The organism is Methylobacterium sp. M6A4_1b, from assembly GCF_053345175.1.
Genome location: NZ_JBKEZQ010000014.1, coordinates 56,060 through 110,045 on the forward strand (window position 1 = coordinate 56,060; position 53,986 = coordinate 110,045).

At 69.9% G+C, this 53,986-nt stretch carries 58 protein-coding genes (2 of these 58 cut by a window edge); 32 read left to right on the plus strand and 26 right to left on the minus strand.

Features of this window, described 5'->3' with window-relative positions; all coding sequences use genetic code 11:
* From ACLBWX_RS14920 to ACLBWX_RS14950, 7 genes are all read left to right on the plus strand, one after another.
* Nucleotides 1–325, plus strand: partial view of a Tat pathway signal protein gene (locus tag ACLBWX_RS14920; RefSeq protein WP_447677866.1) — the 3' portion only. 77 nt of this gene lie to the left of the window's left edge; only the last 325 of its 402 coding nucleotides appear in the window; its start codon lies beyond the left edge, outside the window; it ends in the stop codon at nt 323–325.
* Between the two features lie 66 nt (nt 326–391).
* A complete protein-coding gene (locus ACLBWX_RS14925; RefSeq protein WP_447677809.1) occupies nt 392–1,084 on the plus strand; it encodes a MotA/TolQ/ExbB proton channel family protein in 693 nt (230 codons plus the stop codon).
* A 163-nt stretch (nt 1,085–1,247) separates the two neighbouring features.
* Nucleotides 1,248–1,742, plus strand: coding sequence for a protein TolR (gene tolR, locus ACLBWX_RS14930; protein ID WP_447677810.1), 495 nt, complete (start codon nt 1,248–1,250; stop codon nt 1,740–1,742).
* 3 nt (nt 1,743–1,745) lie between these two features.
* Nucleotides 1,746–2,846, plus strand: a complete 1,101-nt coding sequence (locus ACLBWX_RS14935; RefSeq protein ID WP_447677811.1) for an energy transducer TonB family protein — start codon at nt 1,746–1,748, stop codon at nt 2,844–2,846.
* A 22-nt stretch (nt 2,847–2,868) separates the two neighbouring features.
* On the plus strand, nt 2,869–3,399 hold the full coding sequence (locus ACLBWX_RS14940) for a metallophosphoesterase family protein (protein WP_447677812.1): 531 nt from the start codon (nt 2,869–2,871) through the stop codon (nt 3,397–3,399).
* A 157-nt stretch (nt 3,400–3,556) separates the two neighbouring features.
* Nucleotides 3,557–3,868, plus strand: a complete 312-nt coding sequence (locus ACLBWX_RS14945; protein WP_447677813.1) for a hypothetical protein — start codon at nt 3,557–3,559, stop codon at nt 3,866–3,868.
* Between the two features lie 89 nt (nt 3,869–3,957).
* On the plus strand, nt 3,958–4,098 hold the full coding sequence (locus ACLBWX_RS14950; protein ID WP_447677868.1) for a hypothetical protein: 141 nt from the start codon (nt 3,958–3,960) through the stop codon (nt 4,096–4,098).
* A gap of 14 nt (nt 4,099–4,112) precedes the next feature.
* Here ACLBWX_RS14950 and ACLBWX_RS14955 read toward each other — a convergent pair whose 3' ends face one another.
* Complete coding sequence (locus tag ACLBWX_RS14955; RefSeq protein WP_447677814.1) at nt 4,113–4,358, minus strand: hypothetical protein; 246 nt, start codon at nt 4,356–4,358, stop codon at nt 4,113–4,115.
* 171 nt (nt 4,359–4,529) lie between these two features.
* Between ACLBWX_RS14955 and flaF the strand changes: the two genes are divergently transcribed.
* Complete coding sequence (gene flaF / locus ACLBWX_RS14960; RefSeq protein ID WP_055947312.1) at nt 4,530–4,889, plus strand: flagellar biosynthesis regulator FlaF; 360 nt, start codon at nt 4,530–4,532, stop codon at nt 4,887–4,889.
* An 85-nt stretch (nt 4,890–4,974) separates the two neighbouring features.
* On the opposite strand, the gene ACLBWX_RS14965 is transcribed toward flaF, so the two are convergent.
* On the minus strand, nt 4,975–5,382 hold the full coding sequence (locus tag ACLBWX_RS14965; protein ID WP_447677815.1) for a flagellar biosynthesis repressor FlbT: 408 nt from the start codon (nt 5,380–5,382) through the stop codon (nt 4,975–4,977).
* Between the two features lie 243 nt (nt 5,383–5,625).
* Between ACLBWX_RS14965 and ACLBWX_RS14970 the strand changes: the two genes are divergently transcribed.
* On the plus strand, nt 5,626–7,740 hold the full coding sequence (locus ACLBWX_RS14970; protein WP_447677816.1) for a flagellin N-terminal helical domain-containing protein: 2,115 nt from the start codon (nt 5,626–5,628) through the stop codon (nt 7,738–7,740).
* 117 nt (nt 7,741–7,857) lie between these two features.
* Here the strand turns inward: ACLBWX_RS14970 and ACLBWX_RS14975 are convergent, their stop codons facing one another.
* The 5 genes from ACLBWX_RS14975 to ACLBWX_RS14995 all read right to left on the minus strand — a co-directional run bounded on the left by ACLBWX_RS14975 (nt 7,858) and on the right by ACLBWX_RS14995 (nt 11,307).
* Nucleotides 7,858–8,253 (minus strand): flagellar protein FlaG, encoded by a 396-nt coding sequence (locus ACLBWX_RS14975; protein ID WP_447677817.1) that lies wholly within the window; start codon nt 8,251–8,253, stop codon nt 7,858–7,860.
* 148 nt (nt 8,254–8,401) lie between these two features.
* On the minus strand, nt 8,402–9,511 hold the full coding sequence (gene modC / locus ACLBWX_RS14980) for a molybdenum ABC transporter ATP-binding protein (RefSeq protein ID WP_447677818.1): 1,110 nt from the start codon (nt 9,509–9,511) through the stop codon (nt 8,402–8,404).
* A gap of 4 nt (nt 9,512–9,515) precedes the next feature.
* Nucleotides 9,516–10,229: a molybdate ABC transporter permease subunit gene (gene modB, locus ACLBWX_RS14985; RefSeq protein WP_447677819.1), complete on the minus strand. Its 714-nt coding sequence runs from the start codon at nt 10,227–10,229 to the stop codon at nt 9,516–9,518.
* Between the two features lie 10 nt (nt 10,230–10,239).
* Nucleotides 10,240–11,043 (minus strand): molybdate ABC transporter substrate-binding protein, encoded by an 804-nt coding sequence (gene modA / locus ACLBWX_RS14990; protein WP_447677820.1) that lies wholly within the window; start codon nt 11,041–11,043, stop codon nt 10,240–10,242.
* 60 nt (nt 11,044–11,103) lie between these two features.
* A complete protein-coding gene (locus ACLBWX_RS14995) occupies nt 11,104–11,307 on the minus strand; it encodes a hypothetical protein (RefSeq protein WP_447677821.1) in 204 nt (67 codons plus the stop codon).
* A 158-nt stretch (nt 11,308–11,465) separates the two neighbouring features.
* On the opposite strand from ACLBWX_RS14995, the gene ACLBWX_RS15000 reads away from it, so the two are divergent.
* From ACLBWX_RS15000 to ACLBWX_RS15025, 6 genes are all read left to right on the plus strand, one after another.
* On the plus strand, nt 11,466–12,404 hold the full coding sequence (locus ACLBWX_RS15000) for a 50S ribosomal protein L11 methyltransferase (protein ID WP_447677822.1): 939 nt from the start codon (nt 11,466–11,468) through the stop codon (nt 12,402–12,404).
* A 22-nt stretch (nt 12,405–12,426) separates the two neighbouring features.
* Nucleotides 12,427–14,253, plus strand: a complete 1,827-nt coding sequence (locus ACLBWX_RS15005) for an aminopeptidase P family protein (protein WP_447677823.1) — start codon at nt 12,427–12,429, stop codon at nt 14,251–14,253.
* Between the two features lie 154 nt (nt 14,254–14,407).
* Nucleotides 14,408–16,576 (plus strand): protein-disulfide reductase DsbD family protein, encoded by a 2,169-nt coding sequence (locus tag ACLBWX_RS15010; protein ID WP_447677824.1) that lies wholly within the window; start codon nt 14,408–14,410, stop codon nt 16,574–16,576.
* A gap of 3 nt (nt 16,577–16,579) precedes the next feature.
* Nucleotides 16,580–17,212, plus strand: a complete 633-nt coding sequence (locus tag ACLBWX_RS15015) for a redoxin domain-containing protein (protein WP_447677825.1) — start codon at nt 16,580–16,582, stop codon at nt 17,210–17,212.
* A gap of 44 nt (nt 17,213–17,256) precedes the next feature.
* Nucleotides 17,257–18,489, plus strand: a complete 1,233-nt coding sequence (locus ACLBWX_RS15020; protein WP_447677826.1) for an MFS transporter — start codon at nt 17,257–17,259, stop codon at nt 18,487–18,489.
* A 133-nt stretch (nt 18,490–18,622) separates the two neighbouring features.
* The gene (locus ACLBWX_RS15025) at nt 18,623–19,672 is read left to right on the plus strand and encodes a GSU2403 family nucleotidyltransferase fold protein (RefSeq protein WP_447677827.1); all 1,050 of its coding nucleotides are present in this window, start codon (nt 18,623–18,625) and stop codon (nt 19,670–19,672) included.
* Nucleotides 19,673–19,681: 9 nt separating this feature from the next.
* Here the strand turns inward: ACLBWX_RS15025 and tolB are convergent, their stop codons facing one another.
* The 4 genes from tolB to tolQ all read right to left on the minus strand — a co-directional run bounded on the left by tolB (nt 19,682) and on the right by tolQ (nt 23,781).
* Nucleotides 19,682–21,016: a Tol-Pal system beta propeller repeat protein TolB gene (gene tolB, locus ACLBWX_RS15030; RefSeq protein WP_447677828.1), complete on the minus strand. Its 1,335-nt coding sequence runs from the start codon at nt 21,014–21,016 to the stop codon at nt 19,682–19,684.
* 143 nt (nt 21,017–21,159) lie between these two features.
* Entirely contained in the window at nt 21,160–22,578 is a 1,419-nt protein-coding gene (gene tolA / locus ACLBWX_RS15035; RefSeq protein WP_447677829.1) for a cell envelope integrity protein TolA, read from the minus strand.
* Nucleotides 22,579–22,590: 12 nt separating this feature from the next.
* Nucleotides 22,591–23,037, minus strand: a complete 447-nt coding sequence (locus ACLBWX_RS15040; RefSeq protein WP_447677830.1) for an ExbD/TolR family protein — start codon at nt 23,035–23,037, stop codon at nt 22,591–22,593.
* 27 nt (nt 23,038–23,064) lie between these two features.
* Nucleotides 23,065–23,781: a protein TolQ gene (tolQ, locus tag ACLBWX_RS15045; RefSeq protein WP_447677831.1), complete on the minus strand. Its 717-nt coding sequence runs from the start codon at nt 23,779–23,781 to the stop codon at nt 23,065–23,067.
* A gap of 461 nt (nt 23,782–24,242) precedes the next feature.
* Here tolQ and ACLBWX_RS15050 point away from each other — a divergent pair, with 461 nt between their 5' ends.
* On the plus strand, nt 24,243–25,430 hold the full coding sequence (locus tag ACLBWX_RS15050) for a methyl-accepting chemotaxis protein (RefSeq protein WP_447677832.1): 1,188 nt from the start codon (nt 24,243–24,245) through the stop codon (nt 25,428–25,430).
* A 53-nt stretch (nt 25,431–25,483) separates the two neighbouring features.
* Here the strand turns inward: ACLBWX_RS15050 and ybgC are convergent, their stop codons facing one another.
* Nucleotides 25,484–25,927, minus strand: a complete 444-nt coding sequence (gene ybgC / locus ACLBWX_RS15055) for a tol-pal system-associated acyl-CoA thioesterase (RefSeq protein ID WP_447677833.1) — start codon at nt 25,925–25,927, stop codon at nt 25,484–25,486.
* A gap of 472 nt (nt 25,928–26,399) precedes the next feature.
* Here ybgC and ACLBWX_RS15060 point away from each other — a divergent pair, with 472 nt between their 5' ends.
* Nucleotides 26,400–29,078, plus strand: coding sequence for a bifunctional diguanylate cyclase/phosphodiesterase (locus ACLBWX_RS15060; RefSeq protein ID WP_447677834.1), 2,679 nt, complete (start codon nt 26,400–26,402; stop codon nt 29,076–29,078).
* A gap of 130 nt (nt 29,079–29,208) precedes the next feature.
* Here the strand turns inward: ACLBWX_RS15060 and ruvB are convergent, their stop codons facing one another.
* Entirely contained in the window at nt 29,209–30,261 is a 1,053-nt protein-coding gene (gene ruvB / locus ACLBWX_RS15065) for a Holliday junction branch migration DNA helicase RuvB (protein ID WP_447677867.1), read from the minus strand.
* A 222-nt stretch (nt 30,262–30,483) separates the two neighbouring features.
* Here ruvB and ACLBWX_RS15070 point away from each other — a divergent pair, with 222 nt between their 5' ends.
* On the plus strand, nt 30,484–30,969 hold the full coding sequence (locus ACLBWX_RS15070) for a hypothetical protein (protein WP_447677835.1): 486 nt from the start codon (nt 30,484–30,486) through the stop codon (nt 30,967–30,969).
* A gap of 34 nt (nt 30,970–31,003) precedes the next feature.
* Here ACLBWX_RS15070 and bfr read toward each other — a convergent pair whose 3' ends face one another.
* From bfr to ruvA, 3 genes are all read right to left on the minus strand, one after another.
* Nucleotides 31,004–31,501, minus strand: coding sequence for a bacterioferritin (gene bfr / locus ACLBWX_RS15075; RefSeq protein WP_447677836.1), 498 nt, complete (start codon nt 31,499–31,501; stop codon nt 31,004–31,006).
* 62 nt (nt 31,502–31,563) lie between these two features.
* Nucleotides 31,564–31,821 carry a (2Fe-2S)-binding protein gene (locus ACLBWX_RS15080; protein WP_082510703.1) on the minus strand — a complete coding sequence of 86 codons (258 nt, stop codon included), beginning with the start codon at nt 31,819–31,821 and terminating at the stop codon, nt 31,564–31,566.
* Between the two features lie 250 nt (nt 31,822–32,071).
* Nucleotides 32,072–32,689: a Holliday junction branch migration protein RuvA gene (gene ruvA, locus ACLBWX_RS15085; RefSeq protein WP_447677837.1), complete on the minus strand. Its 618-nt coding sequence runs from the start codon at nt 32,687–32,689 to the stop codon at nt 32,072–32,074.
* A gap of 161 nt (nt 32,690–32,850) precedes the next feature.
* Between ruvA and ACLBWX_RS15090 the strand changes: the two genes are divergently transcribed.
* Nucleotides 32,851–33,498 carry a YceI family protein gene (locus ACLBWX_RS15090; RefSeq protein WP_447677838.1) on the plus strand — a complete coding sequence of 216 codons (648 nt, stop codon included), beginning with the start codon at nt 32,851–32,853 and terminating at the stop codon, nt 33,496–33,498.
* Here ACLBWX_RS15090 and ACLBWX_RS15095 read toward each other — a convergent pair.
* Complete coding sequence (locus ACLBWX_RS15095; RefSeq protein WP_447677839.1) at nt 33,482–34,252, minus strand: hypothetical protein; 771 nt, start codon at nt 34,250–34,252, stop codon at nt 33,482–33,484. The genes ACLBWX_RS15090 and ACLBWX_RS15095 overlap by 17 nt on opposite strands.
* An 85-nt stretch (nt 34,253–34,337) precedes the next feature.
* Nucleotides 34,338–34,904 carry a crossover junction endodeoxyribonuclease RuvC gene (gene ruvC, locus ACLBWX_RS15100; RefSeq protein ID WP_447677840.1) on the minus strand — a complete coding sequence of 189 codons (567 nt, stop codon included), beginning with the start codon at nt 34,902–34,904 and terminating at the stop codon, nt 34,338–34,340.
* Between the two features lie 410 nt (nt 34,905–35,314).
* Between ruvC and ACLBWX_RS15105 the strand changes: the two genes are divergently transcribed.
* Nucleotides 35,315–35,632 carry a hypothetical protein gene (locus ACLBWX_RS15105; protein ID WP_447677841.1) on the plus strand — a complete coding sequence of 106 codons (318 nt, stop codon included), beginning with the start codon at nt 35,315–35,317 and terminating at the stop codon, nt 35,630–35,632.
* 40 nt (nt 35,633–35,672) lie between these two features.
* On the plus strand, nt 35,673–37,139 hold the full coding sequence (locus tag ACLBWX_RS15110; protein ID WP_447677842.1) for a methyl-accepting chemotaxis protein: 1,467 nt from the start codon (nt 35,673–35,675) through the stop codon (nt 37,137–37,139).
* Between the two features lie 18 nt (nt 37,140–37,157).
* On the opposite strand, the gene ACLBWX_RS15115 is transcribed toward ACLBWX_RS15110, so the two are convergent.
* Nucleotides 37,158–37,904, minus strand: a complete 747-nt coding sequence (locus tag ACLBWX_RS15115; RefSeq protein ID WP_447677843.1) for a YebC/PmpR family DNA-binding transcriptional regulator — start codon at nt 37,902–37,904, stop codon at nt 37,158–37,160.
* A 215-nt stretch (nt 37,905–38,119) separates the two neighbouring features.
* Here ACLBWX_RS15115 and ACLBWX_RS15120 point away from each other — a divergent pair, with 215 nt between their 5' ends.
* Nucleotides 38,120–38,335, plus strand: coding sequence for a hypothetical protein (locus tag ACLBWX_RS15120; protein ID WP_447677844.1), 216 nt, complete (start codon nt 38,120–38,122; stop codon nt 38,333–38,335).
* 9 nt (nt 38,336–38,344) lie between these two features.
* Here ACLBWX_RS15120 and ACLBWX_RS15125 read toward each other — a convergent pair whose 3' ends face one another.
* The 4 genes from ACLBWX_RS15125 to ACLBWX_RS15140 are packed head-to-tail and all read right to left on the minus strand — an operon-like array spanning nt 38,345 to nt 41,758.
* Complete coding sequence (locus ACLBWX_RS15125; protein ID WP_447677845.1) at nt 38,345–39,097, minus strand: HAD-IA family hydrolase; 753 nt, start codon at nt 39,095–39,097, stop codon at nt 38,345–38,347.
* Complete coding sequence (gene rpe / locus ACLBWX_RS15130) at nt 39,091–39,777, minus strand: ribulose-phosphate 3-epimerase (RefSeq protein ID WP_447677846.1); 687 nt, start codon at nt 39,775–39,777, stop codon at nt 39,091–39,093. The genes ACLBWX_RS15125 and rpe overlap by 7 nt, the downstream gene beginning before the upstream one ends.
* 31 nt (nt 39,778–39,808) lie before the next feature.
* Nucleotides 39,809–40,669, minus strand: coding sequence for a phosphoribulokinase (locus ACLBWX_RS15135; RefSeq protein WP_447677847.1), 861 nt, complete (start codon nt 40,667–40,669; stop codon nt 39,809–39,811).
* A 27-nt stretch (nt 40,670–40,696) separates the two neighbouring features.
* Nucleotides 40,697–41,758 (minus strand): class 1 fructose-bisphosphatase, encoded by a 1,062-nt coding sequence (locus ACLBWX_RS15140; protein ID WP_447677848.1) that lies wholly within the window; start codon nt 41,756–41,758, stop codon nt 40,697–40,699.
* 226 nt (nt 41,759–41,984) lie between these two features.
* Between ACLBWX_RS15140 and ACLBWX_RS15145 the strand changes: the two genes are divergently transcribed.
* Both ACLBWX_RS15145 and ACLBWX_RS15150 read left to right on the plus strand, forming a co-directional pair.
* Nucleotides 41,985–42,941 carry a LysR family transcriptional regulator gene (locus ACLBWX_RS15145; RefSeq protein WP_447677849.1) on the plus strand — a complete coding sequence of 319 codons (957 nt, stop codon included), beginning with the start codon at nt 41,985–41,987 and terminating at the stop codon, nt 42,939–42,941.
* A complete protein-coding gene (locus ACLBWX_RS15150) occupies nt 42,938–44,176 on the plus strand; it encodes an NAD(P)/FAD-dependent oxidoreductase (protein ID WP_447677850.1) in 1,239 nt (412 codons plus the stop codon). Before ACLBWX_RS15145 ends, ACLBWX_RS15150 begins: the two co-directional genes overlap by 4 nt.
* A 27-nt stretch (nt 44,177–44,203) precedes the next feature.
* On the opposite strand, the gene ACLBWX_RS15155 is transcribed toward ACLBWX_RS15150, so the two are convergent.
* On the minus strand, nt 44,204–44,542 hold the full coding sequence (locus ACLBWX_RS15155; protein ID WP_447677851.1) for a helix-turn-helix domain-containing protein: 339 nt from the start codon (nt 44,540–44,542) through the stop codon (nt 44,204–44,206).
* Nucleotides 44,543–44,838: 296 nt separating this feature from the next.
* Between ACLBWX_RS15155 and ACLBWX_RS15160 the strand changes: the two genes are divergently transcribed.
* From ACLBWX_RS15160 to ACLBWX_RS15190, 7 genes are all read left to right on the plus strand, one after another.
* Nucleotides 44,839–45,348 carry an META domain-containing protein gene (locus ACLBWX_RS15160; protein ID WP_447677852.1) on the plus strand — a complete coding sequence of 170 codons (510 nt, stop codon included), beginning with the start codon at nt 44,839–44,841 and terminating at the stop codon, nt 45,346–45,348.
* Nucleotides 45,349–45,596: 248 nt separating this feature from the next.
* Nucleotides 45,597–45,770, plus strand: a complete 174-nt coding sequence (locus tag ACLBWX_RS15165; RefSeq protein ID WP_447677853.1) for a hypothetical protein — start codon at nt 45,597–45,599, stop codon at nt 45,768–45,770.
* A gap of 270 nt (nt 45,771–46,040) precedes the next feature.
* Complete coding sequence (gene cysK, locus ACLBWX_RS15170) at nt 46,041–47,018, plus strand: cysteine synthase A (RefSeq protein ID WP_056465857.1); 978 nt, start codon at nt 46,041–46,043, stop codon at nt 47,016–47,018.
* A gap of 255 nt (nt 47,019–47,273) precedes the next feature.
* Complete coding sequence (locus tag ACLBWX_RS15175; protein ID WP_447677854.1) at nt 47,274–47,510, plus strand: hypothetical protein; 237 nt, start codon at nt 47,274–47,276, stop codon at nt 47,508–47,510.
* Between the two features lie 2 nt (nt 47,511–47,512).
* Nucleotides 47,513–47,776 carry a hypothetical protein gene (locus ACLBWX_RS15180; RefSeq protein ID WP_447677855.1) on the plus strand — a complete coding sequence of 88 codons (264 nt, stop codon included), beginning with the start codon at nt 47,513–47,515 and terminating at the stop codon, nt 47,774–47,776.
* A 4-nt stretch (nt 47,777–47,780) separates the two neighbouring features.
* Complete coding sequence (locus tag ACLBWX_RS15185; RefSeq protein WP_200929986.1) at nt 47,781–47,939, plus strand: hypothetical protein; 159 nt, start codon at nt 47,781–47,783, stop codon at nt 47,937–47,939.
* 445 nt (nt 47,940–48,384) lie between these two features.
* Nucleotides 48,385–49,518 carry an acyltransferase family protein gene (locus tag ACLBWX_RS15190; protein WP_447677856.1) on the plus strand — a complete coding sequence of 378 codons (1,134 nt, stop codon included), beginning with the start codon at nt 48,385–48,387 and terminating at the stop codon, nt 49,516–49,518.
* 100 nt (nt 49,519–49,618) lie between these two features.
* On the opposite strand, the gene ACLBWX_RS15195 is transcribed toward ACLBWX_RS15190, so the two are convergent.
* A complete protein-coding gene (locus ACLBWX_RS15195; protein WP_447677857.1) occupies nt 49,619–50,884 on the minus strand; it encodes a glycoside hydrolase family 5 protein in 1,266 nt (421 codons plus the stop codon).
* 95 nt (nt 50,885–50,979) lie between these two features.
* Nucleotides 50,980–52,125 carry an O-antigen ligase family protein gene (locus ACLBWX_RS15200; RefSeq protein ID WP_447677858.1) on the minus strand — a complete coding sequence of 382 codons (1,146 nt, stop codon included), beginning with the start codon at nt 52,123–52,125 and terminating at the stop codon, nt 50,980–50,982.
* A 771-nt stretch (nt 52,126–52,896) separates the two neighbouring features.
* Here ACLBWX_RS15200 and ACLBWX_RS15205 point away from each other — a divergent pair.
* On the plus strand, nt 52,897–53,986 hold the 5' portion of the coding sequence (locus ACLBWX_RS15205; RefSeq protein ID WP_447677859.1) for a glycosyltransferase family 4 protein. Its footprint extends 23 nt past the window's final position; 1,090 of the gene's 1,113 nt are visible here — the first part of the coding sequence; it begins with the start codon at nt 52,897–52,899; its stop codon lies off the right edge, out of view.

Here is a 53,986-nt window from a genome sequence, read left to right on the forward strand (position 1 = left end):
CCGCCTGGAGCCGGCCGGCGACGCCTGCCGGACCTACCTCCTCGTGGACAACAGCCGCGGTCCGGCTTTGAAATCCCTGAAGGTCGACCTCTTCGCGTTCGACCCCGAGGGCATCGCCCAGAAGCGCCTCTCCGTGGAACTGGGACCGGTGCAGGACCGCAAGACCATGGTCCGCCTCTTCGACTTCCCCGGCATCGCCTGCCCGAAGATCAGCCGCCTGCTCCTCAACGACGTCCTCGCCTGCGAGGGTGGCGAGGCCAGCCGCGAGACCTGCCTCGATCGCATCGAGACCGAGAGCAAGACGCCCGCCGCCTTCGTGCGCTGATCGGCGCATCCGAAACCCACGACACCGTCCGCGCGCCGAACACCGCCCCCATCGAGAGAGACCGCCATGGATCCGACCGCCGCACCGGCCGAAGTCGCCCACGACTTTTCCTTCATCGGACTGTTCCTGCAGGCCGATCCGATCGTGAAGGGCGTGATGATCCTGCTCGTGGTCGCCTCGATCGCGTGCTGGACCGTGGTGTTCGAGAAGATCGTGCGGATCGCCGCCGCCAAGCGTCAGGCCAAGGCCTTCGACGTGCTGGTGCGCTCCGGCGGGGCGCTCGAATCCTCGGGCGGCGGCATCGACGCCCAGATCACGGGGGCGGCCGTCGAGGCCTGGCGCGACCAGGATGCCAGCGAGACCCGGGCCGAGCGTCGCGACCGCATCGAGCGCGCCATGCGCGCGACGCTCACCAGCCGGATCAAGCGCCTCCAGACCGGCCTGCCGCTCCTGGCCACCGCAGGCTCGACCGCGCCGTTCATCGGCCTGTTCGGCACGGTCTGGGGCATCATGAACTCCTTCTCGTCGATCGCGAAGAGCCAGGACACCTCGTTGGCCGTGGTGGCGCCGGGCATCGCCGAGGCGCTGTTCGCCACCGCCATCGGCCTCATCGTCGCGATCCCGGCGGTGATGGCCTACAACAAGCTCATCAACGATGTCGGCCGGGTCCAGTCGAGCTTCGTGTCCAGCATCGGCATCCTCGGCAACCGCCTCGCGCGCGACCGCACCGTGCATGGGCGCGCCGCCGCCGCCGAGTGACCGTTCCGTCCTGACCGATACCTGTCTCACCGAGACCCGCTTCACCAAGACCTGTTTCACCGAGACCTGCTTCGGCGCCGCGCGAGCGCCGATTCCCGACAGCAACCTGTGCGGCGGACCGGCCTGATCGCCATCCGCCCTGGCCCCGGAGGGCCGCTCCACGATGGCAATGGGTTCGATCCGCGCCGGCGGCGGCGACGACGAGGACGGCCTCGACGCGGCGCCGATGTCCGAGATCAACGTCACCCCGATGGTCGACGTGATGCTCGTGCTGCTGATCATCTTCATGGTGGCCGCCCCCCTGATGACCACGGGCGTACCGGTGCAGCTGCCCAAGACCACGGCCCAGAAGGTCGCCCAGGCCAAGAAGCCGCTGGAGATCTCCATCGACAAGGACGGCAAGCCCTACCTCGCCAAGGAGGAGCTGACCCCGGACGCGATCATGCCGCGCCTGCGTGCCCTGGCGGCTCAAGATCCCACCCAGGTGATGCTGGTGCGCGGCGACCGCGACGTGCCCTACGGCAAGATCATGGAGGTGATGGGTCTCGTCGGTCAGGCCGGATTCACCAAGGTCTCGCTGATCGCCCAGTCCCCCGGCGGGGCTCTGCCCTCGGCTCCGGCCGCCGCTCCGGCCCCCGCCGGCGGAACGCCGCAGTAATCCATGAACGCCCTGCATCCCAACAGCGCCTTCGTGACGACCGCCGAGCCGGAGCAGCGCGGCCCGTCCGGACTCACCGCCGCCTTCCTCGCCGCCCTCGCCCTGCACGTCGCGGCGCTCGTCGGCATGGCGCTGTTCGGCACGGCGCCGACCACGCCCCCGGGCGAGAACGTCGTCACGATCGATCTGGCGCCGCAGATGACGGAGGCGAACACCCAGGCGCCGGCCGAACAGGCGGCGCAGGCGCCGGCCCCGCCCGAGGCGAACCCGGTGGAGACGCCGGAGGCCGTTCCGGTGACGAAGCCCCTGGAGACCACCGAGGTGACGCCCCCCGAGGCGACCGTCCCGCCGCCGCCGGACGCGACGCCGGTCGCGCCCGAGGCCACCACCATGGCCGAGCCGCCGGAGGCTCCGGTCACGCCACCCGTGGAAGCGGTGGCCGAGCCGCCGCCCGAGGATCAGGTGATCACCTCGACCGCGCCGGAAGCCCCGGCCCTCGCGCCGCCCCCGCCGACGGTCGCCGAGGCCCCGAAGCCCGTGGAGGTGGAGAAGCCGAAGCCCGACATGGCCAAGATTCTCGAGGCCAAGCGCGAGGCCAAGCGGAAGGCCGACCGCGAGGCGCGCCTGAAGGCCGAGCAGGAAGAGCGCCGCGAGGCGGTCGCCGAGGCTCGGCGCGAGGCCGCCAAGGAGGCCAAGGCGAAGGCCGCCAAGGAAGCCGCCCGCCGGGCGTCGGCCGCAGCGAGCGAGGGGCGCGCCCAGCAGAACTCGGCCTCCGCCTCGCGCCAGAGCAGCGCCGGCGCCGCCGCCGGCGGGAACGATCCGAACGCCCTTCGGGCCTGGCAGGGCATGCTGAGTTCGGCGATCCGGGGCCGGATGAACGCGAACGCGGCGGCCGGAACCAGCGGTGGTGTCGCCGTCGTCCGGTTCACCGTGTCCCGCTCCGGCCAGGTCCTGAGTTCGGGCCTGGCCAGCAGCAGCGGCGTCGGCGCCATCGACAGCGCGGCCCTCGCGACGGTGCGCGGCTCCCTGCCGCCGGCGCCGGCCGGCATCGCGCTGAACAGCCTCGCCGTCACCGTGCCCCTGCGCTTCAGCCCCGGCCGCTGATCGCGGCCGACGGGAGGCCGCCGTGGCCGTTTGGTTCACCAGCGACACGCATTTCGGCGATCCGCGCATCCTGCGGATCGACAAGCGGCCTTATCCGGACCTCGCGGCCCACGATGCCGCGCTGATCGCCGCCTGGAATGCCGTGGTGGGACCCGAGGACGAAGTCTGGCACCTCGGCGACTTCGCCCTCGGCCCCTCCGACGCCCGCATCGCCGAGATCCTGGCGGCCCTGCCGGGCGTGAAGCACCTCGTCGTCGGCAACAATGACGGACCCGGGACGCTGCGGGCCGCCGGCTGGGCCTCGGTCTCGCATTATGCCGAGGTCACCGTGGATGCACGCCGCCTCGTGCTCTGCCACTACGCCTTCCGGACCTGGAACGGGATCGGGCGCGGTGCCCTCAACCTGCATGGGCACTCCCACAACAAGCTGAAGCCGATCCCCCGGCAGTACGACGTCGGCGTCGACGCGCAGGGAGCGTCACCCGTCTCCCTCGCCGCGATCCTGGTGTCACGCCGGCGACGGACGGCACCGCACAAAATCGTGGAACCTTAGCGGTGGGTTTGCCGTTTCCGGAACCTGAACGCGAGATGAGCGCCATCATCCAGAACAATCTTGGAGATGTCGGTCGTGATCTTGCGGACACTCTCGAACGTTCGATGAAGTCAGTTCACCGGCCGCACGCTCAGTGTCCCCATCTTCAGGTGTCCTCATGCGTCAATCGCTTCGACTTCCCCTCGCCGCCACCCTGCTTGTGAGCCTCGCGGCCCCTGCCCTCGCGGCACCGGCCTGCCTCGATGCCCAGCGCAAGATCGATGAAGCCAACGCCCTGCGCTACCAGTTCCGCCAGGAGGCCCGACTCGGCAACCACGACCGCGCCTGCGACACCCTCGACGAGATCGGCGACCGCTACGCCGATGCGCGTGACGCGTTCGAGGATTGCGGCGCGGGCGTCATCGCCATCGACCTGCGCAGCGAGTCGCGTGCCCTGCGCGTCGCCAAGCGCGCCCATCGCTGCGACTGATCGCGTGCGGGTCCGCACGCCCGACCGCCGCGCTTCGTTTCACTGTGAACTCACACGCGGCCGATGATTCGCCGCCAAGGTCAGACATCATGAACACCATCGCCGCCCTCGACCTGAACAGCACGGATCGCAGCCTCTCCACCGGCCCGTCCTTCGCGGCCGCCCTCTGCGGCTTCGTCAGCACCACCGTGGCGACCACGATGGTGATGTTCCTGATCAGCAGCATCTGAGACGCGGCGCCGTCTCAGGGGGCGACGAACCAGAACCGGCGCTTCGAGAACAGCATGTCCGGCTGGCCGACCACCGCAGCCTGTCGGCAGCCCGGATCGGGGCGAGGTGCGTCCGGCGACTTCGCCGCCGGCATCATCAGGGCGCTGGAAACGGGAAAGAGGCCGAGCTTGGCCTGGACGGCCGGCTGGCGGACGGCGGAGATCGTGACGAGTCCGACCAGCAACCCGCCCGCGACCGTACCGAGAACGAAATTCATCATGTGGTGGAATCCGGCATCCCGCGCGTGACCCGCGCGGACGCCCGCTCTCCCTCTTCGCATATCCCGGCATGATTACGGCACGGATCGATCTTACGATCCCTTAACAATCGAATGCCTAAGGTCTCCTCCGCGCCCCGAATCAGGTCTGCGCCGTTGAAGGAGGATCCAGCGATGTCGTACGGCGCCAGCGCCTATGCCCGGGTTGCACAGACCGCATTGTCGCCGCGCGAGGCGGAAGCCGCCGTGCTGATCAAGGCCGCGACCCGCCTCCAGGCGATCCAGACCGACTGGACCAATCAGGCGCCCGCCCTGAACGAAGCGCTGAACTTCAACCAGAAGGTCTGGACCATCATCGCCGGGGCCGCCACCGCGCCCGAGAGCCCGCTGCCGATCGAGATCAAGAACAACATCGCCGAGCTCTCGACCTTCGTCTTCAAGCGGATGATCGATACGCTGATCGAGCCGAGCGCCGAGAAGCTCTCCGCCCTCATCAGCATCAACCAGAACATCGCCGCCGGCCTGCGCATGTAGGCCGCGCCACGGCAGGACCCAAATCGAAAGAGCCCGCCGCTTCCCAGCGGCGGGCTCTTTCGATTCGCCACCGTTCTTCCGCGCGTCACCCCTCGGACGCAGCGGGGGGCGCCAGCCTCTCGGCCAGCGACTGCTCGTACTGGATCAGCTCCTTGCAGCGCTTCAGCGCGCGGTAGAGGTCGCGCGCGGCGATGAAGTCGTGAATGTCGCGCAGGTAGGGCGCCATGCTGGGCGCCGCCGCGATGAGCGCGTTGGCCTGGGTGATGAACAGGTCCTCCGCCTCCGGCGTGACCTCGGCGAGGTACATCACCGTCAGCGTCACGTAGAGGCGCTTGCAGGCGGTATCGGCCTCGCTCTCCAGGATGATGTCGCTCTCGCGCAGGAACTTCGTCACGGTCTCGATGACGAAGCTGGAGCGGCGGGACCCGTTGCGGATCGCCGTGCCCCCGATCAGCAGGCGCTCGAACGGCTTGAGCTCGATCTTCAGGGGCATGGCGACACTCGTTCCGGACCTCCCCCGCACCTTCACCGATCTTGGTTAACAAGATCTCAACGGCGCCGTTGCCTCGGACGGCCAACGCTTTGAAGAAAAAGAGACTTTTTCAAACCATCCGCAATCGACCGATCGCCGTAAGCTTTTGTTCGGTGCGCCTATTAAGTCGATCGCAAGGGATGGGTGGTCTTGTGCACGGGTCTCCAAAAACGGAGGCGCACCGATCAGAATGGATCGAACACCATGTCCTCAGGCATCACCCTTACCGCCGCGACCCGCCAGAACCTGCTCTCGCTGCAGGGCACGGCCGACCTCCTCACCCAGACCCAGAACCGCCTCTCCACCGGCAAGAAGGTCAACTCGGCCCTCGACGACCCGACGAGCTTCTTCACCTCGCAGTCCCTGACCGGCCGCTCGGGCGATCTCGGCTCGCTCCTGAACGGCATCTCGAACGGCGTCCAGACCATCCAGGCCGCCAACCAGGGCATCACCTCGATCCAGAAGCTGGTCGATTCGGCCAAGTCCACCGCGAATCAGGCGCTGGCCGACAAGAGCGCAGTTTCCAGCGGTACGGCTGCTTCTGCTGCTACCGTGAGCGGCACCAAGTCTTTTGCTGGTCTTGCTGGTAGTGCGACTGGTACCCAGGATTTTTCGTCGCTTGCAAAAGATGGCTCTATCGACGTTTCGATCGATGGGGGTAAAACCTCGACAACGATCCGGCTTGACTCTTCTACGCTGAAGAGCACGACCGGAGATCTGACTAAGGTTACTGCCGATCAAGTTGTAAGCGCGATCAACAGCCAAATTTCGAACAGTGGTGCACTTAAGGGGAAGCTTGCGGCTTCCGTTGCATCGGACGGTCGGATTGCTTTCTCTACCACTGGATCTGGTTCGACACAGTCGCTTTCAGTTGCTGGATCGAAAAACTCGACGCTTGATATTGGCTTTGGAGCGGCCCAGGGAACTTTGACTAGCGCCAAGAACACTGCAACTTCTGCCATCGCCACTGCTCTTGATTTCACCGCAGCAGCATCGCAATCGAAGCTGACAGTTAGCGATGGTTTTAGCAGCTACAACATCACGCTGGATAAAGATACCGTATACAACGACTCCGGTGACAAGCTGGGAGCAACAGGCTCTACGCACGATGCGAATGATATTGCTTCGGCAATTCAGCTACAGCTTAAAGCGGCTGGCTCTTCTTTGACTGTGACCGCGACATCCGCAACTGGTTCCCTTGTTTTTACCTCTCAGGAAAAGGGTTCGGATGGTGCTGTGTCAGTCACTGGAGCAGCCGTAGACTCTGGAAAGACTGCTGTTAACGTTGGTTACGGTGCTGGTACATATACAACGGGTACCTTCGTAGCTGGTACTGCCGGCACTGCTGCGACTGGCCTTTCTGCTTCGGGTGCCGATGCTACTGATGGTTCAGCAAAGGCTGTTGCGAACGGTACTGTTGCTGTTGCAGATGCGGGCATTAGCATCACCGCTGATGCCTCTTTCACGATCAAGCTCGGCGATGGCCCTGCGAAGAAAATCGACCTCTCTGCAACAAAGATCGGCGCTGCTACCGCATCAGCGACAAAGCGTTCGGAGATTTTGGACGCGATTAACAAGCAGATTAACGCAGATACCGGCCTTGCCGGTAACGTAGTAGCCAGCTTCGGTGCCGACAATAAGCTTGTTATCAGCTCAACGGCGGCAAACGCAAAACAGACGATCACGGTGCAGGCCGCACAGGGTGCAACTGGCGGTGATGATATCGGTTTTGGCACTCAGGCGAACTCTGCGAAAGCCGTAACTGCTACTGGCAAGGATAGCACGGGCTCGACCAATTCGACCCGTACCACCCTGTCGAAGCAGTTCAACGAGATCCTGAACCAAATCACCCAGCAGGCCAAGGATTCGAGCTACAACGGCATCAATCTGCTCTACCGCAGCGGCGATGATCCGAGCGAGAACTCCCTGAAGGTGACCTTCAACGAGACGGGCACGTCCAGCCTGAGCATCTCGGGCGCCAAGCTCGACTCCGATGGTCTCGGTCTGACGTCCGTGACCGGCGGCTTCCAGACCGACGACGAGATCAACAAGACGCTGACCGCCATCACCCAGGCCACCAGCCAACTTCGCGCCCAGGCTTCGACCTTCGGTTCGAACCTGTCGATCGTGCAGAACCGTCAGGACTTCTCGAAGAACCTGATCAACATCCTCGACACCGGTGCGGCCAACCTGACGAACGCGGACCTCAACGAGGAAGCCGCCAACTCGCAGGCCCTGTCGACCCGCCAGTCGATCGGCATCTCCGCCCTCTCGCTCGCCAACACGGCGCAGCAGGGCATCCTGCAGCTCCTCCGCTAGGAACGAGCCCGCCGCCGGCCCTCGGGCCGGCGGTCCTTCTTGTTTTCACAGACCGCAAAAGAGAAGGCCGGGGCTCAGCGTCCCGGCCTTCTCTTCGTTTCGTATCGGCTCTGCGGTTCAGGCGGTGCGGTCGAGGGGGCGGGCGGCGGGCTTGGCGCGGGCCTCGGCGGCCTCCGCATAGGCACGGGCCTTGAGCACCACCGGGTCGGGCAATTGGACGACGACGTCCCCCGAATTCGGGTCGACCTCCTGGTAGACCACCGCCTTGGTGTCCTGGTCGATCCGGATGCGGGGCTCCATCGCGGCCTGCGCCGGCTTGGCGTTCTCCTCCGGGGCCGGCGCGCGGGCGATCCCGGACCGGGGATCGGAGCCCTGGTCCTGACCGCGGATCTCGACCCGCACCGCCGGTGCGAGGGGGGCCGAGGCCTGCACGGGCTGGATGGGAAGACTCGGCGCCGGCGTCGCGCCGGTGACGCGGGTCGGTGGCGTGACGGCTATGCTGGTGATGGACATGGCACGCTCCTGATCGCGGCTCTCGCATTCCGCCACCAGACAAGACGCGCGGCGTGAATGCGATCTTAAGGAAGCGGTCCGGCCGGACCCTTCTTGGCGCGCATGATCAAGCGGATGCCAAGGCGGTGCATCGAATTTTAACGACCCCTCAGATTTCGACGGCGGCCGCGCGCCCCATTCCATGCGGATCGAAGGCGACGCTCTTGACGATGGCGAAGACCGGTCGGCCGGGCGTGAGGCCGAGCTCGTGGACGGAGGCGCGCGTCAGGCGCGCGGAGAGAACGGCTCCGCCGCAATCCACCTCCACCAGCACCGTCCCCCCCGCCTGGACGTGCAGGGCGCGCACCTGGCCGCTCAGGCGGTTGCGGGCGCTCAGGCCGACCGGTTCGTCGAGGGAGATCAGGACGTCGCGCGCGGGGATGTGGACGCGCAGACCGGTTCCCACCGCCTGTGCGAGGCGTGGCACCAGGAGCCGCCCGGCTCGCCCCGAAAGAAGCGTCAGCCCCGCGTTCGGAGCATCGGCCTCCACCACCATGTCGAGGAGCGCGCCGGCCTCGGCCGCGTGGAAGGCACCGAGGTCGCCCCGGCGCAGGATGCCCTCGGCGGCTCCGGCGGCGGCGACGCGCCCCTCCTCCAGCACCACGATGGTGTCGGCGAGCCGCGCCACCTCCGGCACGGCATGGCTGACATACACGATGGGGATCCCGGCCGCGTCGCGCAGGCGCTCGATCAACGGCAGGATCTCGGCCTTGCGCTCGGCATCGAGGGCGGCGAGCGGCTCGTCCATCAGGAGCAGGCGGGGCCGGGAGAGCAGCGCCCGGCCGATCGCCACCCGCTGGCCCTCGCCGCCCGAGAGCCCGGCCGGCTGCCGGTCGAGGAGGTGGCCGATCCCCAGGAGCGCGACCACCGCCTCCGGCTCCAGGCCGGCGGCATCCCGGCGTCCGCGCGCGAACCAGCGCCCGTAGGCGAGGTTCTGCCGGACCGAGAGGTGGGGCATCAGCCGCGCCTCCTGGAACACGGTACCGATGCGGCGGCGATGGGCGGGCACCGCATAGCCGCGGTCGGTGTCGAGCAAGGTCTCACCCTGGAGGATGATCCGGCCCCGGTCGGGCCGGGCCAGCCCGGCGAGGCAGGCGATCACCGTGCTCTTGCCCGAACCCGAGCGTCCGAACAGGGCGGTGAGCCCAGACGGCGCGGCGAAGGCCGCGTCGAGGCGGAAGGCGCCACGCGCCAGGGCGAGATCGACCGTGAGCGTCATCGCTTCAGGCCGCCCCGATCCGGCGTCCGACCCGGCGGGCCAGGAATTCGGAGACCAGCAGGGCCGCCATCGAGATCGCCACCGAGACCAGGGTGAGGCGTAAGGCCCCCGCCTCGCCGCCCGGCACCTGGGTCAGGGTGTATATCGCCGAGGGCAGGGTCTGGGTCTCGCCGGGGATGTTCGACACGAAGGTGATGGTGGCGCCGAATTCGCCCATCGCCTTGGCGAAGGCCAGCACCGCGCCGGCGAGGACGCCGGGCAGGGCGAGGGGCAGCGTCACGGTGAGGAAGACCGCGAGCGGTCCCGCGCCGAGGGTGGCGGCGGCCTGCTCGACCCGGATGTCGACGGCCTCGAAGGAGAGGCGCATCGCCCGCACCATCAGGGGAAACCCCATCACCGCGCAGGCGAGTGCCGCCCCGGTCCAGCGGAACGAGAGCACGATGCCGAGATCGGCCAGGAAGGCCCCGAAAGTGCCGCGCCGGCCGAAGGCGAGGAGCAGGAGGTAGCCGGTCACCACCGGCGGCAGGATGAGCGGAAGATGCACCAGCCCGTCGAGGAGCGCCCGCCCGGGGAAACGCCGGCGCGCCAGGACCCAGGCGACGGCCAGGCCCGGAGCGAGGCTCGCCAGGGTGGCGACCCCGGCCACGCGCAGGCTGAGGGCGATGGCGGACCATTCCTCCGGCGTCAGGCCGAGCCGGTCCGGGATCGGATGGAGCAAGACCGGGCGATCAGGTCCGGTTCTCGGCGCCGATCACCGAGAAGCCCTGACGCTCGAAGCAATTGCGCGCGGCCGGGCTGCGCAGGTAGGCGAGGAGCGCCGCCGCATCCGGGTTGGTCGAATCCTTCGTCAGCGCCACGGGATAGATCACGGGCGGGTGGCTCGTGGCCGGAAAGGTGGCGACCACCTTCACGCTCGGGTCCGAGACCGCATCGGTGGCGTAGACGATGCCGAGCGGCGCCTCGCCGCGGGCCACGAGCAGGAGCGCCGCCCGCACGTTCTCCGCCTGGGCGACCCGGCCCTTCACGCCGTCCCAGGCGCCGAGATTCTCGAGCGCCGCCTTGCCGTACTTGCCCGCCGGCACCGCCTCGACGTTGCCCATGGCGATGCGCCCGTCGCCGAGGAGCCTGGCGAGGTCGAGCCCGGGCTTGAGGTCCACGGCCACGGGCGAATCCTTCGGGGCGATCAGCACGAGGGCGTTGCGCAGGAGGTTCGCGCGCGTGCCCGGCTTGAGGCCGTCCCGGTCCGCCACATAGTCCATCCAGGCGAGATCGGCGGAGACGAACAGGTCGGCCGGCGCGCCGGCCTCGATCTGCTTGGCCAGCGCGCTGGAGGCCGCGTAGGAGATCCTGGCGGTCCTGCCGGTCTCCTTCGTCCAGGCGGCGGCGGCCTCGTCGAGGGCGTTCTTGAGGCTGGCGGCAGCAAACACCAATACGGGCGTCTCGGCCCGCGCCGGGGCGATGCCTCGGGCGAGTCCAAGGCTGCCCACCACGCCCAGGACCACGCCGAGCAACACCCGTCTCGTCCGATTCATCGCCCTGCTCTCACGTTCTTGCCGGAGCGCCCGCCATAGCACGGATGGGCGCCGACCGGTTCAGGTGCCGTACTCGTCCTCGTCGCGGAGCGGACGCTCGGAGCGGTGCAGGCGGCTGAGCAGGACCAGCATCGGCCCCGGCATCGGTCCCGTCAGGGGCTCGGCGTCGGAAAAGACCCCGCGCTCACGCGCGAGGCGCCGGCGGGCCTTGGACTTTTCGGCGAGGACGACCGGCGTTCGACCACCGGTTCTTCTGATTTTCATACGCACAACGCACGCTCCGACATCGAAATGAAGCTGGAGAAGCGACAGCAAACGCGGATGCCGAAATTCGGTTCCGGCCAAGCTTGAGCGCCACGCGGCGGCGGGACGTCGCAGATGCGTGGTGGCGGCAGAACCGCGTGGGTGGTAGAGCCCCGGCCATGCTAGAAGGCCTGCCTCCCCACCGCCCGACCCACGTCCTGCGCCTCCTCACCGACGAGGGCTCGGCCCGCGCGATGACCGACCTGCTGGGCGAGATGTTCGATCCGACGCAGACGGCGGTCGCCGCCTTCGAGGCCGAGGACGGCCGGACCTGGCGCCTGGAAGCCTACTTCGCCGACGCGCCCGACGAGGACATGATCCGCGACCTGATCCGTCCCGTGGTCGGCACGCAGGCGGACGTCGCCACCTTCGAGACCATCGACCAGCAGGATTGGGTGCGCGCCTCCCTGGAGGGCCTGAAGCCGGTGCGGGCCGGCCGCTTCCTCGTCCATGGCAGCCACGACCGCGACACGGTCCGTGCCAACGACCTCGCCATCGAGATCGAGGCGGCGCTCGCCTTCGGCACCGGCCATCACGGCACCACCCTGGGCTGCCTCCGGGCCTTCGCCGGGATCCTCAAGCGCGGGCGCCCGGCCCACGTGCTCGATGTCGGCACCGGCACCGGCATCCTCGCCTTCGCGGCGGCGAAATACCTGCACAGTCCGGTCGTCGCCGGCGACCTCGACCCGGAGGCGGTGACCACCGCCATCGGCAATGCCCGCCTCAACGGCCTCGGACCCGTGCTCAGGCTCTACCAGGGACCCGGCGTGCGCCATCCGCTGGCCGACCGTCCGCGCCGCTTCGACGTGGTCTTCGCCAACATCCTGGCGCGACCCCTGAAGGGGTTGGCGCCGTCCCTGACGGCGGTGGTGGCCGACCACGGCGTGCTGATCCTGTCCGGCCTCATCGAGCGCGACGTGCCCGGCGTGCTCTCCACCTATCGGCATCGCGGCTTCCATCTCGCCCGGCACGGGCTGATCGAGGGCTGGGCGACGCTCGTGCTGAAGCGCGGCGGCGCGGCACCGCGCCCGCGTCGGACGCGGTTGCGGCCCCTCTGAGCCCGGCGTAACCCTGGGCGCCATGACGCGCCTTCGCTTCCAGACCTTCGACGATCCGAGCCACCGGCACGGAGCCGCCCGGATCCGGGCCCTGCGCGAAGCCCTGAAAACAGCAGGCTTCGACGGCTTCGTGGTGCCCCGGGCCGACGAGCACCAGTCCGAGTACGTGCCGCCCCAGGCCGAGCGTCTCGCCTGGCTCACGGGCTTCACCGGCTCGGCCGGCACCGCCGTGATCCTGGCCGAGGCGGCCGCCCTCGTCGTCGACGGACGCTACACGCTCCAGGCACCGGCCCAGGTGGACACCACGATCATCACCCCGGTGCCCCTGGCCGAGACCAGCGTGGCGGCCTGGATCGGCGCCCATATCGGGCCCGGCCAGGTGCTGGCCTACGATCCCTGGCTGCACACCCCCGACAGCGTCGCGCGCCTGGAACGCGCCGTGACCAAGGTCGGCGCCCGGCTGCAGGCGGTGGAGGCGAACCCCGTCGACGCGGTCTGGACCGACCGGCCGGAGGCCCCGGCCGGCCCGGTGGTCGCGCATCCGCCGGCCCTGGCCGGGGAAGCTGCCGAGGCCAAGCTCGCCCGCATCAGGGCGGTCCTCGCCGAGGCGGACGATGCCGCCCTGGTCATCTCCGATCCCCACAACCTCGCCTGGGCGTTCAACCTGCGCGGCAGCGACGTGGCGCACACGCCCCTGGCGCTGGGCTACGCGCTGGTGCCGCGCAGCGGCCGGGCCGCCCTCTACCTGACCTCGCCGAACCCGAGCCCGGAACTGCGCGCCGCCCTGGCGCCCCTGGCCGACCTGCACCCGCGCGCCGCCTTCGCGGAGGGCCTCGCCACCCAGGCGGCGAGCGCGGCGCGCCTGCGCCTCGACGCCGCCACGGCCGCCTTCGCCCTCAAGCAGCGCGTCGAGGCGGCCGGCGGCGTCGCGGATCTCGGCCCCGATCCCATCACCGCCATGAAGGCGGTGAAGAACGCCGCCGAGATCGCCGGCGCCCGCGCCGCCCATTTTCGCGATGGCGTCGCCGTCACGCGCTTCCTCGCCTGGCTCGATGCCCAGGGCGAGAGCTTGACCGAGATCGCCGCCGTGGAGGCCCTGGAAGATTTTCGCGCCGAGGGCGGCCTGCTGCGGGACGTCTCGTTTCCGACGATCTCGGGCAGCGGCGCCAACGGCGCCATCGTCCACTACCGGGTGAGCCGGGAGACCGACCGGCGCATCCGGCCCGGCGAACTGTTCCTGGTGGATTCCGGGGCGCAATACGCCGACGGCACCACCGACATCACCCGCACCGTCGCGATCGGCGAACCCTCGGAGGCGATGCGCGACCACTTCACCCGCGTGCTCCGGGGCCATATCGGCATCGCCCGGGCGGTGTTCCCGAAGGGGACCACGGGGGCGCAGATCGATGCCTTCGCCCGCCTGCCGCTCTGGGAGGCCGGGCTCGATTTCGACCACGGCACCGGCCACGGCGTCGGGGCCTTCCTGTCGGTGCACGAGGGGCCGCAGCGCATCGCCAAGACCGGGACGGTCGCCCTGGAACCCGGCATGATCCTCTCGAACGAACCGGGCTACTACAAGCCCGGCGCCTACGGCATCCGCCTGGAGAACCTCGTGCTCGTCGAGGTCCGCGCGGTGCCGGGCGGCGAACGCCCGATGCTCGGCTTCGAGACGCTGACGCTCGCTCCCTTCGACCGCCGCCTGATCCGTCCGGATCTCCTGAGCCCGGAGGAGATGGCCTGGATCGACGCCTACCATGCCCGCGTGCGGGAGGCCCTGGGGCCGGACCTCGACGCGGCGACGCGGATCTGGCTCCAAGAGGCGACCCGGCCCATGGTCGCGGCGGTCTGATCCGGCGCGCGCGGAGGGCCGGACGGCGCTTGCGACCATCCCGCCCCTTTCGGACGACCGGACAGGTGGGGGACAAGGGACCTCGCGGCCTCGGGATTTCACCCCTGCACCGAACGGATGTAATCTCGATGCCTCCATCGCCGAACAGGACCCGATGATCCGGCTTCTCACCCTGGCGCTCGCGCTGTTCGGCCTCGCTCTCACCCCCGCCGGCGCGCAGGGCTTCAAGGTGCCGGCCGACCTCGTGAAGGCGAGCCTCGTCGGGGAGCCCTCCGCGATCCGGCCCGGCGAACCCTTCACGGTCGCCATCCGCATGGTGATGCGGCCGCATTGGCACGTCTACTGGCGCAATCCCGGCGATTCCGGCCTTGCCCCGGAGGTCGCCTGGACGCTGCCGGCCGGATTTTCCGCGGGGGCGATCCAGTGGCCGAGCCCGAGCCGCATCCCCGTCTCCCACCTGATGAATTTCGGCTACGAGGGCGAGGCCGTCCTCCTCGCGCAGGTGACCCCGCCGGTCACGCTGGCACCGGCCAAGCCGGTGACGCTCCAGGCCAGGCTGACCTACCTCGTCTGCGAGCGCGAATGCGTGCCGGGCTCGGCCGAGCTTCGCCTGACCCTGCCGGTGGCGCAGGGCGGCACCAGCACGGGGGTCGCGCCTGGGTCGATGATGCTGTTCGAGGCCGCCCGCGCGGCCCTGCCCGTGCCCGCGCCCTGGCCGGTGCGCTACGGCGCCGAGAACGGGCGCCTGCAGGTACACCTCGCCACGCCGCCGGGATTCACGGCAGCCTCCCTCGCCTACTTTCCCTATGCCGAGACCGCCATCGAGAACGCCGCGCCCCAGGAGGCGCGCAGCGATGCGGACGGCCTGCACATCGATCTCGCCCGCGGCGACACCACCGAGGCGGCCCCCGCCTCCCTGCCGGGCGTGCTCACCTTCGACGAGGCGACGCCGGACGGACCCGTGCGGCGCGCCTATGCGATCGGGGAGCCCCCGAGCCCGACCGCCGCGTCGACGGCCTCGGCCGCAGGCACTCCGGCGGTCCCGGCACCGGTGCAGGCCCCCGAGGAGAGCCTGACCCTCTGGAGCGCGGCCGGCCTCGCCTTCCTGGGCGGCCTCCTTCTCAATTTGATGCCCTGCGTCTTCCCGGTCCTGTCGATCAAGGTGCTCAGCCTCGTGACGCATTCCGGCGAGCCGGCGGGCCGGGTCCGGCTGCACGGGCTCGCCTACACGGCGGGCGTGCTGGCGTCCTTCCTGGCCCTTGCCGGCCTGCTCATCGCCCTGAAGGGGGCGGGCGCCGGCATCGGCTGGGGTTTCCAGCTGCAATCGCCCCTGGTGGTGGCGGGCCTCGCCTATCTGCTGCTCGCCATGGGGCTCGGCCTGTCGGGCGTCGTACATCTCGGCGCCGGCATCGCGGGCGTCGGCGATCGCCTGACCCGGCGGGCGGGCCTCGAGGGCTCGTTCTTCACCGGCGTGCTCGCCACGGTGGTGGCCACCCCCTGCACCGCACCCTTCATGGGTTCGGCGGTGGGCTTCGCCCTGACGCAGGAGGCCGGCGTGAGTCTCGCCGTCTTCGCGAGCCTCGGCCTCGGTCTCGCCCTGCCCTTCCTCGTGCTGACGATCTGGCCGGCGGCCCTGCGGCGCCTGCCCCGTCCCGGTGCCTGGATGGACACCCTCAAGGGAGCGCTGGCTTTCCCGATCTACGCCACCGTCGCCTGGCTGGTCTGGGTCCTGTCGCAGCAGGTCGGTTCGGCCGGGCTGCTCGCAGCCCTGGTCGGCCTCGTGCTGGTCGGCCTCGCCGCCTGGGCCTGGGAGCGCGGACACGGGGCCGGCCCGGCCGGCACCTGGATCGCGCGCGGCACCGCCGTGGCGGCGCTGGCCGCGCTCGCCGTCCTCACCCTCGGGCTCGACCGGGACCGGACCGGGGCCGACATCGCCCAGGGCGATGCGGGCGCCTTCACCCAGGCACGCCTCGACGGGCTCCTGGCCCAGGGCAGGCCGGTCTTCGTGAACATGACCGCGGCCTGGTGCATCACCTGTCAGGTCAACGAGCGTGCTGCCCTGCGCTCCGAGGCCGTCCAGGCCGGACTGAAGGTGCGCGGCATCACCTATCTTAAGGGCGACTGGACCAACCAGAACCCCGAGATCACCCGCCTGCTGGAACGCCATGGCCGCAGCGGCGTGCCGCTCTACCTGCTCTATGCCGGGTCCGGCGAGCCCGCGATCCTGCCCCAGATCCTCACCCCGGGCCTCGTGCTGGAGGCCCTGCAGGCGGTTCCCCTCGCGGCCACGGACCGCAGCGCCGCCCTGACCACGGAGCCCTAGCCGATGCCCCGCACACGCCGCCGTCTCCTCGCCGCGGGTCTCGCGGCGCTCCTTGCCGCCCCTTCCCTGGCCGTCCCTGCCCTGGCCGCCGGCCCGCAGGTGGGCAAGCCCGCGCCCGCCTTCAGCGCCCAGGATTCCGACGGCCGCACCATCCGGCTCTCGGACTATGCCGGCAAGACCGTCGTCCTGGAATGGACCAACCACGACTGCCCCTTCGTGATGAAGCACTACGGCGCCCACGCCATGCAGACGCTCCAGAAGACATGGACCGGCCGGGGCGTGGTCTGGCTCAGCGTGATCTCCTCGGCACCGGGCGAGCAGGGCGCCGTCGACGGGGCGGAGGCCAACCGGCTGACGAAGACCCGGGACGCCGCGCCCACCGCCGTGCTCCTCGACCCCGCGGGCAGCGTCGGCCGGGCCTACGACGCCAGGACCACGCCGCACATGTTCGTCATCGCCCCGGACGGGACCCTCGCCTACCAGGGCGGCATCGACGACAAGCCCTCGGCCGATCCCGCCGATCTCAGGACGGCCCGTAACCTCGTCGACGCGGCCCTGACCGAACTCGCCGCCGGCCGGCCGGTCTCGGTGCGCTCGGCGAAACCCTATGGCTGCACGGTCAAGTACGCCTCGTAATCCTTGCGCTTGACGGGAATACATCCCTGCCCCAGCACGGCGGGATGAGCACCGATGCCGCGCCGCGCTGGACCGTCTTCCGCAACGGCAATTTCCGCCTCTTCGGATCAGCCCGGTTCCTGACCGGCCTCGCCTTCCAGATGCAGGCGGTCGCGGTGGGGTGGTTCGTCTACGACATCACCCACTCGGCGCTCGCCCTCGGCCTCGTGGGCCTGGCGAGCTTCCTCCCCGCCATGCTCTCGGCCCTGGTCACGGGCCACGTGGCCGATACCTACGATCGGCGCCTCGTCGCGGCCCTGGCCTACGCGACGCTGGCGCTGGCGGATCTCGGCCTGCTCCTCGCCGCTTCCTCCGGCTCGACGACCCTGTGGCCGATCTACGGGCTCGTCGTCGTCATCGGCACCGGCCGCGCCTTCGCCAATCCGGCCCTCCAGGCCCTGCTGCCGACCCTGGTGCCCCGCCCGCTGTTCGGCTCGGCCATCGCCTGGAACGCCTCGCTCTGGCAGAGCGCCTCCATCCTCGGCCCCGCCACCGGCGGCTTCCTCTACGCCCTCGGACCGGCGGTGGTCTTCGGCGCCGCGGCGGCGAGCTTCGCCCTGGCCAGCGCCCTGATCCTGGCGATCCGGTTCCGGCCCGCCCCCGTCACGGAGCGGCCGCCCGTGACCTGGGAAACCCTCTCGGCCGGCCTGACCTACATCCGCACGCATCCGGTGGTGCTCGGGGCCATCAGCCTCGACCTCGTGGCGGTGCTCCTCGGCGGCGCCACCGCGCTGCTGCCGATCTTCGCGGCCGAGGTGCTGCATGTCGGCCCCCTCGGCCTCGGCGTCCTGCGCAGCATGCCGGCGGCCGGGGCGGTGCTCACCGCGATCGCCCTCGCCTATTGGCCGCTGCAGCGCCAGGCCGGGCTGCGCATGCTCCAGGCCGTGGGACTCTTCGGCCTCGCCACGGTCGGCTTCGGCCTCTCGACCTCGCTGCCCCTCTCCATGGCCTGCCTGTTCGTCACGGGGGCGGCCGACATGATCAGCGTCTTCGTGCGCCAGACCTTCGTCCAGGGCGAGACGCCCGATGCCATGCGCGGACGGGTTTCGGCGGTGAATTCGGTCTTCATCGGCGCCTCGAACGAACTCGGCGAATTCGAATCCGGCACCCTGGCCGCCCTGATCGGCGCCGTTCCCGCAGTGGTGGCCGGGGGCCTCGCTACCCTGCTGGTCGCGGCCCTGTGGGGCCGGGTGTTCCCGGCGCTGCGGGCGCGGGACCGGCTCCTGCCCGCGGCGTGAGGGACGGGATTATCCCTCCGACACCCACTCCGTTCATCGACAGGGATAAAACGAATATTTTCAATCGCTTGTTCGAGCAAACGATGGCATTATCCCTGGACGGGCATCTCTCGGTTCGTTCAGGGATAAAGTGATGCTGTTCAGTGACTTGACCGAGGATCAGGCGCGACAGGCGATCGATGTCGAGCAGGTCTTCGCCGCCTATGACGACGCACGGGGCATTCTGGAACGGCGTTTCTCGGGTGCCATGTCGTGGAAGCGGGTCGCGGGTCGCGACTATCTCTACCGGAAACGGGGAGAGACCTGGAAATCCCTCGGACCGCGGAGCCCCGAGACGGAAGCGATCGTCCGCCAGTTTCAAGAGGGACGGACGGAAGTCGCGGAGCGGGTGGCCGCCCTGGCGGCGCGCCTCGACGCGATGGCTCCCGTCAATCGAGCCCTGAAGCTCGGCCGCCTGCCGGTGATCGCAGGCCGCATCTTGCGCGCGCTGCGCAGAGCGAAGCTGATCGGGAGCGGCGTGGAGGTGGTCGGAACCAATGCCCTCTACGCCTACGAACGTTTGGCGGCCGTGCAGGTCGCCGGCGCGCACCTGGCGACCGCGGATGTCGACCTGCTGTTCGACGCGCGCCGCTCGCTCCGGCTCCTAACGCCGGAAGTCTCGGCGATTGGCCTCGCGGGTCTGCTGCGCAAGGTCGACCGATCGTTCGAGATCATGGGCAAGGGCGGGTTCCGTGCCGTCAACCGCGACGGCTACATGGTCGATCTGATCATGCCGACCCTGAAGGATCAGATGACGCGCCCAGCCAGAATCCGCATCGGCTCGGACGCGACGGATCTCGAAGCCGTGGAGATCGAGGGACTGGCCTGGCTGGTGAACAGCCCGAAGGTGCGTGCGACCGTCGTCGATGCGCGTGGTTACCCGCTCACGATGGTCGTCCCGGACCCCCGTGCCTTCGCCCTGCACAAGCTGTGGCTCGCGGGGCGGACGGATCGTGATCCCCTCAAGCAGGGGCGAGACCGAGCGCAAGCCGACCTTCTCGCGACGCTCATCGCCAGCCGCCTGCCCAACCTGCGTTTCGACGATCCGGCGCTGGACGCCCTGCCCCTCGCGCTTCGCGAGCAGGGGTCGTCGCTGGTTCCGCCGGCCCCCGAAGAACCGCCGCGCCTGGAACCGGACTGGTAGCCGGTCGCCCTACTTTCCCGACAGCAGCGGCGACCAGGTCGGGTCCGAGGCGTAGGACGGGGTCGGCACCGGCTGCTCCACCTTGCCGGTGATGTCGACCATGTAGAGCTTGCCGCCGCCCTGGCCGCCCGGGTCGCGGAAGAACAGCACGTACTGGCCGTTCGGCGCGAAGGTCGGGCCCTCGTTGTGGAAGCCCTCCGTGAGCACGCGCTCACCCGAGCCGTCCGGCTTCATCACGCAGATGGCGAAGCCCCCCTTGCGCTGGCGGGTGAAGGCGATGAGGTCGCCGCGCGGCGACCAGGCCGGCTGCGAGGCCGAGCCCTCGCCGAAGGAGAGGCGGGTGGGCGTCCCGCCCGAGGCGCTCATGACGTAGATCTGTTGCGAGCCGCCGCGATCGGATTCGAACACGATCTGGCTGCCGTCCGGCGAGTAGGTCGGCGAGGTGTCGATGGCGTTGCCGTTGGTGATCGGCGTCTGGGCCTTCGAGGCCAGATCCATGACCACAATGTCGGCGTTGCCGCCCTGCTGCACGCTCATCACGAGGCGTCGACCGTCCGGCGAGAAGCGCGGGCTGGTGCTCATCGAATCGGCCTTGCCGAGCGCCTGGCGGCTGCCGGTCTCCAGGTTGATGACCTGGATGCGCGGCTGCTGGCCCGTGGTCTGGGTCATGAAGGCGATGTCCTGGGTCGCCGGGGAGTAGCGCGGCGCCACCACGGCGTTCTCGCCGTTCGTCAGGGCGCGCACGTTGGCGCCGTCCTGGTCCATCACCATCAGGCGCTTGCGACGGTTCTCCTTGGAGCCGGACTCGTCCACGAAGGCGATGCGGCTGTCGAACCAGGGCCCGAGGCCGGTGATCTTGGTGTAGACCGCGTCCGAGATGAGGTGGCCGGTGCGGCGCGCATTGGCCGGATCGGTGCCGTATTGCTGGCCGGTCATCTGCTGGCCCGAGGTCACGTCCCAGAGGCGGAACTCGACCTTGAGCTTGCCGGAGCCGTCGCGGGCGACGCGGCCCGTGATCAGGGCCTGGACCCCGGCCGCCCGCCATTTCTCGAAGGCCGGCACCGAGTCGAAGCCCGGCGCCTCGGGGAACTTCGCCTTCTCCACGGGGGTGAAGTAGCCCGAGCGGCGCAGGTTGTTCGTCACCACGCTGGAGACGAGGAGCCCCAGGCTCGGATCGCCGGAGAAATCCGTGACCGCGATCGGCATCGGCTGGAACGACCCGCCACCGATGCGCAGGTTGAGCTGCGCCGCAGCCGGGGTCAGGCCGAACAGAACGAGAGCCAGGAGCGCGAGGAGCGACGTCAGGCCCCGGGAAACCGGGCTCGAAAGAAGACTGCGATGCATGATCGATTCCGTGGTCGTGGGAATGCGAGGATCGTGGGTGGGACCGGAAGGTGCACGCGGATGGGACGGCCCCGCCTCGGGCAGGGGGGAAGCCTCGGACCGTCTCGGACCACGCGGCGCGCGGCCCGGACAGGGCCGCCGCATCACGCCCGCGAGAACTCGAACTCCGCGTTGATGGCTTTCCAGTCGTTGTAATACGGCGCGTACTGGGCCGGGATCTTGTAGGGCGCGCAGCGACGCACCGCGCGCTGGGCCGCCTCGGCGATGGAGCGGTCCACCGCGTTCGCGCCGCCGCGCATGATGCGGGGCTCGGAGGTGAGCGTACCGTCCGGGTTGAGCCGGATGTCGAGCATCGGCAGGACGACGCCCTGGGTCGCACCCGGAGGCGCCACGTAGCAGCGCTCGATCTGCTGCTGGAGCATCCCCACCAGGGCGTCCCTGAGGGACGGTGACAGGCGCTGCGCAGTGCCGGAGGCCGCCCCCAGGGAGGCGGTGCGCTGCACCTCGCGCCCTGTGGCACCGGTGGATTGCGACGGCGCCTTCGAGGCCAGCAGCGAGCGGATGTCGCCCGCGCTGAACTTCTCGGCGAGTTCGGCCTGCTTCTTGGCCTTGGCCTCCCCATCGGCCTTCGCCTTGGCATCCGCCATCGCCTTGGCCTTCGCCTTGGCGGCCGCGTCGGCGCGGGCCTTGGCAGCGGCTTCGGCCTTCGCTTCGGCTTCCGCCTCTGCCTTCGCCTCGGCGAGTTCCTTCTGGCGCTCCGCGTCCGCCTTGGCCTTGGCCTCCGCGACGGCCTTCGCCTTGGCTTCCGCCTCCTTCTCGGCCTTGGCTTCCGCGTCGGCCCTGGCCTTGGACTCGGCCTTCGCCCTGGCGGCGGCAACGGCCTTCGCGGCTTCCGCCTTCGCGGCAGCCTCGGCCTTGGCCTCGGCCTCGGCTTCCTGCTTCTCGATGAGCTGGGCGAGCTGCTCGCGCTTGACCGCCTCGGCCTTCGCCTTGGCCGCGGCGGCGGTCTTGGCTTCCGCAGCGGCGGCTTTCGCCTCGGCGGCCGCGGCAGCCTTCGCTTCGGCCGCGGCTGCGGCCTTGGCAGCCTCGGCCTTGGCAGCCTTTTCGGCCGCCTCCGCCTTGGCAGCTTCCTTCGCGGCTTCCTTCGCGGCTTCCTTCGCGGCTTCCTTGGCGGCTTCCTTGGCGGCCTCGGCCTTGGCTTCCTGCGGGTCGGGCTCGCTGGAGCGCAGGGGCATCTCCTCGGCGCTGGCCACCTTCATGTCGGCGGGGCGCTTCGGCGGAGCCGGGGCATCGACCTTGGCGTTCTCGGGCTCGCGCTCCTCGGCCTTCTCGGCGACCCGGTCGGCGCGCGGCTTGGCGTTGGGCTGCGGCGCGTCGGCGTTGCGCTCGCCCTTCGTGAGTTCCGAATATTGCTGCTCGGTCATGACCTCGACGGGCACGCCCTCCTGCGCGTCCGGCAGGGCGGGCGCCGCCACCGACAGCAGGGCGACCGTCAGCAGGCCGACATGCGTCGCCGCCGAGACCCAGACGCCCGGTTCACTGCGCTTGAAGGGGATTCGCACCGCCGGCGCCCGCTACTTCTGGTCCGGCTCGGTGACCAGGGCGACCTTCTTGAAGCCGCCGCCCGTCACGATCGCCATCACCTGGGCGACGCGGCCGTAATCGACCCGCTTGTCGCCGCGCACGAAGACCCGCTCCTCGAACCCGGCCTTCGAGCTCTCGGTGAGCTTCGGGACGATGGTGTCGTCGGAGAGCTCGGCCTCGCCGAGGAAGACCTGGCCCGACTGGCGGATCGACAGCGTCACCGGCTTGGTGTCGGAGTTCAGCGGGCTCGCCTTCGATTGCGGCAGGTCGAGGGGCACGCCCACCGTCATCATCGGCGCCGCGACCATGAAGACGATCAGGAGCACGAGCACGACGTCGATGAACGGCGTCATGTTGATCTCGTTGATGGCCGCGTGCCGGCGTCCCCGCCGACGCCGTCCGCCACCACCCTGCGCTGCTCCGTGGGCCATGCCCATGATCGTTCCTCGGGTGTGGGGGTGGGATCAGGCGACGAGCGAGAGGCGCTCGTCGATCTGCCGGGAGAGGATGGCGGAGAACTCGTCGGCGAAGCCCTCGAGGCGCGACTGGTTCTTGGCCACCGTCGATTGCAGCTTGTTGTAGGCGAGCACGGCGGGGATCGCGGCGAAGAGGCCGATGGCGGTGGCGAACAGCGCCTCCGCGATGCCCGGCGCCACCACGGCCAGCGAGGTGTTCTTGGAGGCCGCGATCGAGGTGAAGGCGGTCATGATGCCCCAGACCGTGCCGAACAGGCCGATATAGGGGCCGGCCGAGCCGATGGAGGCGAGGAAGAGCAGGCGGGACTCGAGGCGCTCGACCTCGCGCTGGATCGTCACGTCCAGCACCTTGTCGATGCGCTGGGACAGGCTCTGGATCTGGCGGCCGGAGCCTTCGAAGGAGCGCTTCCACTCTCGCATGGCGGCCACGAACAGGGCGCCCTGCCCCACCGGCTGGCGGTCGTTGAACGAGCGGTAGAGCTCCTCCAGGGAGCGGCCGGACCAGAACGCCTCCTCGAAGGCGTCCATCTCGGCCTTGGTGCGGCGGAACAGCAGGGTCTTGTCGACGATGATCGACCAGCACCAGACCGAGGCGCCGATCAGCCCGAGCATCACGACCTTCACGACGAAGTGCGCCTGAAGGAAGAGGCCGAGCAGCGTCATGTCGGGGGCCGGCATCGCCTGCATGGCATCGGCTGGGTTCATGACATGATCCTCGAAAAACCCCGCGCGGAACCGTCACGGAACCGGTGGTCCGTCCTGCGCGCTTCAACCGGAACCTTGAGCGATTTCAAGGCTCAATGGCCCGCGAATCTGTCGAAAGTATGGGCCGGCCTTGTGCATCGCACGCGTCCGCTCCGACCGCAGTTAAGCACCCGGCAGGGTTAACATTCCCTTGCCGGGGCCGGACCCGGGGGACGCGGCCCGCGATCCGGGCGTCCCGCCGTCACGGGCGCGGAATCCTCCAGCGCACCATCGGCGATACTGGCCTTACGGCTGAACCAAAACGTCTCACCTTCGGTTTAACACTTTTTTAATTAACATAGATCATATTTTTCGAACGGGGGAAATACTCGGCACCGCGCAGAAAGTCTGGTTCTATGAATAGTCAGAGGAAGATCTTCGGCGCATTGCGTCGGTCTCGATCCGATGCCCTGGCCGACACCATGTCGCAAATCGATCCGGAAGCCGTGCTGAATGCGCTTCCGGTCAACGTCCTGGTGCTCGATCCCGTCACCGCGAACATCACCTATGCCAATCGGCGCAGCATCGAGACCATGCATGCGCTGAGGCAATATTTGCCGCGGGAAGTGAACCCCGACCGGATGGTGGGCACGTCGATGGACGTGTTCCACAAGAACCCCCACCATCAGCGCAGCATCGTCGCCGATCCGTCTCGCCTGCCCTGGCGCACCAAGATCCGGCTCGGCCCCAAGACCCTCGACCTGCACGTCTCGGCGGTGATGGCACAGGGCGCCTACATCGCGGCCGTGCTGTCCTGGGCCGACGTGACCCCCTTCACCGACGCGATCTCGGCCTTCGACACCGCGATCCAGACCGCCCTGGATGCCGCCGGCGGCGCCACCGACACCATGCGCGATTCCGCCAACCAGGTCCTCCAGAAGACGGGCGAGACCTCCGACGCCGCCGCCACGGCGTCGTCGGGCGCCATCGGCACCTCGGCCAACGTCCGGACCGTGGCCAGGGCCGTGGAGGAACTGAACGCCGCGAACGCCGAGATCACGCAGCAGATGAACCGCTCCCGCTCGGTGACCGGCGAGGCGGTGGAGGAAGCGCGCCAGGCGGTGGCGAGCGTGCGCGCGCTCAGCGAGAACTCGAATCACATCGGTCAGGTCGTCGGGATGATCGGCCAGATCGCCAGCCAGACCAACCTGCTCGCCCTCAACGCGACCATCGAGGCGGCGCGCGCCGGACCGGCCGGGCGGGGCTTCGCCGTCGTCGCCAGCGAGGTCAAGGAACTCGCGGCCCAGACCGCCCGGGCGACGGACGACGTCTCGCGTCAGGTCGCGATGATCCAGACCGCGACGACGTCCACGGCCTCGACCATCGAGCGGATCGCCGGGATCATCGCCCGCATCGACGAGAGCGCGATCTCCGTCGGCTCCGCCGTCGAGGAGCAGTCGGCCACCTCCACCGAGATCCGCCGCAGCGTCGAGGAGGCCTCCGGCCGGACCGAGACGGTGAGTTCCAGCGTCGCGGCGGTCGCCCTGAGCGCGACGGATTCGGCCAGTTCGGCCGAGCGGATGCTGCGCGCGACGGCGGACCTCAATCGCGAGATCGAGGCCGTGGCGGCCGCGGTGAAGCTCTTCCTCGGCGAGGTCCGCAAGATCTGAGGCGGCGTGCCCGGCGACCGGGCGGGGCGCCGAATCCCGGCCCCGCGGCCCCGCTATTCCCAGAGCGCGGAGCCGGGATCGCCCCGCTCCGGCGACAGGACCTGCCGCAGGCTGTCGGGCAGGCGGACCGCGCGCCCGTCGCGGACGCAGGCGACCACGACCTCGGCCTTCACGAGGCGTTCGTCCCCGCGCCGCACCTCCTGGGCGAGGTGCATCGAGGCGCCCTTCATCGCGCTGGTCCAGGTCCGGATCTCGAGGAGATCGTCCATCCGCGCCGGCTTCGCGTAGTCGATCACCATGCGGCGCACGACGAAGTGCAGGCCGGCCGCGTCCCGGTGCAGGTCGGATTGATCGCCCGCGAGCCCGCGCAGGAGTTCGGTGCGCCCCCGCTCCATGAAGCGCAGGTAGCTCGCGTGGTAGACGAAGCCCGAGAAGTCGGTGTCCTCGTAGTAGACGCGCACCGCCAGGGCGTGGACGCCGGGTTCGGACTGGGTCAACGGCGAGTCTCCCGGATTCGTGATGCATGACTGCGCGGGCCGGATCGCGGCCCCGGGCCGGCGGCTGGCCCGCCCTGCGACGGTGCCTCCGGCGGCTGCGAAGGGCCGGCCCTGCCTCGCGGGCGGCGGGCCGCTCTAGCAGATTCCCGAGGGCGGGCAACGCGCCCCCTCCGCGGCGCCGGTGCTCCGGGCCGATCGGCGCGGGCCGCGCGTCCGGCCATTTCCCTGCGCAGAGCTAAAATCCGGCCCAAATCCGCGGAAGAAAAATTAATCCGTTCCCACGTTGATCAGCCGGAAGGCGCGCGTGCGCCGAGCTCTCGACGTTTTTGCACAAAGACATCGATGCGCTCCGGCGCGATGTCTGTGCCGCGACGGCGGCACGCAGGATAGGATGATGTTGACGACCAGCGTTCGGAGACGATTGGCTCATCTGATCACAGCGACCAAAGATCTTTGCGCCAGCTCCTTCGTCTTGCTGGCGACGGCTGGCGGTATTCTCGGTCTGGCCATTGCGGCGAGCGCGGGCCTCTTCATCGCGGATCTGCACGGGCGGGCCATCGCCGACACCGAGCAGAACCTCGTCAGCCTGACCACCGTCCTGGCCGACCAGGCCGACCGTGCCCTCCAGGCCATCGAACTGGTGCAGGAGTCCCTGATCGACGAGATCCGCGCCGCCGAGGTGGCCACCCCGACCGCCTTCGCGGCGCAGATGGGAACGCGGTCCATGCACGACTCCCTGCGGGCGCGGACGGCGGCGCTGCCCCAGGTCAATGCCGTCACGGTGGTCGACCACACCGGCAAGCTGCGCAACTTCACCCGGTTCTGGCCGATCCCGGACGTGAACATCGCCGACCGCGCCTACTTCAAGGCCCTGGCGTCGGACCCGCTGCTGCAGCGCTTCGTCAGCGAGCCGGTGCAGAACCGCGGCAACGGAACCTGGACCCTGTACATCGCCCGCAAGATCTCCGCCCCGGACGGGACCTTCCTCGGGCTCGTGCTCGGCGCGGTGGAACTGCAATACTTCGCCGGCCTCTACGGCCAGATCGCGCCGCAACCCGACTACGCCATCTCGCTGTTCCGCACCGACGGCGTGCTCCTGGTGCGCCATCCATACCGGGAGAATGCGATCGGCCGCGGCTACGTCACCACCGGCGCCGCCCTGATCGCCCAGCGCAACAGGGCCGGCGGCGTGACCCGGACGGTCAGTCCCATCGATGCGCAGGATCGGCTCGTCGCGACCCGCACGCTCTCGAACTATCCGGCGATCCTCAGCGTCAGCCGGACCACGGCGGCGGCCCTCGCGCCCTGGCGCCGTCAGGCCACGGTGCTGGGGGCGGCCGCCTTTCTCCTCGACCTCGGCCTCGTCGGCCTCTTCGTGCTCGGCCGGCGCCAGGCCCGCGGGCAGGCCATGCTCCTGCGCGCGGAGGAGCGGGTCCGGAGCGAGCACGCGTTGCGCACCCAGTATGCCCGCTTCGGCATCGCCCTCGACAACATGGCCCAGGGCCTCTGCCTGTTCGACCTCGACGATCGCCTGATCGTGATGAACGCGCGCTACGTCGAACTCCACGACGTGCCCCCCGATCTGCGCCAGCCCGGCACGACGCTGGGCGCCATCCGGGCCCATCTCGCGGCCGGCAACGGCGATCGCCCCCCGCCCTGGCCGGCCTCGGACCACGCCTCGGCGACGCCGGGCTCCTTCACCTGGGATCTCGCCGACGGGCGGGCCATCGCCGTCAAGCACGTCCCGATCCGCGGCGGCTGGCAATGCACCCACGAGGACATCACGGAACGCCGTCAGAGCGAGGCCCGGATCGTCCGGATGGCCCGGCACGACGCGCTGACCGGGCTGCCCAACCGCGCCTTCCTGCGCGAGCACATGGCGGACATGCTCACCGCCCGCGGGCCCGGCACGCGGACGGCGGTGCTCTACCTCGATCTCGACGGCTTCAAGGGGGTCAACGACACGCTCGGCCACCCGGCGGGCGATGCGCTCCTGTGCCTGACCGCGCAGCGCCTGCAGGACGGCCTGCGCGCGTCGGACTTCGTGGCGCGCCTCGGCGGCGACGAATTCGCCATCGTCCAATCCGACATCGGCGCGCCCGCCGATGCGGCGGAACTCGCCGCGCGGCTCGTGGCCGCCCTGCGGGCGCCCTTCACGGTTCAGGATCAGGAGATCGTCATCGGGACCAGCATCGGCATCGCGCTCGTGGAGCCGTCCGATGCGGACAGCGAGGCCGTGCTGCGCCGCGCCGACGTGGCCCTGTACCAGGCCAAGGCGGCGGGCCGCGGCACCTGGCGCTTCTTCCAGACCGAGATGGACAAGGACATCCAGCGCCGGCATCACCTCGGCGCCGAGTTGCGGCGCGCCCTGGCCGGCCATCAGTTCGAACTGCATTACCAGCCCCTCGTCGCCGCGCGGAGCCGGACCCTCAACGGCCTCGAGGCCTTGCTGCGCTGGCGCCATCCGGAACGCGGCCTCATCGATCCGGCGACCTTCATCCCGCTGGCCGAGGAGATGGGATTGATCCGCGAGATCGGCGCCTGGGTCCTGGCGCAAGCCTGCCGCGAGGCGGCGACCTGGCCGGACGCCCTGAAGATCGCCGTGAACATCTCCTCCGTGCAGTTCGTCCGCGGCGACCTCTTCGAGGACGTGTCGCGGGCGCTGATCGGCTCCGGGCTGATGGCGAGCCGCCTGGAACTGGAGGTCACCGAATCCGTCCTGCTGCGCGACCATGCCGAGACCTTCCGGATCCTGCACCGGCTGCAGGCGCTGGGCCTGCAGATCGCGATGGACGATTTCGGCACGGGCTACTCGAGCGTCAGCTACCTGCGGCGCTTCCCCTTCGACAAGCTCAAGATCGACCAGTCCTTCGTCCGCACCCTCGGACAGGAGAACGGAAGCGTCGCCATCGTCCGGGCGCTGGTGGGTCTGGGCAAGGCCTGCGGCATGGGCGTGGTCGCCGAGGGGGTCGAGACGGAGGAGCAGGCGGCCATCCTCGAGGCGGAGGGCTGCAACGAACTCCAGGGCTTCCTCTTCAGCCGTCCCCTGCCGGCGGCCGACCTCAAGGACATCCTGGCGCGCCGGGCCTTCGCCGGACCGGACCTCGCGGGTGCCCGCTCCGACCAGAAGCGCCACCGCGACGCGGCCTGACGCCTCGGCCGGGCGCGCCCGGCTCCTACGAACGCCGGTCGAATCCTCTCGGGATGGCGGGGTTCGGTGATCCGCGAGCGCCGCGCCGGCTTGCCGATGCGGCGCCCGCTTCGATCGAGCGGACCTCGTATCAGGCGTCCGGATCGTTGGAATTGAACAGGCCGAACTGTCCGCTCGGCTCACGGCGGGGTTCGGGAAAGCCCATGTGGCGGAAGGCGTGGGGGGTGAGCATGCGCCCGCGCGGCGTGCGCTGGACGAAGCCCTTCTGGATCAGGAACGGCTCGATGATGTCCTCGATCGCATCGCGCGGCTCCGACAGGGCCGCGGCGATGGTCTCGATTCCGACCGGACCGCCGTTGAAGGACGTCGCGATCATCGTCAGGTACTTGCGATCCATCACGTCGAGACCGGCCGGATCGACGTCGAGGAGTTGCAGCGCACGGTCTGCGATGGCCCGGGTCACCGTCGGCGCATCGGCCACGATGGCGAAGTCGCGCACCCGGCGCAGCAGGCGCCCGGCGATGCGGGGCGTGCCCCGAGCGCGCTTGGCGATCTCGTTGGCGCCCTCCGGCGACATGCCGAGGCCGAGCACGCGGGCGCCGCGGCTGACGATGAGTTCGAGCTCGTCGACGTCGTAGAATTCCAGCCGGATCGGGATGCCGAAGCGATCGCGCAGCGGCGTGGTCAGCAGGCCCGCGCGGGTGGTGGCCCCGACCAGGGTGAATTTCGGCAGCTCGATCTTGACCGAGCGGGCGGCCGGCCCCTCGCCGATGATGAGGTCGAGCTGGTAATCCTCCATCGCCGGATAGAGGATCTCCTCCACCGCCGGGTTGAGGCGGTGGATCTCGTCGATGAAGAGCACGTCGCGCTCTTCCAGATTCGTCAGCTGGGCGGCGAGGTCCCCCGCCTTGGCGATGACCGGGCCGGAGGTGGAGCGGAAGTTCACGCCGAGTTCGCGGGCGACGATCTGGGCCAGCGTCGTCTTGCCGAGGCCAGGCGGCCCGACGAACAGCACGTGGTCGAGGGCCGAGCCGGTCTTCTTGGCCGATTCGATGAAGATGCTCATGTTGGCGCGCGCCGCCCGCTGCCCGATGAACTCGGACAGGCTCAACGGGCGGATCGACTGCTCCAGGTCGTCCTCGCGCCGCTCGGGCGTCAGGAGCGATTCCGGAAGCGGATGCAGAGTCGGCGATGGCGGCTTCGACGCGGCGGAGCGCGACGACGGAGACTTGGGAAGCTTGCTCACACGGACTCTCGGTGGGGGCGGCGGCGCCCTGTGTCCATCATCTGTTCTCGCGCTGGATGTCGCACAAAGGCGCCGTTCGCGCTACATTCTCAGCGCGGCGACGGGCGGCCACCGACCGGGGGATCCGTCGTGGACGGTGCGTCGCAGGACTTCGGATGGATGGCCCGCGACGCCTTCGAGGAACGCCTCGCGGACAAGCCTCGCGACGAACGCCGGGAACCGACCGGCGGGCCGCGTGATCCGGATGACGCGGCGGGCGGCGCCCGCCAGGCCTTCACGCGGACGTTCTTCCCGAGGAGCCGCGCCGCGGAAGCGGCGATGCCGCCGGAGGTGCCCGTGGTCTGCGGCGCCGTCGCGCCGGGGGCGGCCTCGGTCGACACCCCGCGCGGGGCGTTCGAGGTGCGCTCCTCGGGCACGGAGGCCCGGGACCGCTTCGAAACAGGGCAGATCGGCCAGCGGCTGCCCGCGCTTCGGCATTCCGTGCGGGTCGCCCGGGATCGCGCGCACTCGACGTCCATGATCGGGCGAAAGGCGTCCGGCAGGGCTTCCGGGTCGTCGGGGACGTCGACGGCACGCTCGACCGGCCGGCGATCGGCGTCACCCTGCCCTTGCGCGAGATCGATCAGGCGCGTCCTGTCGGGCTGAGCGCCGGGCCCGCGAGCCCGGCGCGGTCCGGGTCCTACTCGGCTTCCGGCGCGATCGGCTCCAGGCCGCCGATGTGCTTCTGGGCGTAGAGCGGCAGGCCGATCTGGCCGATCAGTTCCAGCTGCGTCTCGAGGAAGTCGATATGGCCTTCCTCGTCCTCGGCCAGATCCTCGAACAGGCGCTTCGACACGCGGTCGTTGATCGAGTCGCAGTACTGGGCCGCCTCGAGGTAGAGCGCGCGCGCCTCGTTCTCGGCGGCGAGATCGCACTCGATGATCTCCTGGACGTTCTGGCCGATCCGCAGGGGGTCGAGTTCCTGCAGGTTCGGGAAGCCGTCGAGGAACAGGATCCGGTCGACGAAGCGATCGGCATGCTGCATCTCTTCGATGGATTCCTTGCGCCAGAACTTGGCGAGATCGATGTAGCCCCAATCGTTCAGCATGCGGAAATGCAGCCAGTACTGGCTGACCGCCGTGAGCTCGCTGCGCAGTCCCCGATTGAGGTACTCGACGACCTTCGCATCACCCTTCATCCGCCCAATCTCCCTTGAGGCACGTTAAGCCGGAGGGGAGCTTCAGCACCCGGAATGGGCGCTCAGGCGGCGATCCCCTCCTCCGCAGTCTGGACCTTGACCAAACTACAGGTGCTCGCGCAAGTCGCAGTACACGCATGCGCCGCCTCGTCGAGGGCATTTTGCAGGATGCCGCGGATGGTCCGGGCGCAGCGGCCGCATTTCGGGCTGCAGCCGAGGCAGGCCTGGACCTGAGCCGGCGTGCGCGGACAATCCGGGCCGCGATGCAGGCAGGCGCGCACCGCGCGATCGGACAGGACGTTGCAGGAACAGACGATCATGCGGGACCGTGACTCGTGCGTGGCTCGTGCCGTGGGATGAGGCCGCCGGATGGGTTTCCACCCGGCCACTTCGTCGAATCTGAGGCGGTGCTGACGCCGGAGCGCAAAAGCTGAGCCCGTGCATCGGATTGGCGGGTAGATTAGAATAGTTGAAAACTGCTTTACTTTCAGCAGGTTAGTCGTCTTCTCCCCAACTGGCAACGGGGATCGCCAGCGTCAAGGGTCCACGCGCACCGGGGAGGGATCGCGCTCACCGGGCGAGTTCGCGCAGGCCCAGCCGGATCAGGGTCTTGGCCTCGGCGCCCTCGCCCGCATTCTTGAGGGCCTCGGCGATGGCGGCCGACGCCTGGACGGGGGCATAGCCGAGATTGACCAGGGCGGAGATCGCGTCGGCGACGGGCTGCGGCGCGGTGCGGGCTTCGACCGCACCCGACAGCGCGATCACCGCGGGATCGATGGGCGCGAAGGCCGGAGCCTTGTCCTTCAGTTCCGCCACCAGACGTGCCGCGAGGCGCGGGCCGACGCCGGGCGCCCGCGCCACCGCGCCCTTGTCGCCCAGGGCGATGGCCGAGGCGAGGGCCGCGGGTTCGAGCACCGAGAGCAGTCCGAGGGCGACCTTGCTGCCCACGCCCTGAACGGTCTGGAGCAGGCGGAACCACTCGCGCTCGGCATCCGAGCGGAAGCCGTAGAGCCGGATCATGTCCTCCCGGACATAGGTCTCGATCGCGAGGTCCGCCGCCTCGCCGATGCCGGGCAGGCGCTGGAGGGTCCGGGCGGAGCAATGGACCACGTAGCCGACACCCTGCACGTCGAGGATCACGAAATCCTCGCCATAGGAATCCACCACGCCCTTCAGCTTGCCGATCATCGCCCCGCCCATCCCTCGCGCCGCCGGATGCCCAGCCGTCGGCGGATTGCCTACAGGGCGGCGCGGGCGAGCGCCATGCGCCCCGTCGCGACAGCGGCGCTCCCCGCCTTGAGGCCGCGCGGCGTTCGTGAAATCAAAGGCGCCCTGCCCGACACAGATGGATGACCGCCCCGATGCGCCAGACCGCGCTGCTCCTCGCCTTCGGGCTCCTGTTCGCCACCGGCCCGCGCGTGGCGGCGGAAACCCCGGCCGCGGCACCGCCCGCCGCGCCGTCCGGCGATCCGACGCAGGTGCGTCCGGGGGCCTACGTCCTCGATCCGGCCCACGGCAAGATCACCTGGTCCGTGAGCCATCTCGGCTTCTCGACCTATTACGGGCAGATCACCGACGTGTCCGCGCAGGCGGTGCTCGACCCGAAGGAGCCGGCGAAATCCACCCTGACGGTCACGATCGGCACCGACAGCGTCAACGGCCTGAACGAGCAGCTCAACCAGCACCTCAAGGCGCCGGACTTCTTCGACACCGCCAGGTTCCCCAAGGCCACGTTCACCGCCACCAGCGTCGAGCCGACGAGCCCGACCACCGCGCGGGTCAACGGCGACCTCACGCTCAAGGGCGTGACGAAGGCGGTCGCCTTCGACGCCACCTTCAACCAGGCCGGGATCAACCCGGTCAACAAGGCCTACACCGTCGGCTTCGATGGACGCGCGGTGATCAGGCGCTCGGATTTCGGCATCAGCGCCTTCCTGCCGCTCCTGGGCGACGACGTGTCCCTGCGGATCGAGGGCGAGTTCAAGGCCGTGGAGTGAGGGCACCCTCCCCCGTCCGCAGCCGCCGGTAGATCTCCGCGAGCAGAGCGGTCACCAGGACGAGCAGGGCCATGTCGATGAGGCTCGAGGCGAAGATCCGGACCGCCAGCACGAACGCGGGCAGGTCGGCACCGGACCGCTCGGGCGCATGCAGCATGCGGTCGATGAGGCCGAGGGGCAGGATCGTCGCGATCAGGATCAGGCCGATGCGCGCGGTCGACGCGCGCGTCATCGCGAACACCGCGCGCAGGGTCGCGTCGGGCGCGCCGAGCGCCAGGGCGGGCGCCAGCATGCTGGTCCGGATCTGCAGGAGCAGCAGGGCGATCCAGGCCGAGAAGCCGACGATCAGCCGGCCCGGCCCGAGCATGTCCGACGAGAGCGCGCGGTCGAGCAGCCCGCTGGCCAGGAGCCAGAACAGTTCGAGGGCGAGGAAGTCCCGGAACGGGCCGGCCCGGCCCTCGGCGACCGCGCGCACGGAGCCGCCCGCGCCGAGGACGAGCCGGAACATCGCCATCCAGTAGGGCGCGAGCAGGATCGTGCAGGCGCAATCGACGAGGAAGACGTCGTCCCGGAAGCGGGCGGGTGCCGTCGGATCGCCCATCAGCGTATGGGCCGCTTCCTTGGCCAGGACGACGACGAAGGCCACGGTCGTGGCCGGGCCGAGGGCGCGGACGGACCGGAGCCCGGAAGCTCCGGCGTCGCGCAGCGTGTCGCCGATCGGCAGAGTCGGGCGCATCGCCCCTTGGTCGGCCATTCCCCTCGCTCTCCGCCCGGTTCGCCCGCGTGTTCCGCCGGAGGGAACTGCACGGGCGCGCGGGGAGAGTCCAGGCCCGACCCGGTCAGCCCCGCGCCAGGGCCGCCGCGATGCGGGCCGCCGCGAGGCTGCTCGTCCCGGCGACGGGGGCGTGCTCGCGCCTCAGGGCATGGGCGCCGCGATGGCTGTTGTGGGTGATGGCGATGGCCAGCGCATCCGCGGCGTCGGCGACCTTGAACTCGGCCTTCGGCAGCAGGAACTTCACCATGGCCTGGATCTGGACCTTATCGGCGTGTCCCGACCCCGCGACCGTCTTCTTGATCAGGTTGGCCGAGTACTCGAACACCGGCATGCCGGCGAGCGCCGGGACCAGCAGCGCCACCGCGCGGGCATGCCCGAGCTTCAGCGTCGCCTGCGCGTCCTTGTTGACGAAGGTCTCCTCGACCGAGACCTCGTCCGGCTGGAACGCCCCGACGATGCGGGTGATGCCCTCGTAGAGCTCGCGCAGGCGCAGGGCGAGCGGCAGGTCCCCGTCCGAGGTGACGACGCCGCAATCGACATAGGCGAGCCTGGTGCCCGTGGCCGTGACGACGCCCCAGCCGGTGCGCCGCAGGCCCGGATCGATGCCGAGGATGCGGACGGGAACGCTCATGCGGACACGATCATGGATGGCGCGGCTCCGGGCGCGACCGTCGCGCCGTTCCGAGCGATAGGGACATACCGTGAACGGAACGTTATGCCAATCCGCGTTGCCGCGGTGGTTCCGGCAGGACCGACCGTCGCGGAACGAGCCGCTTCCGTTCGGCCGCCGACGACGGCGACCGCAGGACGCGCGAAGCCTATCCCGGTGAATCTCGACTCCAACCCGCCGGGTCTCGACCGATGCATCGAAGGCGTTCCGGTCTCGGCCCCGAACCATGTCGGAACCGGCTGACGCGGCGTTCGAGGAACGTGGGTCGCGCGCAGGGTCCGGCGCTTCGCCGATGAAGGCTGCGCGTAACCGCTTCTTAGAGGATCGCACCGTATTAACACAGGATAGATTCCCAGCGGATTGCCGTCCTCGTGTCCGACGTCGCGTCCTCCTCTCGTCCGAACCGGCTCCTCGGTGGTTTCGCGGTGATCGCGACCCTGGCGCTGCCGCTCGGCGTGCTGGCGGTTCCGATGTCGGAGACCGTGGCGGTGATCGCCCCTCCCGGCCGGGACGCCGCCGCCATCGTGGCGCGGGCGGGCGGCACCATCCTGCGTCTCGGCGCCGGGAGCAACGTCCTCGTGGTTCGGGCCGGATCGTCCGGTCTGGTCGCCCGCCTCTACGCCTCCGGGGCCTGGCTCGTCGTCGACGCCCGGTTCGCGACGGCCTGCACGCCCGCTTCCCAGACCTGAACCCCCTTCACAGCCCCCCCGCAACGGACCCGGCCCGGCGATGACGAACCTCGACACCCTGCGGCAGACCTTCGGCCGATGTCTCATCGCCTTCCTCTGGCTGCACCTGCCGGTCATCGCGCTCTGCGCCTGGCTCACCGGCAATGCGCTGACGGTCCCCCTGGTGATCGCGGGCCTCCTGGCGGGATTCAGCACGCTGGCGTGGCGGCGCGCGCCGACCGGCCCGACGACGCGGCTGGTCAGTAGCCTGTCGCTCATCGGCATGGCGGCGATCCTGCTCTCCGCGCTGGCGGGGCATCCGTGGCAGATCGACCTGCACATGTACTTCTTCGCCTGCATGGCGCTGGTCGTCGCGTGGTGCGACTGGACCATCCTGCTGGCCTGCGCGGCGGCCGTCGCCGGCCACCATCTCGCCCTCAACATCGCGATGCCGGCGCTGATCTTCCCCGGCGGGCCGCGCAGCGCGGACCTCGCGCGCGTGGTGCTCCATGCCGTCATCCTGATCCTCGAGGCGGGCGTGCTGGCCTGGGTCGCCCGCACCATCGCGACCGCCTTCGCGGCGCAGGTCGCGTCCGAGGGCGCCATCCGGGTGCAGGTGGAGCGGATGCAGGCCCTGGAATCGGAGACCACCCTGGCCCGGGCGGGGGCCGATGCGCAGCGCCGGGCGGCCATGCAGCGGACCGCCCAATATTTCGAATCGGCCGTGGGCGGCATCCTGGGCCGGGTCACGCAGGCCGCGGGGGCGATGCAGGGGACCGCACGGACCATGACGGTGACGGCGGAGGGCACGGCGGACCGGGCGGGATCCGTGGCCGGTGCCGCCGAGATGGCCGCGCGGAACGTGGACCGTGTGGCCGGCGCCGCCGGGGAACTCGGCGCCTCGGTCCAGGAGATCGGCCGCCAGGTCGCGGAATCCGCGCGGATGGCACAGAGCGCGGTGGGCCAGGCCGACGCCACCGGCCAGCTGGTTCACGCCCTGAGCACGGGTGCGGCCCGGATCGGCGACGTCGTCGGGATGATCTCCGGCATCGCCGGCCAGACCAACCTCCTGGCGCTCAACGCCACCATCGAGGCGGCCCGGGCCGGCGAGGCCGGGCGCGGCTTCGCGGTGGTCGCCGCCGAGGTCAAGGAACTCGCCAACCAGACCGCCCGGGCGACGGAGGAGATCACGGGGCAGATCAACGCGATCCAGGGCACCACCCGCGAGGCGGTCAGCGCCATCGAGGCGATCGCCGCGCAGATCCGCACCATGAGCCTGACCGCGGACGCCATCGCGGCGGCGGTGGACCAGCAGGGATCGGCGACCCGGGAGATCATCCGCAACGTGGCCGAGGCCGCGACCGGTACGGGCGCGATCACGGCCACCATCGGCGGCGTCGCACAATCGGCCGGGGAGACCGGCGAAGCCGCCGCCCGGGTCCTCGCCTCCGCGTCCGAGCTGGCGCAGGAGGCCGACCGCCTCGGCACCGAGGTGAACCGGTTCCTCGAGACCGTGAAGGCCGCCTGACCCGCGGGCTTCGGTCGATCAGCTCTGGAGCTTCTCCATCAGGGCGTCCGACAGGGTGAAATTGACGAAGACGTTCTGGACGTCGTCCTGGTCCTCGATCACCTCGACGAGGCGGATCAGCTTCTCGCCGGTCTCGTCGTCGACCTCGACGGTGTTCTGCGCCTTCCATACCAGGGCCGTGCGGCGCGGCTCGCCGAAGCGGGCCTCCAGCGCCTTCGAGACCTCGCCATAGGCCTCCTGGGCGCAGGTGATCTCGTGACCCGATTCGTCGGAGCGCACGTCGTCGGCGCCGGCCTCGATGGCGGCCTCCAGCATGGTGTCGGCATCCGCCACCTTGGGGTCGAACTCGACCACGCCGACATGATCGAACATGAAGGAGACGGCGCCCGTCTCCGCGAGGCTGCCGCCGGACTTGGTGAAGGCCGAGCGCACGTCGCTGGCCGTGCGGTTGCGGTTGTCCGTCTGCGCCTCAACGATCAGGGCGGCGCCGCCGGGGCCGTAGCCCTCGTAGCGGATCTCGTCGTAGGTCTCGGCATCGGCGCTCGACGCCTTCTTGATCGCGCGCTCGATGTTGTCCTTGGGCACGTTCTCGGCCCGGGCCGCGATGATGGCGGCGCGCAGGCGCGCGTTCATGGCCGGGTCGGGCAGGCCGAGCTTGGCCGCGACCGTGATCTCGCGGGCGAGCTTGCCGAACAGCTTCGAGCGGACCGCGTCGACGCGGCCCTTGCGGTGCATGATGTTCTTGAACTGGGAATGGCCGGCCATGACGTGACCCTGGACTGGTAGGAACGAAGCCGGATCGCGAGGGCCGGTTGCCGGGGCGGCGGGTCCGCGATGCCGGACGGAAAGGGGTTGGCCGGCTTATAGGCCGCAGCCCGCGCCGATGACAACGCTGCGCCGCAGCGTGGACGGCCTTGTCCGCGGCATGTCTGCGGCCCTTCCCGGTGACTATCCGGCGCACGGGCGCTATCGTTGGGGCGATGACCGATCAAGCCACCGACCGGGGCGGCCCCGGAACCCGCCGCGCGGATGCCCGCCCCCGCCCGGAGCACCGACGGGACGCGGCGCCCGCCCGGCGTTGGGTCAAGCTCGGGATCGCGGGCGTGCTCGGGGCGGTCGCCGGCGCGGTGCTGTTTCCGACCCGCGCCGAGGGCGAGCCGCCGGCACGGGACGGGATGCGGCGCCCGCGGGACTGAGGCCCGACCTCAGGCGGTGACCCGCGCGTGCCAGTCCCGCAGGGCGTCCAGGGTCACGATTCCGTCCGGCCAGACATGCCCGGAGAGGTGCCGGTGCGGCGCGCCGGGCTCGCCGAGATCGGAGACGGCCGAGAAGGCCCCGTCGAGGCGGTGGCTCTCGGTGTAGCGGCTGCGGGTGGCGATGACCGGCAGGCCCGCATCGAGGGCCGAACGGATGCCGGCAGCGGAATCCTCGAAGGCCACGGCCTCGGAGGGCGCGACGGCCAGACGCCGCAACGCGAGGTCGAAGACGTCGGGGGCGGGCTTCTTGCGCGCGGCCTCGTCGCCGCAGGCGATGACGTCGAAGGGGACGTCGCCGGCCGAAAAGTTGATGCGCAGCAGGGTGTCGACGTTGGGTCGGCTCGTGGTGCTGGCGACCGCGAGCTTGATCCCCGCCGCCCGAGCCTCCGCGATCAGGCGCCCGACCCCGGGGCGCAGGGCGAGGCTCCCGCCCTCCACGAGGTCGCCGTAGCGGCGGGTCTTGCGGTCGTGGATCTCGCCCATGCGCGGGCGCAGGGCCTCGACCTCGTCGGCATGCTCGGTCTCGACGTAGTGGCGCAGACGCTCCTTGCCGCCCATCACGGTGAGGAGGTCGGCGTAGCGGGCCGACGACCAGGACCACGGCAGGCCGAGATCCGCGAAGGCGCCGTTGAAGGCCTGACGGTGCAGGTCCTCGGTCTCGGCGAGCGTCCCGTCGACGTCGAAGATCAGCGCCCTCAGCATGAGAGGGGGCCGCCTCCGACCTCCGCCGCACCCGCCCGGATCGCCGCGATCCGGTCGGCGTAGCCGGCCGGTCCGCCCTTGAACACGGCGTTGCCGGCCACGAAGGCGTTGGCGCCGGCCCGCGCCGCCTCCCCCACGGTCTCCGGTCCGATGCCGCCGTCGACCTCGATGTCGATGCCGCGCCCGGCCGTCATCTCGCGGATCCGGCGGATGGTCTCGAGGGTCGAGGGAATGAAGCTCTGGCCGCCGAAGCCCGGATTGACCGTCATCACCAGGACGAGGTCGACGAGATCGAGCAGCGGCTCGATGGCGCAGGCCGGCGTGCCCGGGTTGAGCGCGATGCCGGCGCGCTTGCCCAGGGCGCGGATCGCCTGGAGGGAGCGGTGGATGTGCGGACCGGCCTCGACATGGACCGAGATCGCGTCGGCGCCGGCCTCCGCGAAGGCCGCGAGGTAGGGATCCGCCGGGGCGATCATCAGGTGCACGTCGAAGGGCTTGGCCGAGTGCGGCCGCAGGGCCTTGATCACCGCAGGGCCGAAGGTGAGGTTCGGCACGAAGTGCCCGTCCATCACGTCGAGGTGGATCCAGTCGGCACCGGCCTCCGACACCGCGCGCACCTCCTCGCCGAGCGTGGCGAAATCCGCCGAGAGGATCGAGGGCGAGATGATCGGGCCGTTCATGATGGAAGTCTCCGGAGCCTCGGGGCCGCGCTCAGGCCATGCGGCGCTTGCGCTCGACGAGCTGCATGATGATCGGGGTCAGGATGAGCTGCATGGCGAGGTCGAGCTTGCCGCCCGGGATGACGATGGAATTGGCGCGGCTCATGAACGAGCCCTGGATCATCGAGATCAGGTAGGAGAAGTCGATGCCCTTCGGGTCCTTGAAGCGGATCACGACCATCGATTCGTCGGCCGTCGGAATCCAGCGGGCGATGAAGGGGTTCGAGGTGTCCACCGTCGGCACCCGCTGGAAGTTGATGTCGGTCCAGGTGAATTGCGGGCAGATCGTCTGCACGTAGTCGGGCATCCGCCGCAGGATCACGTCGGTGACGGCGTCGGTGGAGTAGCCCCGGAACGAGCGGTCCCGGTGCAGCTTCTGGATCCATTCGAGGTTGATCACCGGCACCACGCCGATCTTCAGGTCGGCGTAGCGGGCCATGTCGACGTTGTCGTCGACGACGCAGCCGTGCAGGCCCTCGTAGAACAGCAGGTCGGAGCCCGGCGGGAACGCCTCCCAGGGGGTGAAGGTGCCGGGCTCGGTGCCGTAGAGGGCCGCGTCCGCCGCGTCGTGGGCGTAGTGGCGCGTGCGCCCGCCCCCGGACTCGCCGTAGGTGCGGAACACCTCCTCCAGCTCCGGCAGCAGGTTGGCGCGCGGGGCGAAGTGGCTGAGGTTCGGCTCCTCCACCATCATCCGCCGCATGGTGTCGCGGTCGTAGGCGTGGAACGCGTCCCCCTCGATGTAGACCGCGCTCACGTCCTCGCGGCGGAAGATCTGCTCGAAGGTGTTGCGGACCGAGGTGGTGCCCGCTCCCGAGGAGCCGGTGACCGAGATGATGGGGTGACGCGCCGACATCTGTGTGCGTGCTGTCCCGCGCGGGCGCTAGCTGCGCATCAGGCCGCGCTGCCCGAACAGGGGCGAGCGACCGGCGGCGGCGTTGCGGCCGTCATAGTACTTGGCCACGCAGGCGACCTCGTCGAGGGAGCCGAAGATCAGCGGCACGCGCTCGTGGATGCCGGTGGCGCTGATGTCGAGGATGCGGCGCTCGCCGTCGATGGCCCCGGCCCCGGCCTGCTCCATCAGCATGGCGATGGGCGCGGCCTCGTAGAGGAGGCGCAGGCGCCCCTGGGCGTAGCCCTTCCGGTTGTCGCCGGGATAGAGGAACACGCCGCCGCGCAGCAGCACCCGCTGGGCATCCGCCACCAGGGAGCCGAGCCAGCGCATGTTGAAGTCCTTGTCCAGCGGCCCCTCCGAGCCGCGCAGGCAATCCTCGATATAGGCCTTCACGGGCGCGCCCCAGTTCCGGGCGTTCGAGGCGTTGATGGCGTATTCCCGGGCCGAGGCCACCACCTCCAGGCGCGGGTGGGTGAGGCGGAAGGTCCGCTCCGCCCGGTCCAGGGTGTAGATCTGCGTGCCGTGGCCGAGGGTGACGACGAGGGAGGTCGCCGGGCCGTAGGTGACGAAGCCGGCGGCGGTCTGCTCGGTGCCCGGCGTGGTGAAGGAGGCGATCGAGTCCGCGGCACCGGCCACCACGGGACGGATGCCGAAGATCGAGCCCACCGCCATGTTGACGCCGATGTTGGACGAGCCGTCCAGCGGGTCGATCGCGACGGCCAGCGGCGCGCCGGGGTTGATCTGCATCATGCCCTCGGCCTCCTCGGAGGCGACGACCGCCACGGGCGCCCCGCGCAGGGCTTGCGTGAAGCGCTCGTGGGCCAGCACGTCGAGGGCCTTCTGGACGTCGCCGTCGCTGTTGTTCCCGCCGGTGGCGGCGAGGTCGGCGCCGCCGAGCATGCCCCGGCCGATCACCTCGCTGACGTCGACGGCCGCCTCGGCGCAGGCCGCGATCACGGCCGCCGCGTCGGCGAGCCGCCCATCGGCCGCCACGGTCGCCGCGAGGCCGTCCGCGAGGGTGGACCCGAATTCCAGAGACACCGTCGACATGAATGTCCGCCCTTCTTTCATTCCCGGCCGCGTGGCCCGACCAACTCGCCGTCTCCGGTCGGACCGCCGCCCCGGATCGGATCGTCATCGCACTCTGCCCCTTGGCACGAGTGCCCCCGGGGACACCAGTGCCCGCGGCGCATCGGAGCCGCGAAGGCCCCCATGGTATCACCGAAAGAATTCTGAAAAAACTTGCGGGCGATTCCAAAAAAACTAAAAAAGCCTGATGCGCAATCTCTCTCTCAAACAGCTCCAGGCCGTCGCCGCCGTCGCCCGTCTCGGGACCATGACGCGTGCCGCGCAGGAGCTCAACGTGACCTCGGCCGCGCTCTACGCCCGCATCCGCCAGCTGGAGGAGGAGGCGGGCCTGATGCTGTTCGACCGAACGCCCACCGGCCTGAAACCCACGGATGCGGGCCGCGAAATGCTCTGGGCGATCAACAGCATCAACACGGTGCTGGAAACCTGCGCCGACCGGCTCGAAACCCTGAAGGGCGGCAGCAGCGGGCGCGTGGCGATGGGCGTTGTCTCCACGGCCAAGTACTTCGCCCCGGGGGTGATCGCGGGCTTCGTCGGGCTGCACCCGGCGGTGGAGATCAACCTCACGGTGGGGAATCGCGGCAACATGGTCGAGGCGCTGCGCAACTACGAGATCGATTTCGCCATCATGGGCCGTCCGCCCCGCGACTTCGCCATCGAGGCGGAGACCTTCGGCCCGCACCCGATCGTCATCATCGCCGGCCCCCATCACCCCTTCGTGGGCCGCGCCGGGCTGACCCGGGCGGATCTGGCCCAGGAATCCTTCCTGGTGCGCGAGGAAGGGTCGGGCACGCGCACGGTGTTCGAGGAGTTCATGGCCGGGGTCATGATCAAGCGCGCGCGGCTCGGCATCGATTCCGGCTCGAACGAGACCATCAAGCAGGCGGTGATGGCGGGACTCGGCATCGCCCTCATCTCGGCCCACACCGTGGCGGCGGAGCTCGAGAGCGGGCGCCTCGCGGTCCTCGACGTCCAGGGTCTGCCGATCCGGCGCGACTGGTACGCGGTGCGCCGGGCCGACAAGGTGCTCGGCCCCGCCGCGGCGGCCTTCTGGGACTACATCGCCAAGGATGGCGGACGCTGGCTGCCCCAGCTCCGGCTGTCGCCGAACCCGTCCCCCGTCACCGCGGAGTTCGAGGCATGAGGCCGCCCGACCCGCAGGCGGCCGGTGTCGTCGTCGTCGGCGCCGGCCAGGCCGGCTTCCAGGTCGCGGCCTCCCTGCGGGAGGCGGGCTTCGCCGACCCCATCACGCTGCTGGGCGACGAGGGCCTGCCCTATCAGCGGCCGCCCCTGTCGAAGGCCTACCTCGCCGGCAAGACCGATGCGGCCGGCCTGTGCCTGCGGCCGGCCTCCTACTTCGCGGAGCACCGCATCGCGCAGCGATCCGGCGTGACCGCCACGGCGATCGACCGGGCGGCCCGGCAGGTCCGGCTCAGCGACGGCGGCGCCCTGCCCTACGATCACCTGGTCCTGGCCACCGGCGCGCGCAACCGGGCGCTGCCGGTGCCGGGCACCGACCTGCCGGGGGTGCACCAGCTGCGCTCGCTCGCCGACGCCGATGCGCTGAAGGCCGCCCGCGCGGCGGCCCGCGCCATCGCCATCGTCGGTGCCGGCTTCATCGGCCTGGAATTCGCCGGGATCTGCGCCGGCTCCGGCATCCCCGTGACGGTGGTCGAGGCCGCGGACCGTCCCATGGCGCGGGCGGTCTCGGCCGAGACCGCCGGGTTCTTCACGCAGGCCCATGGCCGCGCGGGAATCCGCTTCGCCTTCGGGGCCGGCGTCCGGGCGCTGGAGGGCGAGGCGGGCCGCGTGGCGCGGGTCCGGCTCGCCGACGGATCCGCCATCGAGGCCGACCTCGTCCTCGTCGGCATCGGCGTCGTGCCGAACCAGGACCTCGCGGAGGCCGCGGGCCTCGCCGTCGGCGACGGCATCCACGCCGACGTCTTCCTGGCGACCTCCGATCCCGCGATCTCGGCGCTCGGCGACTGCGCCCGCGTGCCGAGCCGCTTCGCGGATGGGCAGGCCGTGCGCATCGAATCGGTGCAGAACGCCGTGGACCAGGGCCGCTGCCTCGCCGCGCGCCTCACCGGCCGCCCGTCCGCCTACGCGGCGGTGCCGTGGTTCTGGAGCGACCAGGGTCCGCACAAGCTCCAGATCGCCGGTCTGACGCGGCCCGACGACGCCAGCGTCGTGCGCCCGTCCGAGACCGGCCTGTCCGTCTTTCGTTTCCGCGCGGGGCGTCTCAGCGGGGTCGAGACGGTCGACCGGCCCGCCGACCACATGGCGGCCCGGCGCATCCTGAGCCTCGGCCTCCCGCTCACGCCGGAGGAGGCGGCCGATCCGGCCCGCGACCTGAAGGCGCTCGCGAAGGGCGCCTAGCGCCCTTCGGGCTCGGCGGCCGTCGCCCTAGCGGTCGTTCTCCGTGTTGAGGGCGTCCACCCGGGTGCCCTCGCCGCATCCCTGTCCGCTCAGGCGGACCCCGGCGGAACCGCCCTCCTGGCTGAACACCACGCCATGGGCCATGAAGGTGCTGCGCAGGGCCTCGATCTGCCCCGAGGGCTGCTCCCGACCGCCCGATTCGAAGTCGCGGACGAAATCCGCGCCGAGCCCGAGCTTGCCGGCGAGATCGGCCTCGGACCAGTCGAGGAGGGCCCGGGCGGCCCGCGACTGCGCCGGACTGATGATGTTCGGGCCCGCCGCTTCAGGCTGGAGGCCGCTCGGGGTTCCTTCGTCCGATCCCGTCACCCTGCCGACTCCCTGCTCGCCATTCTCCGCCGGTCAACGGCAGCGTCGCGGGATCGTTCAATACAAAACGCTCGACGGGATGCCCGGCACGGCCCGGTTAGCGGGGGATCACGCGGGCATCCCGTCAAATCCCGGCTCACGCACCCTTGACCATATTTGTGCTGGAATCTTATCCGATTGGCCCCGGGGCCCGTCCCAACTTCAGTGACTCCGCGCGACCCGCGCCGAGCCCCGAGGGGACCGGGACGGTTGCAATGTTCGACGCGACGCGAAGCGCGCTTGAAGGGGGCCAGACGATGAGAGCGATCCAAATCGCCATGGTAGCCGGCGCGCTCGCGGCCGGCGCCATGACGGCGGCGATGACCACCGCGGCGACCGCGCAGATGGGAAACAACGTGACGGGGTTCGGCAAGGACGCCCGCGAGAAGCCCGAGAAGAAGCAGTACGTTCCGGCGGCCAAGCCGCAGGAGAAGATCTTCCCCCTCGATGCCACCTGGACGGCGGTGAGCCTGAACGGCAAGCCCTTCGGCGGCAACGACCGCCCGAGCTTCACGATCGACAAGCAGTACCGCGCCCGCGGCTACGGCGGCTGCAACACCTTCGCGGCCACCGCCTTCCCGCTCAAGGAGCAGCACCTCGCGGTCGGCCCGCTCGCCCTGACCAAGAAGCCCTGCGACAAGGGCCTCGGCGCCAGCGAGCAGGACTTCTTCATCGCCCTGCGCACGGCCGGCCAGTGGGATCTCGTCGGGTCTCAGCTGGTGATCAAGAGCCAGAAGGGCGAGTTGCGCTTCGACCGCGCTCTCTGACGCGACGTCCGCTCGATCGAAGCGGGCGCCGTATCGGCAGGGCCGCGCGGCGCTCCAGGATCACAGAACTCCGCCATCCCGAAGGGATCGACCGGCGTTCGTTGGGCACGGGACCGTTCCGAACGCCCGCCGCCTTAAGCTTCCGTTGACGACGATCCGCGGTCGCGCCCGCGGATTTACCAGCCCTTCAAGCCGCCCCGTGCCTCCTGTCCCCGCCGCCGAACGTCTCGGCGGATGGGGAGTACGCGATGGGCACGAGGGTGGAATGGACCACCGGCAGCAACGGCCTCCGGCCCGGACTGCGCGAGGAGACCCGCTATCGCTGGCCCCAGGGGGTCCATGCGGGCGCCGCGATGATCGCAACCGCCAGCCCGGTCGTCGCCACCATGGTGCTGCTCTGCGCCGCCCTGCTGACGCACTGATCCCGGCGGCGCCCCCGGCCCCTCCCCGGGGCAATGGCACCGGGCCAAGAAAGATATTCTCTCTTTTTCGACCTTCACAGTAGAAGACTACTCCAAGTCGGCGACTCGTTTGTCGGCGGAGAAGGATTGTCTTTGATCCCGGATCTTTGTCGATTGCCTCGACAGAAACGACACGATATCTCCCGGCCCTGAGTTCGGTCCAGGCGGGATCCGGCGCATGCGCGCGCCGGCCGCCCGGACACAATCCTCACGCTGTTCCAGGAGAGATCTATGGCCGAGTCCCAGAGCCCCGCTTCGACCCGCACGCCGGGCCACGGCCACATCTTCGGCTCGATCACCGAGACCATCGGCAACACCCCGCTGGTGCGCCTCAACCGCATCACCAAGGAGCACGGGATCGACGCCGAGATCCTTCTCAAGCTCGAGTTCTTCAACCCGATCGCGAGCGTGAAGGACCGCATCGGCGTCAACATGATCGACGCCCTCGAGGCCTCCGGCAAGCTGAAGCCCGGCGGCACGCTCGTGGAGCCGACCTCCGGCAACACCGGCATCGCCCTGGCCTTCGTGGCCGCCGCGCGCGGCTACCGCCTGATCCTGGTGATGCCCGAGACGATGTCCCTGGAGCGCCGCAAGATGCTGGCCTTCCTCGGTGCCGAACTCGCGCTGACCCCCGGCCCGCAGGGCATGAAGGGCGCCATCGCGAAGGCCGAGGAACTCCTCAACGAGATCCCGGGCGCGATCATGCCCCAGCAGTTCTCGAACCCCGCCAATCCCGAGATCCACCGCAAGACGACGGCCGAGGAGATCTGGAACGACACCCAGGGCCATCTCGACGCCTTCGTGGCCGGCGTCGGCACGGGCGGCACCATCACGGGCGTCGGCTCGGTGCTGAAGCCGCGCCTGCCGGGCCTGCGGATCGTCGCCGTCGAGCCCACCGACTCGCCGGTCATCTCCGGCGGCCAGCCCGGTCCGCACAAGATCCAGGGCATCGGCGCCGGGTTCATCCCGGACAACCTCGACAAGGCGATCATCGACGAGGTCATCACGGTCTCGAACCAGGAGGCCTTCGACACCTCCCGCCAGCTCTCGCGCCTCGAGGGCATCCCGGGCGGCATCTCCACGGGCGGCAACGTGGCCGCGGCCCTGAAGCTCGCCGCGCGCCCCGACTTCCGCGGCAAGCGCATCGTCACCGTCGCCTGCTCCTTCGCCGAGCGCTACATCTCCTCGGCGCTGTTCGACGGCCTCTGAGGCCCGGCGGCCGTCGGGACGACGCGTTCCGACGGCCGAGACGGGGGGCGACCGGCTTTCGGGGCTCGGCCCGCGGGTACGGACGGCACTCCCCGCCCCCACTCCACGCGCCGATCTCGGGGACCGGACGTCCGGGCCGAGGCGGCGCGGCCCCACGGCGCCGCCCGCGTTCCGCCTGCGCGCGGCCCATGCCCGCCGCAGCGAAGCAACCTCGGGCCCTGCGCCGGGTTGAGCCTCCGACATCAGGAGGACGCCATGACCGACGAGCCGCGCGAGCGCAGCGCGCTGAAGGGCCTCGACGCCGACCGCGACGCCCAGCCTCTCACGCAGGACAACGCCCCCCCGTCCGGCCTGCCGGCGCAAGGCGGGGACACGCCGTCCGCGACCCTGGAAGACATCGGCGCGGCCGCCCGGAAGGCCGGGACCTCCGGCGCCGCCCGGGAGGCCATCGAGCGCGCGACCGCGCCCAACGGCAAGGATGCGAGAGAGTAGCCATGCCCAACGCGCACATCCCGATCGTCGGCACGCGCAAGCCCGATTCCGACGTCGGCAAGCCCGGCGATCCCGCGGTCGCCGGCGGAGGTCAATCCCCCGACCAGGCCGCGATCACCCGTCAGGATTCGGGCGGCCAGACCGACGCCGCCCGCAATGCCGAATGGGACGGGGGTCCGAAGGGGCGCAACCCCGCGCCGGCGGGCGGCTCGTCCGACGGCCAGTCCGACCGGCCCCGATCCCCGACCGCCGGCTCCGAGGAGTGACACGATGACAGGCCCCGACGACAAGGATCCGCCGAAGGACAAGCCGGCCAACACCGCGCCGGATGCGGTGATGGACCCCAACGAGAAGACCGAGGGCAAGCCCGGCCAGGGCCCGAAGGGCGGGGGCCAGCCGGATGGCGAGACGGATCCCGGCGGCGGCTGACAGTCGCCGCCCCCCTGCCGACCGGCGGAGGTTCGGGCAATCCGTGCCCCGCGGCCGGCGGTTTCGCGGGGCCACCCGGAGAGGCAAGGCCCCCGCCGCACTCGGCGCCCTCCGCGCATGCCACTGGCACGCGGCGTGCGAGCCCGAGCCTGCGCGTCCGACGAGGCCCGGCTGAACCGGGACAGAGGTCCGGTGCGACCCGAAGACGGTTCGCCGGTCCCTTCGAGGCGCCTCCACCCGGCCGGTCCGGGCCGCATTCCTGCGATCCGTGAACGATGACGTGAAGCTTGGGGCGAATGCCGGGACCGTCTGCGCAAGGCTGCAGCCAATGGAGAGACCAGCGCGTCGCGCAAAATCTGTAGACACGTCTTCGGACTTTGCCGGATGACGGGCTTCCCGAAGTCTGACATAGAGGCTCGACAGCTAAGCTGGGCGGCACACTTCCATGATGCAACATAGTTCGACCTTCCATAAGGGCGATCCAGGCCGCTATACTGTTTCCATGGCGGCGGAGGGCGGCTTCATACCGAGCCTCAACGGCATGCGCGCGCTCAGCATCCTGATCGTCTTCCTGTCGCACACGGTCAGCAACAAGATCTTCCCCGGCGGCTTCGGCGTCCGAATCTTCTTCGTGATCAGCGGCTTCCTGATCACGCGCCTGCTGTTCGTCGAGCTGAAGGCGTATGGAAGGATCGATCTCGCGCAATTCTACATCCGCCGCCTGCTGAGACTCTATCCCGTGATCATCTGCTTCACGATCGTCGTCGTGGCGGTGAGCGCGATCTGGTGGCCGTCGCGCATCCATCTCATCGAGATCCTGTCCGGGCTGTTCTATTTCGCGAATTATTACTATGCGCACCTGTCCGAAACCGGCCAGACCGGCGAGGTCATGCCCTTCATCATCTTCTGGTCCCTCTCGGTCGAAGAGCATTTCTACATTTTCTTCCCGCTGATCTTCGTCTTGTTCCGAAAGAACCTGTCGAACCTGATCGGCTTCTGCCTCTTCCTGTGCGGCCTGTGCCTCAGCCTGCGCATCTTCGGCGCGTTGACCCGGCCGGATTTGCTGCAGACGAAGGTCTTCTACTTCGAGACGCAGTATCAGATCGACGCCATCGTCTACGGCGTCCTCGTCGCCGTCCTCTGCGAACTCGCCCGCGGGCGCGCCCTCCTTCGGACCCTGTGCCATCCGGCCTTTGCCCTGGCCGCCCTCGGGCTCATCGGCTTCTGCTTTGCGTACCGGGATCTGTTCTTCCGGGAAACGATCCGATACTCCTTCCTGAGTCTGGCGATCGCCGTTCTTCTGACGAACGTCCTCTTCTCGCCCGGCCTGCAATTGGCGAAGCGGGTCCTGAACCTTCCGATCCTGGAATATGTGGGCCGGCTGAGCTATTCGATCTATCTCTGGCACTACGCCATCGTCAGCCTCATCGGATTCCCGATACTGAGCAAATGGGTCAGCGTCCCCATGATCACGCTGATGACCGCGCTGGTCTCGATGGCCTCGTACCACCTGATCGAGCAACCGGTGGCCGCCCTGAGACATCGCCACAAATCGGTCGCGCCGCGGGAAGCGATCTGAGGACGGGAGAACCGGCGGCCGCCCCTCGGGGCCGGCTGTCGGACGGTCGGGGGTGGCAGCGCGCGATCTCGTGCAGAATCGGCGGCCCATCGGCCTCAGGTCAGGATTTCTGCAATCCGAGGCCAGCCAGGACGTCCCGCTCCAGGGGGGCCTCGTAGGCCCAGTACGCCCACGCGAAACCCCGCGCCTCGGCCGCCGCACGGACGGCCGCCAGCCAGGCGACCCGGTCCTGCGCGACGGCGTCGCTGCCCGAGACGCGCCAGACGCCGCCGAACTCGCCGAGGAGCACGCGCCCGCTCGGGATGCCGTTGCGCTGGGCCCAGGCGGCCACGGCATCGAAGCGGCGATCGATGACCTCGCGCCCGGTCGGCGTCCCAAAATAGTCGCGGATCAGCTTCCGGCTCTGGGCGATCGCCGCGTCCCTGTCCGCGGCCGGCACCTTCGCATCGGCGTTGATGCGGGCCGTCGCGCCTTCGAGCAGCACCTCCGCCTGCGCCGGTTGCGGCGGCCAGTTCAGGTTCCTGAGATACTGCGCCCCCTCCCCGGGCACGCCCTGGTGCGTGAAGGTGTGCGGGTCGTAGAAATGGAACGTGTAGAAGACGTTGCTCGACTTGAACGGGGCCGGATCGAGGCGCAGGAGCGCATCGATCGAACTCCACTGGGCGCCGGTCAGTACCAGCGGGAGGTGCGGCGCGGCGTTGCGCGCGGCGGCGTGCAGCCGCTCCATCATCGCCTGCCAGCGTCCGAGCTCGGCCGTCTTCACGATGCGCGGCTCGTTGATGAGCTCGAAGGCGACCCGATCGGGCGGAAAGCCGGCGAGGCTGGCGGCGACCCGGCCGACCATGTCCACGTAGGTGGCGAACAGGTCCGGGTTCTCGGCCGCGATCAGCCGGTCGGGCGCGTAGGTCGGATTGACCGCGACGGGATGCAGGTCGACCACCACCTGGAAGCCTGCGCCGAGGATCTGGCCGAGGGTCCGATGGATGATCGCGAGCAACTCGGGCTGCCGGTCGGCGGCGCTCGCCATCAGAATGCTGGGATCGACCGTCAGCCGAATGAAATCGAACCCCGCGAGGCGGAGTTCCGCGAGGGCGGCGTCGGTGATCCGATAGCGTTGCGCGGTGAAGGGCGGCCACAGGTAGGTGACCTGGCTGCCCTGCCGTTCGGCCTCGGGCCAGTTCAGCAGGTTGTGGATGTTCATGCCCCGGCGCAGCACCGGGGCCTGATCGAGGGCCGAGGCCCGGCCCGGCGCGAGCGCGGGCAGCCCGAGGAGGAGGGCCGTGAGGGCGCGTCGGTTCAGGCCCGCCCGATCGGGTTTCAGGGACGAATCGGTCCGGCGACGGCTATCGGTCCGGCGAAGGCTCATGGCGAGGGGTCTCCAATCCAGAGGCGGCGGTCTGCGCCCGGGCCACCGGCCGGCCGCGCCGGCACGGCGGCCGATCCGTCACGCGCATTTCCGCGTCAGACCGCCCTGACGTTCAAGGCCCCGGGCGATCGCCGCATGACCGGCGCGGCAGCCGGGCTCCGCACCCGCCCGACGTTGGAACGGGGATCGAATTGCAGGATCACGAACAGGGCGACGAAGCAGACGACGCCGTCGAACCCGGTGCACACGAACGGCGTCGTCTCCGTGATGCCCATGAAGAGGGCCGACGTGACGATGAGAAACGCCGCTTCGAGGGTTTCGCGCTCTCCGTTCGACCGGATGGCCCTGAGACTCGCGGCGACGCGGATGAGACCCATCACGATGGGCAGGAAGAACAGGGTGAACCCCACGATGCCGAGGTCCAGCAGACTCGCCAGATAGAGGCTCTCGGGCCCCTGAATCGCCTGTTGCGCGTAACTCGCGACGAATTCCAGGAAGGTCGGGCCACCGAGAGACTGGTACCCGTGCCCCAGGATCGGTGACAGCTTGATGTACTCGATGGCGATCTCCCAGATCTCCGTCCTGCCCGTGAACGAGGAATCGCGACCGATCAGCCCGAAGAATTGATCGTAGAAGAGGGTCAGCAGGATAACGCCGGCGAAGAGGCCGCCCACGAACGCGACGAGGGTCACGAGGGGACCGCCCGCACGATTGATGCGCAGGAGGGCCAAGGCGATCAGCATCGTCACCGCGCCGATCAGGGAGGTCGCCGATCCCGAAAAAATCAGGCACGCGGCCGCGCAGACCAGCGCCACGAAGGTGTAGATCCGCGGCACCCGCATCATGCCGGGATAGAACAGGAAGATGATGGTCCCGAAGGCGCCCCAGGGCCCGAGGCCGTTCTTGTGACTGAACAGACCCCGCCAGCGGCCACCATGGGAGGCCTGGACCATCTCCTCGCCGGTATGCGTCCCGATCGATGGCAGGAGCACGGCGAGCAGCGTGCTGAGAATCACGACGACCGCGATGATATGGACGAGCAGCGTCATCGCCTTCTCGCGGCCGAGCCGCAGAATGAGGGGCGACATCGCGAAGTACAACGCCGTGAGGATGATCGCCGACCTGAGCACGCCCTTCGTGTCGTCGGCCCAGACGAAGGAGGCCATGGCCAGGATCAGATAGGGCAGCAGCGAGAGCGGCAGCGCGTTTCGGATCGCACCGAGTCCGGTCGTCACGACCACGACCATCACCGTCAGGGCGCACAATCCGAACCGTATGTAGACGAGAACGGCGCCGATCGGATCTTCGATGCTGGGATCGTTCAGGCGATTGAAGAAAACGTCTCGGCCGATGGATCCGTAAGCGACGACCAATAAAACAAAGAGGACCGAAAGGATGAACTGCTCGATCCCGGACGCCTCCGTCGTGAGATTGCCTGACGATGCAGGCCGCAAAGACGATTTCATGGCGCCCGTCTGTGATCAGCGGTTTCGTATCGGAATTCGCGGCGGGCGCGAAACCGTCCCCGCCCTGCCCGTCGGCCCCCGCTTGCGGCCGACGGTCGTCGATGGCGCGTGCCCATCCGCTGAGCGTATTCCAGTGGCGGTGTGCACTGCAACCAGATAAGGGCCTGTACCGAAGGATTTCCCTCCCGGCGGGCGGGCGAGACTGCCAGGATCCGATGACGCGCCATGGACCGTGCCGCGGAGGAACCCCCTCCGCCTCGACCCTTCCCAGCCCGCATCCGCGGGTGTCGAGCCAAGGCCCATCGGACCGGTTTCCCGGCACGCCCGCGGATCGTCCGAGGGCGGCGGCCGCCCTCCCTCCGGCGGCCGCCCCCCTGGCCGGCCGGGCACGGGACCGGGCATGGGACCGGGCATGGGACATGCGTCGCGCTCGACCGGATCGGCGGAGGCGTCCTGATCCCGAGCGCCATCCGCCGGACCCGCGACGTCGGAGGCCGACAGGCCTTCCCCTCGATCTTCCTTCGCCAGCGCTGGAGACGTGACGCCGTGCCCGAACGACAAACCCGACGCCTGCGCGTCGCGATCTTCGCACCCCACTATGCCGAGTACACGATGCGGCTGGCGACGGCCCTCGCGCGGAAGGCCGACGTCCTGCTGGTGGCGGAAGCGGCGAATGTCCGGAACGAATGCCGGGAGAGCCTGGTCTCCGGCGCACGACGCGCACTGAAGCTGGTCACCTACGATGCGCATAGCCGGATCGGACGCGTCGTCGCGACGGCGCGGGTCCCTGCGGCGATCGCCGCATTTCGCCCGGACGTGCTGCACGTCCAGGAACAGCCGGACAAACTGACCGCCCGGATCGTCGGCCTTCTCCGGTGGCGGCTGCCGATCCTGATGACGGTTCACGATCCCCGACCGCATAGCGGGCGTGACGCCGCCTATGCCAGGCGCCAGGACGTCTTTCGGCAGAGGCTGCGCTCGGCCGCATCCGCCTTTCACGTCCACGGCGACCATTGCCGCCGGGAAATGGTCCATGCGGTCGGGAACGGCCGGGCGATCGTCAACACACTCCACGGCGTGATCCTGTGCCCCGAACCGCCGGAGCGCCGCGCGCCGGACGGTGGGCGGATGCTCTTCTTCGGACGCATGGAAGCCTACAAGGGACTCGAGACGCTGCTCGACGCGGCGGACATCCTGCATCGGGACAACGTCCCCTGCCGCATCGTCGTGGCCGGGCGCGGCCCGGAACTCGACCGCCTGCGCCCGCGCCTGCTGCAGCAGCCCTGCATCGAGGTCCTGGAAAAATTCCTGACGCCCGCCGAAGCCGCGGAGCAGTTCCAGCGGGCCGAGATCGTGGTCGCGCCCTATCAGGACGCGACTCAGAGCGGCGTCGTCGCGGCCGCCATCGGCAACGGACGGGCGATCGTCGCGAGCGCGGTGGGCGGTCTCGTGGACGCCGTCTCCGACGGCGTCAGCGGCCTCCTGCTGGAGCCCGGGCGGCCGGATATCCTGGCCGGAGCGCTGGCGGGCCTGATCGAAGATCGCGGGCGCCTGCGGGACCTCCTGGCCGGCAGCGAGGCCGAGGCGTCCGGCCGATTCGCCTGGGACAGGATCACCGACGATCTCCTGGCGGCCT

What these genes read in the sequence shown, in the direction of transcription:
- ACLBWX_RS14925 (WP_447677809.1), top strand. Translation starts at nt 392, where the DNA reads ATGGATCCGACCGCCGCACCGGCCGAAGTCGCCCACGACTTTTCCTTC.
- tolR (WP_447677810.1), top strand. Translation starts at nt 1,248, where the DNA reads ATGGCAATGGGTTCGATCCGCGCCGGCGGCGGCGACGACGAGGACGGC.
- ACLBWX_RS14935 (WP_447677811.1), top strand. Translation starts at nt 1,746, where the DNA reads ATGAACGCCCTGCATCCCAACAGCGCCTTCGTGACGACCGCCGAGCCG.
- ACLBWX_RS14945 (WP_447677813.1), top strand. Translation starts at nt 3,557, where the DNA reads ATGCGTCAATCGCTTCGACTTCCCCTCGCCGCCACCCTGCTTGTGAGC.
- ACLBWX_RS14950 (WP_447677868.1), top strand. Translation starts at nt 3,958, where the DNA reads ATGAACACCATCGCCGCCCTCGACCTGAACAGCACGGATCGCAGCCTC.
- ACLBWX_RS14955 (WP_447677814.1), bottom strand. Translation starts at nt 4,358, where the DNA reads ATGATGAATTTCGTTCTCGGTACGGTCGCGGGCGGGTTGCTGGTCGGA.
- flaF (WP_055947312.1), top strand. Translation starts at nt 4,530, where the DNA reads ATGTCGTACGGCGCCAGCGCCTATGCCCGGGTTGCACAGACCGCATTG.
- ACLBWX_RS14965 (WP_447677815.1), bottom strand. Translation starts at nt 5,382, where the DNA reads ATGCCCCTGAAGATCGAGCTCAAGCCGTTCGAGCGCCTGCTGATCGGG.
- ACLBWX_RS14970 (WP_447677816.1), top strand. Translation starts at nt 5,626, where the DNA reads ATGTCCTCAGGCATCACCCTTACCGCCGCGACCCGCCAGAACCTGCTC.
- ACLBWX_RS14975 (WP_447677817.1), bottom strand. Translation starts at nt 8,253, where the DNA reads ATGTCCATCACCAGCATAGCCGTCACGCCACCGACCCGCGTCACCGGC.
- modC (WP_447677818.1), bottom strand. Translation starts at nt 9,511, where the DNA reads ATGACGCTCACGGTCGATCTCGCCCTGGCGCGTGGCGCCTTCCGCCTC.
- modA (WP_447677820.1), bottom strand. Translation starts at nt 11,043, where the DNA reads ATGAATCGGACGAGACGGGTGTTGCTCGGCGTGGTCCTGGGCGTGGTG.
- ACLBWX_RS14995 (WP_447677821.1), bottom strand. Translation starts at nt 11,307, where the DNA reads ATGAAAATCAGAAGAACCGGTGGTCGAACGCCGGTCGTCCTCGCCGAA.
- ACLBWX_RS15000 (WP_447677822.1), top strand. Translation starts at nt 11,466, where the DNA reads ATGCTAGAAGGCCTGCCTCCCCACCGCCCGACCCACGTCCTGCGCCTC.
- ACLBWX_RS15005 (WP_447677823.1), top strand. Translation starts at nt 12,427, where the DNA reads ATGACGCGCCTTCGCTTCCAGACCTTCGACGATCCGAGCCACCGGCAC.
- ACLBWX_RS15010 (WP_447677824.1), top strand. Translation starts at nt 14,408, where the DNA reads ATGATCCGGCTTCTCACCCTGGCGCTCGCGCTGTTCGGCCTCGCTCTC.
- ACLBWX_RS15015 (WP_447677825.1), top strand. Translation starts at nt 16,580, where the DNA reads ATGCCCCGCACACGCCGCCGTCTCCTCGCCGCGGGTCTCGCGGCGCTC.
- ACLBWX_RS15020 (WP_447677826.1), top strand. Translation starts at nt 17,257, where the DNA reads ATGAGCACCGATGCCGCGCCGCGCTGGACCGTCTTCCGCAACGGCAAT.
- ACLBWX_RS15025 (WP_447677827.1), top strand. Translation starts at nt 18,623, where the DNA reads ATGCTGTTCAGTGACTTGACCGAGGATCAGGCGCGACAGGCGATCGAT.
- tolB (WP_447677828.1), bottom strand. Translation starts at nt 21,016, where the DNA reads ATGCATCGCAGTCTTCTTTCGAGCCCGGTTTCCCGGGGCCTGACGTCG.
- ACLBWX_RS15040 (WP_447677830.1), bottom strand. Translation starts at nt 23,037, where the DNA reads ATGGGCATGGCCCACGGAGCAGCGCAGGGTGGTGGCGGACGGCGTCGG.
- tolQ (WP_447677831.1), bottom strand. Translation starts at nt 23,781, where the DNA reads ATGAACCCAGCCGATGCCATGCAGGCGATGCCGGCCCCCGACATGACG.
- ACLBWX_RS15050 (WP_447677832.1), top strand. Translation starts at nt 24,243, where the DNA reads ATGTCGCAAATCGATCCGGAAGCCGTGCTGAATGCGCTTCCGGTCAAC.
- ACLBWX_RS15070 (WP_447677835.1), top strand. Translation starts at nt 30,484, where the DNA reads ATGGCCCGCGACGCCTTCGAGGAACGCCTCGCGGACAAGCCTCGCGAC.
- bfr (WP_447677836.1), bottom strand. Translation starts at nt 31,501, where the DNA reads ATGAAGGGTGATGCGAAGGTCGTCGAGTACCTCAATCGGGGACTGCGC.
- ACLBWX_RS15080 (WP_082510703.1), bottom strand. Translation starts at nt 31,821, where the DNA reads ATGATCGTCTGTTCCTGCAACGTCCTGTCCGATCGCGCGGTGCGCGCC.
- ruvA (WP_447677837.1), bottom strand. Translation starts at nt 32,689, where the DNA reads ATGATCGGCAAGCTGAAGGGCGTGGTGGATTCCTATGGCGAGGATTTC.
- ACLBWX_RS15090 (WP_447677838.1), top strand. Translation starts at nt 32,851, where the DNA reads ATGACCGCCCCGATGCGCCAGACCGCGCTGCTCCTCGCCTTCGGGCTC.
- ACLBWX_RS15095 (WP_447677839.1), bottom strand. Translation starts at nt 34,252, where the DNA reads ATGGCCGACCAAGGGGCGATGCGCCCGACTCTGCCGATCGGCGACACG.
- ruvC (WP_447677840.1), bottom strand. Translation starts at nt 34,904, where the DNA reads ATGAGCGTTCCCGTCCGCATCCTCGGCATCGATCCGGGCCTGCGGCGC.
- ACLBWX_RS15110 (WP_447677842.1), top strand. Translation starts at nt 35,673, where the DNA reads ATGACGAACCTCGACACCCTGCGGCAGACCTTCGGCCGATGTCTCATC.
- ACLBWX_RS15115 (WP_447677843.1), bottom strand. Translation starts at nt 37,904, where the DNA reads ATGGCCGGCCATTCCCAGTTCAAGAACATCATGCACCGCAAGGGCCGC.
- ACLBWX_RS15120 (WP_447677844.1), top strand. Translation starts at nt 38,120, where the DNA reads ATGACCGATCAAGCCACCGACCGGGGCGGCCCCGGAACCCGCCGCGCG.
- ACLBWX_RS15125 (WP_447677845.1), bottom strand. Translation starts at nt 39,097, where the DNA reads ATGCTGAGGGCGCTGATCTTCGACGTCGACGGGACGCTCGCCGAGACC.
- rpe (WP_447677846.1), bottom strand. Translation starts at nt 39,777, where the DNA reads ATGAACGGCCCGATCATCTCGCCCTCGATCCTCTCGGCGGATTTCGCC.
- ACLBWX_RS15135 (WP_447677847.1), bottom strand. Translation starts at nt 40,669, where the DNA reads ATGTCGGCGCGTCACCCCATCATCTCGGTCACCGGCTCCTCGGGAGCG.
- ACLBWX_RS15140 (WP_447677848.1), bottom strand. Translation starts at nt 41,758, where the DNA reads ATGTCGACGGTGTCTCTGGAATTCGGGTCCACCCTCGCGGACGGCCTC.
- ACLBWX_RS15145 (WP_447677849.1), top strand. Translation starts at nt 41,985, where the DNA reads ATGCGCAATCTCTCTCTCAAACAGCTCCAGGCCGTCGCCGCCGTCGCC.
- ACLBWX_RS15150 (WP_447677850.1), top strand. Translation starts at nt 42,938, where the DNA reads ATGAGGCCGCCCGACCCGCAGGCGGCCGGTGTCGTCGTCGTCGGCGCC.
- ACLBWX_RS15160 (WP_447677852.1), top strand. Translation starts at nt 44,839, where the DNA reads ATGAGAGCGATCCAAATCGCCATGGTAGCCGGCGCGCTCGCGGCCGGC.
- ACLBWX_RS15165 (WP_447677853.1), top strand. Translation starts at nt 45,597, where the DNA reads ATGGGCACGAGGGTGGAATGGACCACCGGCAGCAACGGCCTCCGGCCC.
- cysK (WP_056465857.1), top strand. Translation starts at nt 46,041, where the DNA reads ATGGCCGAGTCCCAGAGCCCCGCTTCGACCCGCACGCCGGGCCACGGC.
- ACLBWX_RS15175 (WP_447677854.1), top strand. Translation starts at nt 47,274, where the DNA reads ATGACCGACGAGCCGCGCGAGCGCAGCGCGCTGAAGGGCCTCGACGCC.
- ACLBWX_RS15180 (WP_447677855.1), top strand. Translation starts at nt 47,513, where the DNA reads ATGCCCAACGCGCACATCCCGATCGTCGGCACGCGCAAGCCCGATTCC.
- ACLBWX_RS15185 (WP_200929986.1), top strand. Translation starts at nt 47,781, where the DNA reads ATGACAGGCCCCGACGACAAGGATCCGCCGAAGGACAAGCCGGCCAAC.
- ACLBWX_RS15190 (WP_447677856.1), top strand. Translation starts at nt 48,385, where the DNA reads ATGATGCAACATAGTTCGACCTTCCATAAGGGCGATCCAGGCCGCTAT.
- ACLBWX_RS15195 (WP_447677857.1), bottom strand. Translation starts at nt 50,884, where the DNA reads ATGAGCCTTCGCCGGACCGATAGCCGTCGCCGGACCGATTCGTCCCTG.